The following is a 57010-nucleotide window of genomic DNA, read 5'->3' as shown; positions in this document are numbered from 1 at the left end:
CGGGCGATAGCGGTGAGGTCGTCTTGCGACATGTATTGCATGCTATGCACCACCACATCGCTCATGCCGCCAAACACCGCGCTGCGATCACTGCGCCCGGTCTTGAGAAATTGCACCAACTGCTCTTCGCTCCAACTGCCGAGGCCGTCCTTGTGATCGCCGCGCAGGCTTTTCGCAATCCAGCCTTCCAACGGCGCGCTGCCGGACAGGAACGCATCGCCGTCAGTGGCGCTCAGGGCCTTTTCCTGCATGGTCAGGGCGCGCGGCGTGTGGCACGCACCACAATGGCCGAGGCCTTCCACCAGATAAGCGCCACGGCTGACCACGGGGTCGGCGGCGGCTTGTACTTGATGCTCTTCAACAGCCGGCGCAAACATCCAGCGCCACGCCGCCAGGGGCCAGCGCATGCTTAACGGCCAGGGAATATCACTGTCTTTGTTCTCCTGGGCCACCGGCTCGACGCCTTTCATGAAATAGGCATACAGCGCCTGCATGTCGCTGTCGCTGACTCGCGCGTAAGACGGGTAGGGCATCGCCGGGTAAAGCGTACTACCGTTCTTGGCGACGCCATGGCGCACGGCCTTGTCGAAGTCTTCGAAGCTGTAGTCGCCAAGGCCGGTCTTGTCCGGCGTGATATTGGTGGAATAAATCACGCCGATGGGGGTTTCCATCGGCAGGCCGCCGGCGAATGGCTTGCCGCCCTTGGCGGTATGGCAGGCCACACAGTCACCGGCGCGGGCCAGGTATTCACCTTGCTTGATCAGCTCAGCTTCAGCCGCGCTTACCGAGCAACTGCTGAACAGCGCCAGAGAGGCGATAACGAGTGCTTTCATGGTCATCGCTCCTTATGCCTGAACCAGCGGGCCGGGGTTTTTCAGGTACTGCTCGCGGATCGCACGGGCCGACCAATAGGTCAGCGCCGCCACCAGCCCGGTAGGGTTGTAACCCAAACCCTGTGGGAAAGCGGACGCCCCCGGGACGAACACGTTGTGCACATCCCAGCTCTGCAGGTAGCGGTTCAGCGCGCTGGTTTTCGGGTCGGTGCCCATGATCGCGCCACCGTTGAGGTGGGTGGTCTGGTACGCCGCGGTATTGAAATGCTCACCGACTTTTTTACCCAGTACCGCAATCGCCTTGGGGTTCATGGCCTGGGCGACCTTGCCCATTTTGTCCATCATGAAGCGGTTCATCTTGATGTCGTTTTCCTGCCAGTCGAAGGTCATTCGCAATAGCGGCAGGCCGTAGGCATCGCGGTAAACCGGGTCCAGATCCAGGTAATTGCCCCGGTAGGACTGATGGGCGCCGTGGGCGTCCATCGACACCTGGTGGGTGTAGTAATCGGCAGTGGCGCGCTTCCACGCGCTGCCCCAGGCCGGCGTGCCCGGTGGGTTGGAGGTGCCGGCAATCGGCCGGCTGCCCGCCTGGTTGATCCACATCGGCGAGCCCCCCACGAAGCCGTGGGGGCCGTGGTCGAAGTTGTCGGCGTTGAAGTCGTCGATGGCCACGCCATTGCCGCCAGCGCCGATAAAGTTGTTGGTGTGGGTGTCCTTGTCGAAAAACACCTTGATCGTGCCCATGTTCTGGTAGGCAAAGTTGCGGCCCACCACACCTTCGTTGGTAATCGGGTCGTAAGGCTTGCCGATGCCCGACAGCAGCATCAGGCGCACGTTGTGGAACTGGAACGCGCCGAGGATCACCAGGTCGGCCGGTTGCTCGCACTCGCGGCCCTGGCCGTCGACATAGGTCACACCGGTGGCTTTCTTCTGGGTGCTGTCCAGGTTGACCTTGAGTACGTGGGAATTGGGCCGCAGCTCGAAATTCGGCACCTGGCGCAACGCCGGCAGGATGTTCACGTTCGGCGACGCCTTGGAGTACATGTAGCACACGTAGCCACTGCAAAAGCCGCAGAAGTTGCACGGGCCCATCTGCGCACCATAAGGGTTGGTGTAGGGCCCTGAGGTATTGGCGGACGGCAGGTTGTAGGGTTTGTAACCCACGTCAGCCGCCGCTTTCTGAAACAGCTGCGCGGAGACGGTGTTTTTCTGCGACTCCAGCGGGAACGGGTTCGAGCGATCCGGTGCGTAGGGGTTACCGCCACGACCTTCCCCCACCAACTGGCCTTTGACGGTCCAGGCCTGGCCGGAGGTGCCAAAGACTTTTTCCGCGTAGTCGAAAAACGGCTCTAGCTCTTCGTAACTGACCCCGAAGTCCTGGATGGTCATGTCCTTGGGAATGAAATTCTTCCCGTAGCGTTCTTCATAGTGGCTGCGCATGCGCAGCTCGATGGGATCGACACGAAAATGCACGCCCGACCAGTGCAGGCCGGCACCGCCGACACCATTACCCGGCAAGAAGGCACCGAGCTGACGGTTGGGCAGGGCGACGTCATTCACGCTATGGCGAATGGTCACCGTCTCCTTGGAGATGTCCTGGAAAAGTTTTTTACGCACGCTGTAGGTCAATTCGTCGATGACCTGGGGATAGTTACCGTCCGGGTAGGTGTCCTGCATCGGGCCGCGTTCCAGCGCGACCACGTTGAGGCCGGCTTCGGTCAGTTCCTTGGCCATGATCGCGCCGGTCCAGCCGAAGCCCACGATCACCGCGTCCACTTTCTTCATGATGGTCGCCACGGGTTATGCCCTCTCGCCGCGAATGGAAACAGCCGGGAAGGGGTATTGCTCGTTGCGCTCCACCCAGTCCATGAAATCGGCGCGGGCGCCGGGAAAACCGATCATGGTCCAGCCGACCATGCCCTTATTGCCGCCGTGGATCGGGTCGCAGAAAAAGCCTTCCTTGGTGTTCTGCAGCAACAGGTTGAAGAACATCTTGGCCGGCACCGCCTCGAAATGAGCGCTCACTTCACTGCCACCCGCCTCCAGGCGACGCAACATATCGTCTCGGGTAGCGCTGTCTTGCGCAGCAAAAGCCTTACCGTTGAACGCCTTCGACCACGCATCCGTCGCGGCGATACCCAGGCGATAGATCTCTTTGGGCACCAATTTGCTTTGCCAGCCCATTTCCGGCGCGGCATCGGTGTTGAAGGGGCCTTGCATGAACCACAGTGCGCCACTGGCGTACGGCGTGTTCATTTGACGGTCGATGTACTCCGCAGCGCCGGCTTCCAGGGCACCTGGGCCTTGGGCATCGGCGGGGATCAAACGCTCGACGGCGGCGTTGATGAACGCCCATTCCTCGGCGGTGAAGTAGGTTGGCTCATACGCCTTGTCACTGACCGCAGGCTTGGTTGGCGCCGCCTGGGCGGGCTCGGGTGTCGCCATCAGCATCGAACCGCCAAGGCCGGTGCTGGCAACCGTGACCACCGGGATCAAGGTCAAGGATTTGCGCAGAAAGTCACGCCGGGGGTTGTCTTGATCTTGATCAGACATGGGTGCACCTCATCATGTGGTCACGGATTGATCAGCCGCTTCTGGGAGCAGCGTGAAGAGTTGCCCAGAGAATGGGATCCAAAAGATAGATCACTCTGGCAAACAATAGTTACAAATGATAGCAGGCTAAGCATTGAGAAGACTGGCCCAGTGACAAAAACACCGGATCAGCCTTCAGGGTTCACGATTCTTTGACGAGCACCTCACACCTCATTCACCCCGTACGGACGACTCTGTGCACCATCAACACTGCCTTGGTCGGTACGCCCCCCATGTTAAAGATTCGATTGCTGCCAGCCCTCGGCTTGGCATTGATGGCCCTGTTCACAGGCGTTAATGCCGACGCGGAGGAGGTCTCCTCCATTCGCTCGCCTGAGTGGGCCCAGCCGGTGGGCGACCAATACAACCTGCACCAAATGACGCCTACGCTCTACCGCAGCGCTTTGCCTGACGCTGGCGCCGTGCCGGTGCTGGAGAAATTGAAGATTGGTACGGTGATCAACTTTTTGCCGGAGTCTGATTCGCCCTGGCTGAAGTCATCGGGTATCAAAGAGGTGCAGATCACTTATCGCACCAACCATGTCGAAGATTCCGACGTGCTGGCGGCACTGCGAGCGATTCAACAGGCGCAGGCCAGCGGCCCGGTGTTGATGCACTGCAAGCACGGCTCTGACCGCACGGGGCTGATGGCCGCGATGTATCGCGTGGTGATCCAGGGATGGAGCAAGGAAGAGGCGCTGAACGAAATGACTCTGGGCGGTTTTGGCACCAGCAGCGGCTTCAAGGATGGCGTTCGTTACATGATGCGGGCCGATGTCGACAAGTTGCGTACCGCCCTGGCGAACGGTGAGTGCAGCACCAGCGCGTTTGCGCTGTGCTCGATGAAGAGCTGGATCAGTACAACGGTCAAGGACGCCAAGTGAACGCAACGGCGGGAGCGAGCGTACTCGCTCCCGCAGCCACTCACTCTTTCTTGAGCTTGGGATTGGGGAAGAACTGCACCGCTTGCACCTTCGGGTCCGCCGGCGCTTTCAGTGCCGAGGTATTGACCCGCGTGCCCAACTCCTTGGGTACCGACAGCCCCTGGTCATTGAGCGTATCGGTATAACCACAGGCCACACATTCGCGGTGCGGTACGCTGTCTTCGGTCCACATCTTGAGCTTGTCCGGCTCGCTGCACGCCGGGCAGACCGCCCCGGCGATAAATTGCTTTTTGGTAATCACAGGCCCTTCACTCATGCTGCTGCGTCCTCACTCAGGCCACTGTGGCGCAAGAGTGCGTCAATCGACGGTGCACGTCCGCGGAAGTCTACGAACAACACCATCGGTTCCTGGGAGCCGCCCCGCGCAAGGATCGCTTCACGGAAGGCACGGCCAGTCTGGGCATTGAGCACGCCGTCTTCTTCGAACTTGGAGAAGGCATCCGCCGACAGCACTTCGGCCCATTTGTAGCTGTAATAACCCGCGGCATAACCGCCAGCGAAGATGTGCGCGAAGCTGTTAGGGAAGCGGTTGTAGGCCGGTGGGCGCATTACCGAAACCTCATCGCGCACGCCTTCAAGCACCTGCGCCACACTGCGACCGTCGCCGTGGGTGGCGTGCAATTCGAAGTCGAACAGCGAGAATTCCAGCTGGCGCACCATCATCAGGCCGGACTGGAAATTTTTCGCCGCGAGCATTTTTTCCAGCAGGTCCTGCGGCAGCGGCTCACCGGTTTCGTAGTGGCCGGAAATCAGCGCCAGGCCTTCAGGCTCCCAGCACCAGTTTTCCATGAACTGGCTCGGCAACTCCACCGCATCCCAGGCCACGCCGTTGATACCGGACACGCCGGCATGTTCGACGCGGGTCAGCAGGTGGTGCAGGCCATGGCCGAACTCGTGGAACAGGGTGGTCACTTCATCGTGGGTCAGCAGGGCAGGCTTGCCACTGTCGGCCGGGGTGAAGTTGCACACCAGGTTGGCCACCGGGCTCTGCAGCACACCGTCGAGGGTGCGGCGACGGTCGCGGGCGCCGTCCATCCAGGCACCGCCGCGCTTGTTGGCGCGGGCATACAGGTCAAAGAAGAAGCGGCCGACATGCTGGCCGTTTTCCTTGATCTCGAACAGGCGTACATCCGGGTGCCAGGCGTCGAAGCCTTTCTGCTCGGCGATTTCGATGCCGTACAGGCGCTGCACGATGGCAAACAGGCCGCCCAGTACCTTGTCGATCGGGAAGTAGGCGCGCAGCGCTTCCTGGGACACGCTGTAGCGCTGCTCGCGCAGTTTTTCGCCATAGAAACCGCTGTCCCAGCTTTGCAGGTCGGGGCAACCTTGTTCGGCGGCGTAGGCCTTGAGCTGTTGCAGGTCCTGCGTCGCGAACGGTTTACTGCGCTGGGCCAGGTCGCGCAGGAAACTCAGCACCTGGTCGCTGGACTCGGCCATTTTGGTGGCCAGGCTCAGTTCGGCGAACGAGGCGTAGCCCAGCAGCTGTGCCAGTTCCTGGCGCAGGTCGAGGATCTGCTCCATCACCGGGCCGTTGTCGTTCTGGCCGGCATTCGGGCCCTGGTCCGACGCGCGGGTGCAGTAGGCCGCGTAGACCTCTTCACGCAGGGCGCGGTCCTGGGCGTAGGTCATTACCGCGTAGTAGCTCGGAAATTCCAGGGTGATCAGCCAGCCATCAAGCCCTTTGGCCTGGGCGGCCGCAGCCATTTGCGCCTTGGCCGAATCGGTCAGGCCGGCAAGGGTGGCTTCGTCGGTGACGTGCCTGGTCCAGGCCTGGGTGGCGTCCAGCAACTGGTTGGAGAATTTGCTGCCCAGCTCCGAAAGCTTGCTTTGCACCTCGGCGTAGCGCTTTTGCTGCGCTGGCGGCAAATCAATACCCGACAGGCGGAAGTCGCGCAGCGAGTGTTCGAGGATGGTTTTCTGCGCCACGTCGAAACCGGCGGCCTCGGGGCTGTTGGCCAGGGCTTCGAAAGCCTGGAACAGTTCACGGTTCTGCCCCATCTCGGTGGAATAGGCGCTCAATGCCGGCAGGCACGCCTCATAGGCTTCGCGCAGCTCGGCACTGTTGCACACGGCGTTGAGGTGGCTGACCGGGCTCCAGGCGGCGCCCAGGCGGTCGTTCAGCTCGTCCATGGCCAGAATCAGGCCCGCCCATGTCGGATTTTTTCCCTGACTTTGCAGGATGTCTGCGATAGCCGCACGGTTATCGGCAAGGATCTGTTCGATGGCCGGCTGGACATGCTCGGCACGGATCGCCGAGAACGGCGGCAGGTCGTAGGGCTGCAGAAGAGGATTGTTCGCGCTCACGGTGGGCACCTTGGCTGAAGAAACTGATAAGACAAAGATGGGGCCATCTTAATTACAATCAACACCCACCGCAGCTATCAGTACAACAGAGAGAGGCTATCGTGACCCTTCGCACCTATCAGAACCACACGCCCACCCTGGGCTCCGGGGCTTTTGTCGATATTTCGGCGGTGGTGATCGGCGATGTCGAAATCGGCGCCGACAGCTCAGTCTGGCCCTTGACGGTGATTCGCGGCGACATGCACCGCATCCGCATCGGCGCACGCACCAGCGTGCAAGACGGCTGTGTGCTGCACATTACCCACGCCGGCCCGTTCAACCCGGACGGTTTTCCGCTGCTGATCGGTGACGACGTGACCATCGCTCATAAAGTCATGTTGCATGGCTGCACCGTGGGCAGCCGCATTCTGATCGGCATGGGCAGCATCGTGATGGACGGCGCCGTGGTGGAGGATGACGTGATCATTGGGGCCGGCAGCCTGGTGCCGCCGGGCAAGACACTCGCCAGCGGCTTTTTGTACGTTGGCAGCCCGGTTAAACAGGTCCGCCCGCTCACCGACAAGGAGCGTGCCTTTTTCACCTACAGCGCGGCGAACTACGTGAAGCTCAAAGACCTGCACATCGCGCAAGGATTCGACCAATGACCTTGCACCACCCCACCGTCCTGTTTGACCTCGATGGCACCCTCACCGACCCGCGCGAGGGCATCACCCGTTCGATCCAGTACGCCCTGGGCAAACTGGGCATCGATGAGCCGGACCTGACCAAACTCGAACACTTCATCGGCCCGCCGTTGCTGCAAGCGTTCATGCAGCTCTATCGCTTCGACGAGGCCAAGGCGTGGGAGGCGGTGAATTTCTATCGCGAGCGCTTCAAGGTGACCGGGCTGTATGAAAACCAGGTGTTCGACGGGGTGATGCCCTTGCTGGAAGAGCTGAACAGCCAGGGCCGCCAGCTGTATGTGGCCACTTCCAAGCCGTGGGAGTTCGCCCGCGAGATCGCGCGGCATTTCGACTTCGCCAGGCACTTCAAGGTGATTTACGGCAGCGAGCTGGATGGCACACGCACCAACAAAGTCGAGCTGATCGCCCACCTGGTGCGCGAAGAGGGGCTGGACCCGTCCACCACCTTGATGATCGGTGATCGCAAGCACGACCTGATCGGCGCGCGCAGCAATGGGCTGGACTCGGCGGCGGTAGGGTATGGGTTTGGCAGCTTTGAAGAGCTGCATGCCGAGGCGCCCACCTGGCACTTTGAAACAGTGGCCGAGTTGCACCAGGCGTTCATGCGCCACCGTTAACAGGCCACGTTGTCTTTCAAGGCCTGCGTCTGCGCACCGGAGCACTTGCCGCCGGTGCGCTTGCACGGTGAGCGGATATTCCACTGGTCAGCCTGTTTTTCCTGCGCAGATAGTCGGCTTTATTGAGGTGCAAGGCGGCCAACAAAGAAAAATAATGGGTGTTGGCCTCCGCACTGGTGGCCAGTGAAATCCTCTCACTGCGTAGTCGGTCCAAGTAGGACGACAACGTCTCCTCGGTGGCCGAACTACCGCCTTCATCGTGGGTAGCGAGCGCGCTGTGAGTGACCATGAATGAATGTATGAGCGATTTCCTCTGTAGAAGACCGCTCCAGAAAATTGCGCTGAAAATACATCAGTCGTTTTAAGCCTGGCATCGTCAGCGTGCCGGACTCCAATGTGCCTCTGGCTGAAATCGCCTCAACGGTGGTCCTGCCTTCATGGTGCTCCATGACACTTATTCTGTGAAAGTTGTCATGGTAGTAACTCACCGCAGACATCGTTTCCTGCAGGTTGCTCGCGCCTTGCCTTGCCCCGAAAAACCGCGCATTCAGCTGATTTAGTTCAGTTACGTTAGCGGGATCATCGATCGCCGCATACGCTGCATTCAACAGCGCAGAAGCCGACTCCGCACCCGCGACGAGCTTGTGATAACTGGGTGACCCTACCCACAATGAATGACGGATTTCATCCGAAACGTTGCGTACCGCGGCTAAACCTACGCCACCGGCGACGAACGCGCCAAAGGCGACCGAGGCGCCCACAACGCCCGTCAGCTTGGCCCCTAGCGCAGCAACCCCGCCCAGTACCACGCCTTGTGCAGCGCCCTGGGCCACGTTGTGCCCAAGGCTTGGCAACCTGCCTCGACCTGCCGAACTCCAGTCGGTGGGCAAGGAGGTAATCATCCCTTGGCGATCAACCCTGTTCATCGGGTTGTTGTGCACCATCCGGTATCGATTCAGCCCGTCAATCGTGCCTGCCGGATCCGGGCTGATCCAACGCTGCAACCAGGGCGCGTAGTAACGCAACCCGTAGTAATAAAGCCCTGTCGCATCAAGTTCCTTGCCACTGTAGCGGCGAGTCTTGTAGCTGGCCTGAACGGCGCTTCTCGCCGCCCACCCTGCAGTGCCGCCAAATGGGTAGTAACTTTCCTGACTGATCAACAGGGCCTTTTCATCCAGCTCCAGGGTGCTGCTGCCCAAGTGATCCGACAGGTTGCAACGAATGGAATGGTTCGCAAGTTCAGCAGGGCGACCCTTTTCCCATTGAAGTATCCGCACGCTGTAGCGGCCGACTTCAATATTCAAGACATTCAGCCATTGGCCACTGGCACTGTCGCGCCGTACTTCCAGCCCCGGCAGATAGCACACCTGCGCACGATGAGTGAGCGCACGCGCCCGGGATATGCAGTGTTTTATCACCCGCCGACCGGCGGCATCATAGCCGTACAGCTCTTGATCGTTAGCCCCATCCTCACGGGCCACCAACACAACACTGGCCAATCGGTTGGACACATCCCAGTTCAGGGTCTGCCCACGCTCAAGTTGCTGCTGGTTACCATTGAGGTCAAAACCCTTGCCCAATCCGGGCGACTCGATCAATGGGCCTGTACTCGGCAGACTTTGGTTGCCCACCGTCGCTACCTTCATCGTCCGCGTGTAGCCGCTGCCACTGCTAGGCACGTGCTGCAGCTTTTGCAGGTTGCCATCGGCGTCATAGGTATAGGTGCGGGTGTAGTTGCGCCATTGGCTATCGTTTGCCGCGCCGAAAGTGGCCCGCGTGGGCAGTCCCGGTCCAGCGCTGTTGTGCGCATTCTCCCGCCCCCTGGCCTGGACCAACTGATAGAACGTGTCATAGGCATAGCGGCTGACCGCTATGACCTGGGCGTTGCTCGACCACTGGATGGGTTGGGCTGCGTCGACAATCTTGATTACGTTGCCGACGTGGTCGTAGCTGTACGTCAAATCCTGCAATCGTTCTTTCTTTGCCCCGCTGCGATAGGTCAATAGTCGCTCCAGCCGCTGACTGCGTGCGTCGTAGCTCCACTTGCTTACCACGCCGTTGCCAGCGCGTTGGGTGATCACTTGGCCACTGGCGTTGTAGCCAGCCCCAGCCGCGATGACCTGACGAGTACCGCCCGCCAGGGTGACGCCCACTTCCAGTAGCTCACCGATGCGTCCATAACGACTGTCTTTCACATTGTTTTTTGCATCTACCTGCTGAAGCTCTTCCCCCAGCGCACTGAAACGCCATGACGTCACGAAGTCTTCATCCTGCAATAACGCTTCTCGCTGTGTGGCTTGCAAGGGCCAGTTGACCGTTGCAGTCTCTCGAAGAAAACGCTGTGCCTGCCTTACTACATGCCCCTGCAGCCCATAGGCCTCAAAGCGCGTCCTGAGGCACTCGCCGTCATGCACCACCAGCCGGCCGCAGCGATTGTTCACCGCCTCAGCCGTTGAATTAGCGGCATATTCCAACCTTTCTACACAGCGCTCAGATGACTCATCGGCCGCCTGCTCGAACACTGCCACGGGCCGCAGCGAAGCGTCATAAGTGCACCTACGGTGAGCGCCGCGACCGTCCCACCTGTGCAACCACTGACCTGCGGCACCCAGCAACGTCAAGCGCCAGCCCGCATCCGTGCTGTCGATGTAGATCGGCTGGCCCCCGAGGCTGCAGGCCGTCACGTGACTGGCTTTTTTCACCCCCTGCGAGTCACTGGCCATCCACTGACGCGGCCCGTACTGCTGCACGAGGAAACCCGAAGCGTTGAACACTTGGCGGCCGATACGCGCCTCAAGCTCGACCTGGGCAGTCGCCCGGTAGTAACCAACCGTGCGCACAGCCAATCCGCGTGGATCGATCGCCGTCAAGGTTGGGGTGTTCTGATGCAGGGACATGAGTAAAACCTGAGACTGTAAAGGTCAGGAAACTTTAATCACCGCGCCTCAGAGCCGTGCGATACGTAAATATCACTTGTATCCAGGCGCCTCGGCGGCCATCTCCTGGTGCCCGTTCATCAATTGCTGCAAACGGGCCTTGCGCTCTGGCGCAGCCAAACCGCCCAACGCCTGCACCGCCCGATAGAACCTGACCCAATCCCCGCCTTCCTGCCGAAACAATGCGGCAAACGCCGGCACCCATTGGTCATACAGTCCGAAAGGCAACAGCCGGGCGTTGTTCATCGGCTGGTTGATCCAGGCGTCATAGCGCTTGTCACCGCCCCATTGGCTGTCGCGCAGTTGCTGGTAGTCGTTGCGCAAACGCTCGAACGCTGCCGCTTTGCCCGCCCGCATCGCCTCGGCGGGCAGCGGCTGGGCGTAGAGGTTTTCCAACCGTTTGCGGGTATCGAGAATCAGCTGGATAAACTGGTCACGCTGCTGCAACGCCGCATCGCTGACGGGCGCCAGGCCACGGGCGGCTCGCCATTGGCGGGTACCTTCCTGCTCGACGAAGGTAGCAAATGACTCATTGAAGCCGGTGTCGTCCTTCAGATAGAAACGCTGATGCGCCAACTCGTGGAAGATCAACGTGGCCAGGCGCTCATCGCCCCAGTGCATCATCGTATTCATGATCGGGTCGTTGAACCAACCCAAGGTGGAATAGGCTTCGACGCCGCCGATCGACACGTCCATGCCTTGTTGACGCAGCAACGCCGCCTCACCGCGCGCCGCGCCCTGGCTGTAATAGCCGTGGTAGGCGACGCACCCGGCGATGGGAAAGCAGTGATTTTCAGGAGACAGAGAAAATTCCTGCGTGGCGAAGACATTCCACACCACATAGGGCCGGCCAATATCGGCGTAGAGCCGGTAGCTTTGATTGTCTGGCAAGTGCAACTGTTGACTGGCGAAAGTGCGGGCTTTCTGGGATTGCACAAGATGCTCGCGCAACCCTTGAGGCCGGGCCGGATCGGCGATGACCTCGGCCACCGGTTGCCGCGCACACAGCAGCTCCCATTGGCCACTGGCCAATTGGCTGTAATAACTGACGCTGGAGCAGCCGCTGAGCAGCACAACCATCAGCCCTGCAAGAAAACGCCTGATCATGCCGCGACTGCTCCCAAGTGGTGTATCCGCCAGGCCGATGCGCTTGAAATGAATTTGAATTTTCCACGTGATGGCATGTTTATACTCAAAATACCTTCTTGCGTTGAGTACCTGCCATGCGCCCGTTTCTGTTTCCCGTCGCCGCCCTATTGCTCAGCGCTTGCACATCGACACCCGTCCCACCCGTGGACCCGCAGCAGGCCTGGGTAGACTTCACCACGCCGACACCGGGCGCCAAATTGGTCATGGCGCAGCGCCTGGATGGGAAAAACCTCGACGATGGGCGTTTTTTCCAGATGCCGCCCGGAGCCCACGAACTGATGGTGCGCTTCGACTTCGAAGTGCCCGCCGGCGGTGGGTTGGGAGGGCTCAGCCAGATGATGTATCGAACCTGCTTCATGACCCTGCAGTACGACCACTTCCAGGCCGGGCAACGCTACGTACTGGAAGGGCGCTCACTAGCCTTCACGCCCAACATCCGCCTGTATGACTCGGCGCGTCAGTTGCTGGCCGAAGAGCGCAGTGTGAACTGCATCTGATCAATCGTTGTTTTTCTGGTAGATGATGCGTTTGGTGCCGTTTTCGCACGAACCGACAATCATGGCGCTGTCATGGTTCTTGGCTTCTTCGGCAGTGATGATTTCCAGGGTGTAGGACGGGATCGCCTTGGCCTGGATGTTCACTTCGATTTCCTTTCTGAGCTCTTCGCAATCTTTTGGCGCGGCCACGGCCGAAGTGGCCAATACACCGCAGATGATTGCCAAAGCAAAACGTTTCATGTGTGTAGCTCCCTGAATGCATTGCGCACGGATGTGCGGCTAAGGCTGCATAAGCTATAGGACCACATCCATGAAACACGAGTTCTGATTTAACGCAGAACTAAATGTGGGAGGGGCTTGCTCCCGATGACGATTAGTCAGCCAGTGCTTGCGTGGCTGATATACCGCTATCGGGGGCAAGCCCCCTCCCACATGGAAAGCGCGTCAGTCAACCAGTGTGGCATCCAGGGTGATGGTTGCGTTCAGCACCTTGGACACTGGGCACCCTTCCTTGGCCTTTTTGCTCAGCTCGTCGAACTGCGCCTGGCTGGCTCCAGGGATCTTGGCTTTCAGAGTCAGGTGCACCGCGGTAATCGCAAACCCACCGTCGACCTGGTCGAGGGTCACTTCGGCCTGGGTGTCGATGCTGTCAGCCTTGAGGCCTGCATCGCCGAGGATCATGGAAAACGCCATGGAGAAACAGCCGGCGTGGGCCGCACCGATCAATTCTTCAGGGTTGGTACCCTTGCCGCCTTCGAACCGGGCCTTGAAACCGTAAGGCGCTTCGCGCAGCACGCCAGTTTCCGTGGAAATGGAGCCCAGGCCGGTCTTCAGATCGCCTTCCCAATGCGCGGATGCCTTTTTAACGATACTCATAGCTTTCTCCTCGAACGGTGGTTTTGCGTCAGTAAGCTTCTGAGGATAGACGCCGTGGCAAAGTTCACCTTGTCGGAAAAACCTACCAATTAAGTAGGAAATTTCACGACTGCTATTGAATCTCGGGTATATGCCCTCATTGCTGGGTACATGCACATGAAGCGGCAGGTTTTGGTTCGTCTAAGAAGCCTGCGCCCCAATTTGGAGAAGCAGGCTATGAAATCACTGTCCGACGTAAAATTCTCGACGCTCGACCTGGTGCCTGTGCGCGCCAATGGCAGTGCCGCGCAGTCGCTGCACAATTCCCTGGACCTTGCCCAGCATGTGGAAAAGCTCGGCTACAACCGTTTCTGGGTAGCTGAACACCACAACATGGACGGCATCGCCAGCTCGGCCACGTCGGTGTTGCTCGGCTATCTGGCGGGTGGCACCTCGACTATCCGCGTCGGCTCCGGTGGCGTGATGCTGCCCAACCATGCGCCGCTGGTGATCGCCGAACAGTTCGGCACCCTGGAGAGCTTGTACCCCGGCCGTATCGATCTGGGCCTGGGCCGCGCGCCCGGCTCCGACCAGATGACCGCCCGCGCCCTGCGCCGTGAACGCTCCGGCAGCGCGGACGACTTTCCCGAAGACGTGGCCGAGCTGATGGCCTACCTCGGCCCACGCACGCCCGACCAACGCGTGATCGCGGTACCGGGCACCGGCACCAATGTTCCGGTATGGCTGCTGGGTTCGAGCCTGTTCAGCGCGCAACTGGCCGGCGAACGTGGCTTGCCCTACGCCTTCGCCTCGCATTTCGCACCACGCCTGATGCATGAAGCGATTCGCGTGTACCGCAATCACTTCAAGCCTTCGGCCGTGCTGGACAAGCCCTACGTCATGCTCGGCATTCCGCTGGTCGCCGCTGACACCGATGAACAAGCCGACTACCTGGCGACCTCGGTGTACCAGCGCATTCTCGCGCTGATGCGTGGGCAAAGCCTGGTGCAGCGCCCACCGGTGAAAACCATGGACGGCCTGTGGCTGCCCCATGAAAAAGAGGCGGTGGGCAGTTTCCTCGGTTTGGCGATGGTCGGCAGCCCGGCGAAGATCCGCGCCAAACTCGAGGTGCTGATCGAGCAGACCGGCGCCGACGAACTGATCTTTACCTGCGACCTGTACGAGCACGCCGACCGGATTCATTCCTACGAATTGCTGGCGCAGGTGATGAAGGGCTAAATTCCAGATAAAAAAACACCGACGCGCCTGTGGCGAGGGAGCTTGCTCCCGCTGGGCTGCGCAGCGGCCCCAAAGGAGCGCTACGCACTCCAGCGGGAGCAAGCTCCCTCGCCACAAGTGCGTCGGTGAATGTCTGCAGCACGGGTTATCCGCGCTTGTAGACGATTTCCTTGGTGCCGCCTTCACAGCTGCCAATCACCTTGGCATCGGCTGCTGAACCTTTGTCGACAACATCCAGCGAATAGTGCTGAACGCCTTTAGCATCGAGCTTCGCAGCCAATTCGCTTTTCAGCTCTTCGCAAGGCTTCCCGGCCGCCAGGGCCGTGCCTGCGATGCTCAACAAACCTGCCGCTAACAGAAACTTCTTCATCCGATACTTTCCTTGCGCTGGTTCAAAAGAGCGTGCCGACGCTTGAGACGTCGACACGTGTTGGGTGTAGCGCAGGTTATGGCAATCGGCCAGCGGTCAAAGTTCCACGCGCCCGATCAACTACTGGCGATTCGGAATCCCACCTTGAGCGTGACCTGGAAATGCGCGGCCTTGCCGTCCTTGATGTGGCCCCGGGTTTCGGTCACCTCAAACCACTCCAGGTGCTTGATGCTTTTGTTGGCTTCCGCCAGGGCGTTATTGATCGCATCTTCGATGCTGGTGGTGGATGAACCCACCAGTTCGACTTTCTTGTAGGTGTGATGATCACTCATGGCGTTTCTCCTGTGGGTCGTCAATCAAGACTAGCAGTGAATATTCGTACTGCTTGAGGCGACCGCTTGGCTGCGAAAGTTCAGATTTAATGCACTTTCTGAAACCGCCGCAGTCGGTATTTACACACGCCACTCAATCACTTCAGGAGATGTCCACATGGCCAACACTTCTTTACGCAAAGCGTCGCTGGAAAGCATGGAAGCCGAGATTTCGAGCCTGCTCAAATCCCTTGAGAGCCTCAAGGACGACGCATCCGATGAGTCGCGCAAAACGCTGAAGGCCCTGAAAAGCAATGCCGAGAATGCCCTCAAGCACTCCCGCCACCTGATCAGCGACGCCTATGAAGAAAGCAAAGTCAAAATTCGCGAAACCGGTGTTGCCACTCGCGACTACGCACAAGAGCACCCATGGACCACAGCGGGCGTGGCTGTCGGCGCGCTGGGCCTGCTGGCCGCTTACCTGCTGTGCAAACGCGGTGACTAAACCGGTTGGCGCGCCAGCTCAGCCTTGAGCCATTGCGCCAATTGCCCGGCGCGCCCGTCTGCGGCGCGCTTGGGTAGCCACAACGCCAGGTGCGCCGGGGTTTCACTGAAGCCCCACGGCGCCACCAGGCGACCCGCTCGTAGGTCTTCTGCCACCAGCGGTTGCGGCGCGATGGCCACTCCCAACCCTGCCACTGCCGCTTCCAGCAAATAATACAAATGTTCAAAACCCTGGCCGAGCTTCAGTGCGTCGGGCTCGATCCCGTGTTGCTGCGCCCAACTGGGCCAGGCTTGCGGGCGTGAAGTGGTGTGCAACAGTGCTTCGCCACACAATGCAGCAGCAGGCGCGTGGCGCATGCTCGCGTAGCCGGCAAACCGCGGACTCATTACCGGGCCGATACGCTCGCTGGCCAGCTCGTACACCTGCATATCCGCCGGCCACGGTGGCTCGGCGAACACCAGCAGCGCGTCCAGCCCTGGGCGACGCGGGTCCAGATCGCCTTCGCCCGCCGACAGGTGCAGACGCAAGTCAGGCAGGTCCGCATTCAAGCGGCCCAAGCGTGGAATAAACCAGCGCGCCAGCAAACTGCCTGAACAGCCGAGCACAAAAGGTGCGTCGGCGCTGTTTTGGGTGAGTTCGGCGCACACGTCCCGTAGCCGTTCAAACGCCTCGGCACTGGCGTCGCGCAATCTCGCGCCGGCATCTGTGAGTTTAAGGCCGCGACCTTCCTTCACGAAGAGGCTGACGCCCAAGTGCTCTTCCAGCACTTTCAACTGGCGACTGATCGCGCCATGAGTGACGTGCAATTGCTCGCCGGCCTGGCTGACGCTGCCGAGGCGGGCGGTGGCTTCAAATGCGCGCAGCGCGTTGAGTGGCGGAAGGTCTCGACTCATCTGTGAGTTTTCCTGACAGGTTTCGGCGATCTTATCGGTTTTCAGCCGGGAACGGCAGGGGTAGAGTGGCCCTCATTGTTTTCTGCATCCATTCTTTCCTGGAGCGTCCCATGACTCAGTCCCAGTCCGATCTGCGCAACGGCCCTGACACCAACGGCCTGTTTGGCGCGTTTGGCGGCCGCTACGTCGCTGAAACCCTGATGCCGTTGATCCTTGAGCTGGCCCGTGAATACGAGGCGGCCAAGGTCGATCCGGCGTTCAACGAAGAACTGGCCTACTTCCAGCGCGATTACGTCGGACGCCCAAGCCCGCTGTACTTCGCTGAACGCCTGACTGAGTTCTGCGGCGGCGCCAAGATCTACCTCAAGCGCGAAGAGCTCAACCATACCGGCGCGCACAAGATCAACAATTGCATCGGCCAGATCCTGCTGGCGCGGCGCATGGGCAAGAAACGCATCATCGCCGAGACCGGCGCCGGCATGCACGGCGTGGCCACCGCCACCGTCGCCGCGCGCTTTGGCCTGCAATGCGTGATCTACATGGGCACCACCGACATCGAGCGCCAGCAGGCCAACGTATTTCGCATGAAGCTGCTGGGCGCCGAAGTGATCCCGGTGGTCGCGGGCACCGGCACCCTCAAAGACGCGATGAACGAAGCCCTGCGTGACTGGGTGACCAACGTCGACAGCACCTTCTACCTGATCGGCACCGTGGCCGGCCCGCACCCGTACCCGGCCATGGTGCGCGACTTCCAGGCCGTCATTGGCAAGGAAACCCGCGACCAGCTGCAAGCCCAGGAAGGCCGCCTGCCGGACAGCCTGGTGGCGTGCATCGGTGGCGGCTCCAACGCCATGGGCTTGTTCCACCCGTTCCTGGATGACACCAGCGTCGAGATCATCGGCGTTGAAGCGGCCGGCCATGGCATCGAAACCGGCAAGCACGCCGCCAGCCTCAACGGCGGGGTGCCCGGTGTATTGCACGGCAACCGCACCTTCCTGCTGCAGGACGACGATGGCCAGATCATCGACGCCCACTCGATCTCCGCAGGCCTGGACTACCCCGGCATCGGCCCCGAACACGCCTGGTTGCACGACATCGGCCGCGTCCAGTACACCTCGGTGACAGACGATGAAGCCCTGGAGGCATTCCATAAATGCTGCCGCCTGGAAGGGATTATTCCGGCCCTGGAAAGCGCCCACGCCCTGGCCGAAGTGTTCAAGCGTGCACCGACCCTGCCCAAGGATCACCTGATGGTGGTCAACCTGTCCGGCCGTGGCGACAAAGACATGCAGACCGTGATGCACCATATGGAAACCAGCCAGCAGGAGAAACACTGATGAGCCGCCTGCACACCCGCTTTGCGCAGCTGAAGGAACAAAACCGCGCCGCCCTGGTGACCTTCGTCACCGCCGGCGACCCGGGGTATGACGCCTCGCTGGCCATCCTCAAGGGCCTGCCCGCCGCCGGCGCCGATGTGATCGAGCTGGGCATGCCCTTCACCGACCCGATGGCCGACGGCCCGGCGATCCAGCTGGCCAACATTCGTGCACTGGAAGCCAAGCAGAACCTGGCGAAAACCCTGCAGATGGTCCGCGAGTTCCGCAAGGACAACAACGATACGCCGCTGGTGCTGATGGGCTACTTCAACCCGATCCACAAATACGGCGTGCCGCAGTTCATCACCGATGCCAAGGAAGCCGGCGTAGACGGCCTGATCGTGGTGGACATGCCGCCCGAGCATAACGGCGAGCTGTGTGACCCGGCCCAGGCCGCCGGCATCGATTTTATCCGCCTGACCACGCCGACCACGGACGATGTGCGCCTGCCGACGGTACTCAATGGCAGCTCAGGCTTTGTGTACTACGTGTCGGTGGCCGGCGTGACCGGTGCCGGTGCCGCTACCCTGGAACACGTCGAAGAGGCCGTGACCCGCCTGCGCCGCCACACCGACCTGCCGATCAGCATCGGTTTCGGTATCCGTACACCCGAACAGGCAGCCGCCATTGCGCGCTTGGCCGAGGGTGTCGTCGTGGGTTCGGCGCTGATCGATCACATCGCCAATGCCAGCAACGACCAGCAAGCCATCGATGGCGTATTGAGCCATTGCGCGGCGCTGGCCGAAGGCGTGCGTAACGCTCGCCGGTAAACGCGTCGGTTCCTATTCTTGCGCTAGGCTTGTGGGTGACATTTCGTCACCCACAAGCACTTCATGCCTATTGCCGTCTAACCGCCTCTGCAAGCCTCGCGCCGTTCTTGCCTCCCGGTCGTTAAGTTAGCTGCATCAGAAGTCATCTTTGGCTCTCAGGAGTACATCATGGCATTTGATCTCATCACGTCTTCGGACCCCCGTCACTCAACCCTGCAGAAAGGCTTCAACCTGCGCTGGCCATTGGGCAACGTGCAGGGCGAATCTTCGCCCAATGGCGCTGACTTCATCTACATCTGCCGCAGTTCGGACGACATCATTGAAGCCGCCGCCCAGGCGCTGGCGCAGGATTGCGGCCGTATCACGGTGCGCAGCGGCGGCCATTGCTACGAAGGTTTTGTCTCCAACAGGATGCCCGGTGACGCCAGCGAAGTGCTGTCGATCCTGGATATCAGCGCGTTGAATCAGGTGGTCTACGATGCCGACGGGAATATTCCTTCGCAGTTGGTAAACGAACGGCCTGAGCGCTACCGCTTCCGCCTGGAGGCCGGTGGGCAGAATTGGGATGCCTACGTCAGCCTGTACAAACTCGCCAATAAAACACTGCCGGGCGGCTCATGCTATTCGGTGGGCCTGGGCGGGCATATCTGCGGCGGCGGCTATGGGTTGCTGTCACGCAAACACGGCCTGGTATGCGATTGGCTGCACGGTGTGGATGTGTTGGTGCCAAACGCATTGGGCACCGGCCTGGAACCGGTGCATGTGTCCCGAGACAGCACAGACCCTGACGAGCTTGATCTCTTCGCGGCGTGTTGCGGCGCAGGAGGCGGTCAGTTCGGCATCATCACCAGCTACTACTTCAAGGCATTGCCCGACGCGCCAAAGGAGGTGCTCTGGCTGGCATTGGAATGGGATTGGTCGCTGCTGACCGAAAAAACCAGGCTCGACGACCTGCTTGTCGCTTACCAGGACTGGTTCGCCCGCAATCAGGGCAACCCCGACACCTGGGGCCTGGCCACCAAACTGGAGATGCGCCATCAGCACACCGGTAACGTGACCCTGGGCATCCATTACGTTGATCGGGACGGAGGGCTGGCGGACCAGGCGCCCTTCGAAGATTTCGTCGCAAACATGCTCGGTGCCATCGGCCTGCCCGCGACCGAATGCCTGGTTCCGTTTCACGTCGTGCATATGCCAAACGGCGGCGCCCGCGGACGTACCATCCAGGCGTTGCCGGACGCGTTGGCGGCCGCACGACGCCTGGATTGGCTGGTGTGCCAGCAAACCTTGAACGGCTCGGGGGACAACCTGCGTGGGCGCTACAAGTCCGCTTACCAAAAGGGTGAATTCACACCCCAGGTGCTCCAGGCGATCTGGGACACCCTGCACCTGCTCGACCCCGATGAACACTTGACCCAGAGCCTGATACAAATCCAGTCGTTTGGCGGGCGCATCAACGAGCCCACACCAGCGGTTCGCAGAGAGTCGTCAGCCTCGCAGCGCTCGTCCTATCTGAAGTGGCAACCGCAATGCTATTGGCACGATGCCAGCGAGGCAGCCGACCAGGCCCACGCACGATGGATTCAGGGACTGTTTTTCCAAGCCTTCGCCAATGACCAGGGCGTTCCCCTGAATGACCAGTTCGAGGGCTGCTACATCAACTACCCGGACCTGGACATGACCCATCTGGGCGGCAACCCGGCCAATCCGAAAAACCCCTATTGGTACAAGATTTTCGTTCCAGATCTCATGATCGAAAGCCGCCTGCGGCGCACCAAGCGGCATTGGGACCCGCACAACCTGTTCCGTAACGAGATGACCGTGCCGTAACGTCGAAAAAAAGGGCGACCTCAAGGTCGCCCGATTTCACAGCTCGATCCGCTCGACCTTGCCCACCAGCAACACGTAGGAAAGCGCGCCAAGCAACGCCAGCACCGCGATATAGGTAATCGCTGGCGCAAACGAATCACCGCTGGCGAGAAAACCAATCACGATTGGCGTGGCAATGGCCGACAGGTTGCCGATGAAGTTGAACACCCCACCGGTCAGCCCCAGCAAACGCGCAGGTGCAAGGGTGGACACCAGCGACCAGGTGATCGACGCCAGGCCATTGCCGAAGAACGCGATTGCCAGGAATGCAATGACCCAGGCTGTCGAGTCTACGTAGTTGGCGCCGATGATCGCGGTGGAAATCAGCAACCCGCCAATGATCGGCAACTTACGCGCAAAGCCCACCGAGGCGCCCCGACGAATCAGCCAGTCGGAAAAAATCCCCGAGCACAGGACGCCGACGAACGCCGCCAGAAAGGGCAGCGAAGCCAGCAGGCCGGACTTGATGAAGTCCATGCCGCGATATTTCACCAGGTAGGTCGGGAACCAGGTCAGGAAAAACCACAGCGTGGAGTTCAGGCAGAACTGGCCCAGGTAGATGCCCCAGAGTTTGCGCTTGCTCAGCACAATGCCGAGGTCGACCCAGCTGAACGGCGCCTTGGCGGCTTTTTCCTGCATGTCCACCAGGCCGCCACCGTCGCGGATCAGCTCGATTTCGGCGGCGTTGGCGCCTTTGAAATCTTTCGGCTCGCGGTACACCGCATACCAGACAACCGCCCACAGAATGCCGACGCCACCGGTGGCAACGAACACCATGTGCCAGCCGAACGCATGCTGCAGCCAGGCCAGTACGGGCGTGAGAAACGCCAGCCCGACAAACTGCCCGGAGGTATAGACGCCAATCGCGGTGGCGCGCTCGCGCTCGGGGAACCAGGTGGTCACAACCCGGCTGTTGATCGGGTAGGCCGGGGCTTCCAGGGCGCCGACGGCCATGCGCAACACGAACAACGCGATGAAGCTGGCGGCAAAGCCCAGCATCACGGTGGCGATGGACCACAGCAGCAGGGCGGCGGTGTAGAGAATGCGCGGCGGAACACGGTCCACCAGCCAGCCGCCAGGGATCTGCATCGCCGCGTAGGTCCAGCCGAATGCGGAGAAAATCAGCCCGACGTGGACAGGGTCGATGCCCAGCTCACTGGTCAGCGCAGGGGCGGCAATCGACAGGTTGCTGCGGTCGAGGTAGTTGATCACCACGGTGATGAACAGCAGCACCATGATGAAAAAGCGCTTTCGGCTAGGCGTGACTAAAGAAGCCTGCCCGGTGAAGGATTCAGGTTGCATGGGAGGTGCCTCTTTTTATGTTTATTGAGGTCTGGAACAGGACTGACTGAAGAAACCGAATCAAATGTGGGAGGGGGCTTGCCCCCTCCCACATTTTTGACCCTGTTGTTTCAGTTAAAAATCACCACTCGGCGAAACTGCCGTCGGCATGACGCCAGATCGGGTTGCGCCAGCGGTGGCCGATGGCCGCGCGTTCGATCACGTACTCCTCGTTGATCTCAATGCCCAGGCCCGGCCCGTTGGGGATCTTCACGAAGCCCTGTTCATAGTCGAACACACCCGGGTCGCGCACGTAGTCGAGCAGGTCGTTGCTCTCGTTGTAGTGGATGCCCAGGCTTTGCTCCTGGATAAACGCGTTGTAGCAGACCGCATCCAGTTGCAGGCAGGCCGCCAGGGCAATCGGGCCCAGCGGGCAATGCAGGGCCAGGGCCACATCGTAGGCTTCGGCCATGTTGGCGATCTTGCGGGTTTCGGTGATGCCGCCGGCGTGGGAAGCATCCGGCTGGATGATGTCGACGTAGCCTTCGCTGAGCACGCGCTTGAAGTCCCAGCGCGAGAACAGGCGTTCGCCCAGTGCAATCGGGGTGCTGGTCAGCGGTGCCAGCTCCTTGAGGGCCTCGTAGTTTTCGCTGAGCACTGGCTCTTCGATGAACATCAGCTTGTACGGGTCCAGCTCCTTCATCAGGACCTTGGCCATGGGCTTATGCACGCGGCCATGGAAGTCGACGCCGATGCCCACGTTGGGGCCGACCGCATCGCGCACCGCAGCGACGTTGGCCAGGGCCAGGTCGACTTTTTCAAAGCTGTCGACGAACTGCAGCTCTTCGGTGCCGTTCATTTTCACCGCAGTGAAGCCGCGCGCCACGGCTTCTTTGGCGGCGCGGGCGGTGTCGGCCGGGCGGTCGCCACCGATCCACGAATACACGCGGATTTTGTCACGCACCTGGCCGCCCAGCAGGTCGCTGACGGAAACGCCCAGGGCCTTGCCCTTGATGTCCCACAGCGCCTGGTCGATACCGGCGAGGGCGCTCATGTGCACCGCGCCACCACGGTAGAAACCGCCGCGGTAGAGCACGGTCCAGATGTCTTCGATATTGCGTGGGTCTTTACCGATCAGGTAGTCGGACAATTCTTCGACGGCAGCGGCCACGGTGTGGGCGCGACCTTCAACCACGGGCTCACCCCAGCCGGTGACGCCCTGGTCGGTCTCGACCTTGAGGAAGCACCAGCGCGGCGGGACGATGAAGGTCGTCAGTTTGGTGATTTTCATCTGTTATCTCTCTTGTAGATGCGGCGCCAGCAGGCGCGAAACTTGAAATCAGCCGAGGGCTTTCCAGGCCGCGACATACGCCTGGGCGCGGCTCGCGACCTGCTCCACACTCATGCCCGGTTTGAACAGGCCCGAGCCCAGGCCGAAGCCTTTGGCACCGGCGTCGGTGAACACCTGCATGTTGTCCGGAGTAATACCGCCGACCGGCAGCAACAAGGTGCCCGCCGGCAATACCGCCAGCCACGCCTTGATCACCGCCGGGCCCATTTGCTCGGCCGGGAACAGCTTCAACACGTCGGCGCCTTCGGCCAGTGCGGCAAACGCTTCGGTCGGCGTGGCGACGCCCGGCGACAGGTACAAGCCCGCCGCTTTGGCCGCACGCAAGACCTTGGCATCACTGTGGGGCATGACGATCACTTGCCCGCCAGCGGCCTTGACCTGCTCGACCTGCTCGGGCGTCAACACCGTACCGGCACCGATCAGGCAATCGGCGGGCAGGCTGTCACGCAGGGTACGGATGCTGGTGTAGGGATCGGGCGAGTTCAGCGGCACTTCGATCACGCGAAACCCGGCCTGGTACAACACCTGGCCGACGGCTTCGGCTTCGTCCGGGCGCACACCGCGCAGGATCGCGATCAAACCGTTTTGTGCGAGTGCTGTCTTGAGCATGTCAGGCCTCCGTTACAGGTTGAGTGAGCCCGGCCGCCACTGCCAGTTGCCACAAGCCGCGCTCGCTGGCTTCCTGCGCCAGGCTGACGTGGGCAAAGCCGCAAAGGGCGAGGGCGCGTTGATAGCGGGCGCAGAGGGCGGCGGCGCCGACCAGGATGATCGGCTTGCGCTTTGCGCTGTCGGGTAGACCGGCGAGTTCATGGCCGATGAGCAGGCCGGACAGGTAGTCGGGCTGCTGCTCAGGGGTGAGTTCGGCGGTGAGCCCGAGGGTGCGGGCGCTGAAGAGGGTCGAGAGCACGCCGCGTTGGCCGTCAGCCGACAGCGCGACACGCACGCCCCGGTCGAATGCCTCGGTCTGGAAATGTTCGGATGGTTTCTGGGTACGTCCAAGGATGCTGTAGCTGCTCAATACGGCGAACAGCTCGCCGGTCATGAACGTGTCGAAGTGCGTGATACAGCCCTCGACCACCTCGACCCACTTGGAATGGCTGCCCGGCAGGCCGATCAGTACGTCGCTCGCAAGCCCGTGCAGCACGCCGAGCACCTGGGTTTCTTCGCCGCGCATCACATTGGGCAGGCCGACCTGTTCGATCACGCCCGGCACGATATGCACATCCACGCCACGCACGCTGCGCACCTTGTGCAACGCCTGGCCCAGGCGGGCGACATCGACCGGGGTGTTGCGATAAGCCGCTTCGCTCCAACCCTGAGCGCTACCGACCATGCCACAGGCGATCACCGGCAGTTCGGGCTGGGCGTCGAGCCAGTCGCCACAGGCCGAATCGAAGGCCAATTCAAAACCGTTGCTGCAACGAACACCGGCGATGTCACGCGGTTCGCTGGGCAAATGCATGATGCCCGACGCCAGTGAGCGTTGTTCCAGCACCACGCCTGCGGGGCCGAGTTTGTAAGCACGAAGGGAGCTTGTTCCCCAATCGAGCGCGATCAATTGCGCCTGCATCGCTTCACCTGAAATGAGTGGGTGCTGAAAAAAGCAGATGGGCGAATATAAACCTATGCCTGTTTAAATCTCAATATATAAATAACAGTCCCATATATTGAGATACGGCAATGCAAAACCCTACATCTTGTTAAGAAGATGACGATGGCGTCGGCATACAGAGGTTAAAAAATAGACAAATCCAGCTCGCGCATCGCGCCCATCCAGATCGCGTAGTCGGTGTGATCCTTCAGGTCATCGCCGGTCTCGGGATGCAGGAAGACCACCAGGCCGTTGCGATGCAGCGCCAGCCACGGCAGCACCACGCCGATGTATTCCGGCTCGAACGCCAACTGGCAGCTCCAGTCCGGGTGCGGGCCCACCGGGCGTTCATGCACGCGGCCCATGCGCAGCGGGAAGAGGGCCGCCGCGTCTTCACACAAGGTGCGCGCCTGGTCGATCGTACTGGCGTCGAAGTAGATATGGGCGTGATAGCCCTTGATACGTTGCATGACGAACTCCCGATCCCTGTGCGCCGATCCTAGACCGCAATCGACGGCAGGGCCAGCCCGGTCAGTGACTGCGCGCTGCTGGCCTGCTCCGCCACCAGCCACTCGACGAAGCGCTCGACCAACTGCCCGCGACGCTTGCGCTGGGGTTGCACCACGTAATAGCCGAAACGCGAGACCACCGTGTCGCTGATCGGCCTGCACAACCAGTCTTGCTCCAGCAGATTGTCCACCAGGTGGCGCCAGCCGATGGCGACGCCCTGGCCGGCAATCGCCGCCTGGATCAGCAGGGTGTAATTGTCGAAACGCAATTGCCCAGGCGTGGGCGCGGCGCTGATACCCAGCTCGCGGAATACACCGGCCCAGTCGAACCACTGGCTGTTGTTTTCCTGGCGCAAGTGCAGCAAGGGATAGTCCGGCAGGCTCTGCACCGTCAGCGGCGTGGTTTGGTGCTTGAGCCACTGCGGGCTGCACACCGGGAAGACTTCTTCGTTGAACAGCCACAGGCTGTCGCCCTGCTTGAAGCGCCCATCGCCAAACAGCACCGCCACGTCGATGTCGCTGCGCAGGCTGGCGTGGTTGCGCTCGCTGGTCACCAGGCTGACGTCGACCTGCGGGTTGGCCTCATGGAAGCGATGCAGGCGCGGCATCAGCCAGTAGGCGGCGAAGGCAAAGTCGGTGGCCACTTGCAGCACTTCGTGCTGGTCCTGTTGGGTGACTGTGCTCAGGCCCAGGTTGATGGTTTGCAGGCCGGCTTGAACCTGTTCGAACAGCAGGGCGCCCGCATCGGTCAATTCGATGCCACGGTAGATACGGTCGAACAAGCGGATCGCCAACTGCTCTTCCAGACGTTTGATCTGCTGGCTGATGGCCGGTTGGGTGGTGCCCAGCTCCATCGCGGCGCCCGTGAAACTGCGCTGGCGCGCAGCCGCTTCAAACGCTCGCAGCAGATCGAGGGACAGGTCACCGAGCGCTTCATACATAAGCTGTGCTTATCCTAGGCATTGTAATTCATGGGCTTTACCGCGTTTTCAGAGGGCCGCATGCTGATTCGCATAAACACCGCCTATGGAATGCCGAGAAACCATGAAGCGCAAGAACATTCTTTTCATCATGGCCGATCAAATGGCCGCGCCGATGCTGCCGTTCTACGGACCTTCCCCGATCAAGTTGCCGAACCTGAGCCGCCTCGCCGAAAACGCCGTGGTGTTCAATGCTGCCTATTGCAACAGCCCACTGTGCGCACCGTCGCGCTTTACCTTGGTCAGCGGCCAGTTGCCGAGCAAGATTGGCGCCTATGACAACGCGGCGGACTTCCCGGCCGATGTGCCCACCTACGCCCACTACCTGCGCCGCCTCGGCTACCGCACCGCGCTGTCGGGCAAGATGCATTTCTGCGGTCCCGACCAGTTGCATGGCTATGAAGAGCGCCTGACCAGCGACATCTACCCGGCCGACTACGGTTGGGCGGTGAACTGGGATGAACCGGACGTGCGCCCCACCTGGTATCACAACATGTCCTCGGTGCTGCAAGCCGGGCCGTGCGTGCGTACCAATCAGCTGGATTTTGACGAAGAGGTGGTGTTCAAGGCCCAGCAATACCTGTTCGACCATATTCGCGAGGACGGCGAGCAACCGTTCTGCCTGACCGTGTCGATGACTCATCCCCATGATCCGTACACCATTCCCAAGCCGTTCTGGGACCTGTACGACGACCACGACATCCCCTTGCCTGAAACGCCAGCACAGGGTGATCTCGACCCGCACTCCCAGCGTTTGCTCAAGGTCTACGACCTGTGGGGCAAACCGTTGCCTGTGGATAAGATCCGTGATGCTCGCCGTGCCTACTTCGGCGCCTGCAGCTACATCGACAGCAACGTCGGCAAGCTGCTGCAAACCCTGGAAGACACCGGCCTGGCCGAAAACACCCTGATCATCTTCTCGGGTGACCACGGCGACATGCTGGGCGAACGCGGCCTCTGGTACAAAATGCACTGGTTCGAAATGGCCGCCCGCGTGCCGCTGCTGATCAGTGCGCCGGGGCAATTCGCGGCGCGCCGTGTGACCCAGGCCGTCTCGACCGCCGACCTGCTGCCCACCCTGGTGGAATTGGCCGGCGGCGAGCTGGACCCGCGCCTGCCACTGGACGGCCGCTCGCTGCTGCCGCACTTGCAAGGCGAGGGCGGGCACGACGAAGTCTTTGGCGAATACATGGCCGAAGGCACCATCAGCCCGCTGATGATGATTCGCCGCGGCGCCTACAAATTCATCTACAGCGAAGACGACCCGTGTCTGCTGTTCGATGTGCACAGCGACCCGCACGAGCGGGAGAACCTCAGCCAGTCACCGGAGCACCGGGCACTGTTCGAGGCATTTTTGAACGAGGCGCGGGCCAAATGGGACATCCCGGCGATCCACCAACAGGTACTCGCCAGCCAACGCCGCCGTCGCCTGGTGTTCGAAGCACTGACCCAGGGCAAGCTCAAGAGCTGGGATCACCAGCCGCCGGTAGACGCCAGCCAGCAGTACATGCGCAACCATATCGACCTCGACGACCTGGAGCGCAAGGCACGTTACCCACAACCCTGCCAAAACCAATAAATACAGAGGGAAGGCCATGCAAAAGTTAACGGTAGTGCTGGGCATTCTGGCGTTGAGCAGCGCCAACGCTTACGCCGGTGCCAGTTGTGAAACGGTGAAAATGGCCGATCCCGGCTGGAGCGACATTGCGGCGACCAACGCCATCACCGGTTTTCTGCTGACCGGCATGGGCTACAAGGCCAAGGTCGACACGCTGGCGGTGCCGATTACCTTTGGCGGGCTCAAGGACGGCCAGGTTGACGTGTTCATGGGCAACTGGATGCCGGCGCAGCAAGGCTTTTATGACAAATTCGTGGCCAACGGCGATGTGGTGCAACTGGCCAAGAACCTCGACGGCACCGAGTTCACCCTCGCCGTGCCGGACTATGTGTGGGACGCCGGCGTGCGTGATTTTGCCGACCTGAATAAATTCGCCGACAAGTTCGACAAGAAGATCTACGGCATCGGCTCCGGCGCCCCGGCGAATATCTCGCTGCAGGAGATCATCAAGAAGAATGACTTCGAGCTTGGCCAATGGAAGCTGATCGAGTCGAGTGAACAGGCGATGCTCGCCGAAGTCTCGCGGGCGGTGAAGAAACAGCGCTTCGTCACCTTCCTCGGCTGGACGCCACACCCAATGAACGTGCAGTTGAAGATGCACTACCTCAAAGGCGGCGAGAAGTATTTTGGCGACACTGGCAGCGTCTATACCTTGACCCGCAAGGGCTATGCGCAAGCCTGCCCGAATGTGGGGAAACTGCTGACCAACCTGAGTTTCACTCAAGACATGGAGAACAGCATCATGGCTGAAGTGGCGAACAAGAAGGTCAGCAATGCCGATGCGGCGAAGGCCTGGATCAAGGCCAATCCGGCGGTGTTGGACAAGTGGCTGGACGGCGTGAAAACCCTGGACGGCCAGGATGCGTTGGCCGCTGTGAAAGCCAAACTCTAAGACACACCACGATCCAAATGTGGGAGGGGGCTCGCCCCCTCCCACAAGGACCAGTGTGTACTGATACCCTGAGCCCAATTTTTGAACCCGAGCCTGCGATGTCCCGGCCCAACCGCCACACACTGTTCCCCTTCCTCAGCTGGCTGCCACGCCAAACCCGCGCCAGCGTCGGCCGCGATGCCATCGTGGGTCTGAGCGGCGCAGTGCTTGCGCTGCCGCAGTCGATTGCCTACGCATTGATCGCCGGGCTCCCACCGGAGTACGGTCTCTACGCCGCCATCGTTCCGGTGATGATCGCTTGTTTGTGGGGCTCGTCATGGCACCTGATCTGCGGCCCTACCGCGGCGATCTCCATCGTGCTCTACGCCAGTGTCAGCCCGCTGGCGGTGCCGGGGTCCCAGGACTACATCACCTTGATCCTGCTGCTGACCTTTCTCGCCGGGGTGTTCCAGTGGTTGCTGGGCCTGCTGCGCTTCGGCGCGCTGGTGAATTTTGTCTCCCATTCGGTAGTACTCGGCTTTACCCTCGGTGCCGCCGTGGTGATCGCCCTCGGTCAACTGCCCAACCTGCTGGGCCTGGAACTTGTGAGCCAGGCCACGGCCATCGACAGCCTGCTGGCGCTGATCGAGCATGCCGGTGAGTGGGACCGCGCCTCGCTCGCATTGGGCTTGGGCACCTTGCTGGTGGGCGCGCTGCTCAAATACCTGATGCCACGCTGGCCCACCCTGTTGATCGCCCTGGCCCTGGGCAGCTTTGCCGCGTGGCTGTGGCCGTCGCTATTCGGGCATGTGGCGCTGGTCAGCTCGTTTGTCGGCAAGCTGCCACCCTTGCGCCCCTTGCCAATGGACTTGGATACGCTCCTGCGCCTGCTACCCAGTGCCGTGGCAGTGGGCATGCTGGGCCTGGTCACCAGCCTATCGATTGCGCGCTCACTGTCGGCGCGTTCACAACAAGTGCTCGATGCGAATCAGGAAGTTCGCGCCCAAGGTTTATCCAACATCATCGGCGGGTTTTTTTCCGGGTATTTGTCGGCAGGTTCCTTCACCCGCTCCGGCCTCAGTTATGAGGCGGGCGCCCGCTCACCACTGGCCGGCGTGTTTTCCGCGCTCTGGGTGGCGCTGTTCGCGCTGTTTGGCGCAGGGTTGATTTCACGCATTCCGATCCCCAGCATGGCAGCGAGTATCCTGCTGATCTGCTGGGGGCTGGTGGACCGCCGAGGCATTCGTGCCTTATTTCGCGTGAGCCGCGCCGAGTTCGTGGTGATGGGCCTGACGTGCGTCGCCACGTTGTTGCTGGAACTGCAGACAGCGATTTATGCGGGGGTGCTCGCGTCGCTGTTTTTCTACCTCAAGCGCACTTCGCAACCACGGGTTCAGCACTGGCGCGACGGTGACGAGGAGGTATTGCGAGTAGGCGGTTCGATCTTTTTTGGCGCCAGCCACTACCTGCAAGTGCGCCTGCAACGCTTGCAGGGCGAGCGGGTGGTGATCGAGTCGCAGCAGATCAACTTCATCGACTACTCCGGGGTGGAGATGCTGCACCAGGAAGCCCGGCGGTTGGCGGCGCTGGGGCGTAGCCTGACGTTGCGCGGGGCCAGGCCACAAGTCGTTGAAGAACTGAAGAAACTGGAAGGCGCCGACAACTGCCCCATCCATTTCCAAGACTAATGCGATCAAAAAATTGGCTCCAACGCCAGTCAGTTAAGCGAGCGGGGTCACTGTAGGAGCGAGCTTGCTCGCGAAAAACGCCCAGGCAACGCGTTCATTCTGGATAAACGCGGTGGCCCTGAGTTCTTCGCGAGCAAGCTCGCTCCTACAAAAAGCACTGGCATTGGGGCAAGCCCCCTCCCACATTTGATTTGCGTCAGACCAACTGACGGCGTAGCTCGGCCAGCACTGGCGCCGAATCCGGGCGCACGCCGCGCCACAGGAAGAAGGCTTGCGCCGCTTGTTCCACCAGCATGCCCAGGCCATCCATCGCTACCGCAGCACCCTGTTCCTCAGCCCAGCGGCAGAACGCGGTGGGTTCCTTGGCGTACATCATGTCGTAGCAGAACGTCTTGCCCGGCTCGATCAGGCTGACGGCAATCGGCGGTACATCGCCTGTAAGGCTGGCGGAGGTGGCATTGATGATGACGTCCACCGGCTCACGCAGCCAATCGAAACCACTGGCCGACACCGGGCCCAGATCGTCGAACAGTTCAGCCAGTGCTTCAGCCTTTTCGACGGTGCGGTTGGCGATAATCAGCGAGGCCGGCTTCTCGGCGAGCAGCGGTTCCAGCACCCCACGCACCGCGCCCCCGGCGCCCAGCAGCAGGATGCGCTTGCCGTGCAGGTTCAGCCCGGCGTTCACCGTGAGATCGCGCACCAGGCCGGCGCCGTCGGTGTTGTCGCCCAGCAATGTGCCGTCGGCCAGCTTGCTCAGGGTATTCACCGCACCGGCGCGCTGGGCACGCTCGGTGAGGGTGTTGGCTAGCCGGAAAGCGTCTTCCTTGAACGGCACGGTGACATTCGCACCACGACCGTGTTGAAAGAACTTACGGGCGCAGCCGGCGAAATCCTCCAGCGGCGCGAGCAGTGTGCTGTAGTCCAGTTGCTCACCGGTCTGCTCGGCGAACATGCGGTGAATCAACGGCGACTTGCTGTGACCGATGGGGTTGCCGAATACGACGTAGCGATCCATCAAACCACCGCCTTGGGTGCTGCGAGGCCAAGCCAGTCGCGGTCCTGCAGAAAATAGTCGGTAAGGCGCGCTTCCTCGCTGCCGGCTTCGGCTTTCCAGTCGTAGCTCCAGCGCACCTGGGGCGGCAGCGACATCAGGATCGACTCGGTACGCCCGCCCGATTGCAGGCCAAACAGGGTTCCACGGTCATAGACCAGGTTGAACTCGACGTAGCGGCCCCGGCGGAATTCCTGGAACTGGCGCTGCTGTTCGGTATAGGCCATCGCCTGGCGGCGTTGCACGATCGGCAGGTAGGCGTCGATGTAGGCATCACCGATGGCGCGGATGAAGGCGAAGCAGGTGTCGAAGCCCCACTCGTTCAAATCATCGAAAAACAGGCCGCCGATGCCACGCGGCTCGTTACGGTGTTTGATATGGAAATAGGTATCGCACCAGGCTTTGTAGCGCGAGTAGACGTCTGGGCCAAACGGCGCACAGGCCTGCTCGGCCACGCGATGCCAGTGGATGCAGTCCTCTTCGTTGGCGTAATACGGCGTGAGGTCAAAGCCGCCGCCAAACCACCACACCGGCTCTTCGCCTTCTTTTTCAGCGGTGAAAAAGCGCACGTTGGCGTGGGACGTCGGCACGTGGGGGTTATGGGGATGGATCACCAGCGACACGCCCAACGCCTCGAAGCCGCGACCGGCCAGTTCAGGGCGGTGCGCACTGGCGGACGGTGGCAGCCCGCTGCCGAACACGTGGGAAAAGTTAACGCCGCCTTTTTCGATGACCGAACCGTTTTCAATCACACGGGTGCGACCGCCACCACCGGCAGGCCGGGTCCAGGCGTCTTCGATAAAACGCGTGTCCGTCTCGAAGGTTTCCAGGGCGCTGCAAATACGGTCTTGCAGGTCGAGCAGGTAGGCTTTAACAGCCTCGGTGCGGGTAGTCATGGCATCACCTTGAACGGGCAAAGCTACGCGAGGCCATTGGGCGTCGGCGGCAAATGGGCGCACAGGATACCACCGCACCCGGTGCCGCCACAGTTGACGAAGATCAAGCTTAGGAGTCCGATAGGGGCCTTTGTATAGTCGACCCAAGGAGAAGGTAGATGGCCAAACGTATCCAGTTCAGTGCCCACGGCGGCCCCGAAGTGCTCGAGTATGTGGACTACACGCCAGCAGAACCTGGCCCACAGCAGGTTCGGGTGCGCAACGAAGCCATCGGCCTGAACTTCATCGACACTTACTTTCGCAGCGGCCTTTACGCACCACCGGCCCTGCCATCGGGGCTGGGCGCCGAGGGCGCGGGAGTGGTCGATGCCGTGGGCAGTGAAGTCAGCCAATTCAAGATCGGTGACCGCGTCGCCTATGGCAGCGGCCCGCTGGGCGCCTACAGCCAGTTGCACGTATTGCCCGCCGCCAACCTGGTGCACCTGCCAGACGAGATCAGCTTCGAACAGGCCGCCGGCGCCATGCTCAAGGGCCTGACCGTGCAGTACCTGTTGCGCCAGACGTATGAGTTGAAAGGCGGCGAAACTATCCTGTTCCACGCCGCGGCCGGCGGCGTGGGCTCCCTGGCCTGCCAATGGGCCAAGGCGTTGGGCGTCAAATTGATCGGTACGGTGAGCTCACCGGAGAAAGCCGCGCTGGCCAAATCCCTGGGCGCCTGGGAAACCATCGACTACAGCAAGGAAAATGTCGCACAGCGCGTGCTGGAGTTGACCGACGGCAAAAAGGTGCCGGTGGTGTATGACGGCGTCGGCAAGGACACCTGGCTGACCTCGCTGGACAGCGTGGCACCGCGTGGGTTGGTGGTGAGCTTTGGTAATGCCTCGGGCGCGGTGGACGGGGTGAACCTGGGGATTCTGTCGGCGAAGGGTTCGCTGTATGTCACCCGCCCGACGCTGGCGACCTATGCGAGCAATCCGAAGGACTTGCAGGTGATGGCCGATGATCTGTTCTCGATGATCAAAAGCGGCAAAGTGCGCATCGACATCAACCAGCGTTATGCACTGGCGGACGCGGCCAAAGCGCAGACCGAGTTGTCAGCGCGGCGCACGACCGGCTCAACCATTCTGCTGCCTTAAGCAAGTCATCGGGGGCAAGCCCCCTCCCACTCTTGACCGAGTTCTCATGACAAACACCGATCAAATGTGGGAGGGGGCTTGCCCCCGATGGGCGCGACTGGATCTCAAGACGGTCGCACCACATCCCCCGTCACCAGGTCACGAATCAGGCTCGGGTTCTTGCGCCCACCCAGGGCGCCACCCAGCACAAGGTCGACTTGCCCACGGAAATACTGCTCCACTCGGATCCGCGTACGCGCCGCCGGGCGGCCCTGGGGGTTGGCCGAAGTGGAAATCAACGGCCCGACCTGGGCGCACAAATCCCGCACCAATGGGTGGTCACTGACCCGCAGCGCCACGGTGTCATGCACACCCGTGACCCATTCCGGCAGCAGGTCCTGATGCGGCACCAGCCAGGTATTCGGCCCCGGCCAGGTGCTGGCCATGCGCTCGATCCAGGTGTCGGGGAAATCTTCGAACAGGAAGTCGAACTGGCGAATGTTATCCGCGACCAGGATCAGGCCCTTATCCACCGAGCGGTTCTTGATCGCCAGCAGACGGTCCACCGCCTCTTCGTTCCACGGGTCGCAGCCCAGTCCCCAGACCGCTTCGGTCGGATAGGCAATCACCGCACCTGCGCGAATTTCTCGTGCGGCTTCCAGCACACGCCACCTGTTGACCATTGTTTACCCTCCGAACTAAAGCTGTGGGCAGTTTACCGATCTTCGTTACAAAACCCAGCTAGAAAAGCGCCCTACAACAGCGCGCACCGCGCTAGCCAGCGCCCGCTTTCACAAATCACTTGGCCCTCGAGTTCCAGCTCGGTAAGGGTCGCCAACACCTGGGACAGCGGCCGGCCACTGGCAATCGCCAGGGCTTCACTGGTGTGCGGAGCCGCGTGCAGCAAGGCCACCAGAGGATGGACGACCGGCACCGGCGCCGGCCGTGACAACGCCTGCCAACCGCGTAATCCTTCAAGGATGTGCTCGATGGTTTCCACCAGCACCGCGCCATCGCGGATCAACTGATGACACCCTTTGGCCCCAGGATGATGAATGGAACCTGGAATGGCATAGACCTCACGTCCTTGTTCGCCCGCCAGCCGTGCGGTAATCAGCGAACCGCTGGCTGTGCTGGCCTCCACCACCAGAACCCCCAGGGACAAACCGCTGATGATGCGATTGCGTCGTGGAAAGTTGCCGGCCTGGGGTGGGGCATCCAATGGAAACTCGGAAACGACGGCGCTGCCCTGGGCAATCATGGCGTCGGCGAGCTTTTTGTGGCGCTGTGGATAAAAATTTTCCAGGCCGGTGCCGAGCACGCCGATGGTATGGCCGCCGACATCCAATGCGGCTTGATGGGCCGCGCCGTCGATACCCAGCGCGAGGCCGCTGGTGATGACAAAACCGGCGCTTGCCAGGCTGCGGGAAAAGGCGGCGGCGGTGTCCATGCCAGGGCGCGATGCACGACGGCTACCGACCATGGCCAACTGCGGTTTTTCCAGCAGGGTCGGGTCGCCGGCAACGAATAACAGCGGCGGTGCATCGTCAATCTGGCCGAGCAGTGCCGGGTACTCAGGCTGGTCCCACATCAGTAAATGCTGGGCCGGACGGGCCAGCCAGGCCAGTGCCGCACTGGCGCCATCACGGATGTCCGGGCTGCGCCGGGCATCGGCACTGACGGCCGGCAACCCGAGAGAGCGCCAGGCGCTGGCAGGGGCACTGATGGCTTTGGAAGCAGAGCCGAACGCCTCGATCAACACGCGAAAGCGCTGGGGACCCAGTTCCGGCAGCCTGTGCAAGCGTAGCCGGGCTTCCAGTTCCGCCGGGGAAATTTCATTGCTGTTTATCGGAAACATTTGATCATCCTTGATCGGAACAAGCTGTGGATAACTCTGTTGGTAACTTATTTAGCAGGCTATTTATTGCGTTTGTTCGGCAGTCTCGAAACGGTCCATGACCGCCAGGGCCCGGGAGGCGCTGAGAACCAGGGCATAGCTGAGCTTTTCATGGGTGCGAAACACCAGCAGGGTGCCGGCTCGAACATCCGGGAGTGTCGTCTGGGCGCCCGTAAGTGCATCGCGCACCGAGGCGCCGGCCCTGATCACGGTAAGCAATTGGCCGTCGGCCAATCCGTCCCGGCGCCCCTTGTTCAGGGTCACCGCGTCCAGCAGGCCGATCTGCGATACGCCCCTGGGGACGTCGATGATGTGCCCTTCAACGAAGGATGCATGTGCGGGCGTTGTCAGGCTGATAGCAGGTTCGGCGCGAAGCAAACGGTCACCGGGGCGGACTTCCCGGGTAACCCTTTGCACGGCCAGGGTGGTGAGGTCACCGGCCAGCAGAAAGCGGGCAGTACCGATGTCGTCGGCGTTGATGCCAAGCAGTTCGTGGGTGTCGGGGTCGGTGTAGGCCTTGCCTCGGCGGAAAATCCCGTAGTTCGGCTGGGCGGGGTCCAGGCTGCCTCTGGCATGGATGTGTTCACCATTGGCGCCCAGCACGCGTCCGGCATCGGTGGCAACGATGTAGGGGGCGTTGTCCAGGTCCTCAGGCGAGTCGAACAGGCGGTTGTGCAGCAAAAAAGCCTGGATCGCCTTTTGCGTGGTGGCGTCCAGGCGCTGTTCGGGCGGCGGAACCAGCGCCACAGCGAACGGTGCCCAGAGCAGCAGGACGAGTAGCGATTTCCTCATGGGGTCAATCTCCTTTATTATGTGCGTTCGCGTGAAACGCCATGGCCTTCGCGGCTTTCGAACGTTTCACACCGGCTGCCTGGGTCCATCCCACCGCCGATTTGCCTCTACCTCACATGTGCAGCAATTACGCTTATGGCTATTTTGAACATCCTCGAATTTCCCGACTCGCGCCTGCGCACGATCGCCAAGCCGGTGGCCGTAGTGGACGACAAGGTTCGTCAGTTGGTCGATGACATGTTTGAAACAATGTATGAAGCCCCGGGCATCGGCCTCGCCGCGACCCAGGTCAATGTGCATCTGCGCGTCGTGGTCATGGACCTGTCCGAAGATCGCAGCGAACCACGGGTGTACATCAACCCCGAGTTCGAACCGCTGACCGACGAGATGGGCGAATACCAGGAAGGTTGCCTGTCGGTGCCGGAGTTCTACGAAAACGTCGAACGCCCGCTGCGCGTGAAGATCAAGGCCCTGGACCGCGACGGCAAGCCGTTCGAGCTGATTGCCGAAGGCCTGTTGGCGGTGTGTATCCAGCATGAGTGCGATCACCTCAACGGCAAGCTGTTTGTCGACTACCTGTCCACGCTCAAGCGTGACCGGATCAAGAAGAAGCTGGAAAAAAAGCATCGCCAGCAAGCTTGATGCTCTCCTTCCAAAGGCTTGCCACGGCAAGCCTTTTTCTTTTGTGACTGTTTTTAACCGAGAACTCCGATGACCGAGCCACTGCGCATTGTTTTTGCCGGTACCCCAGAATTTGCCGCCGAACACCTCAAGGCGCTGCTTGCCAGCCCTTATGAAATCGTCGCGGTGTACACCCAGCCGGATCGCCCGGCCGGGCGCGGGCAAAAACTGATGCCAAGCCCGGTCAAGCAACTGGCGCTAGAGCACGCCATCCCCGTGCTGCAGCCGCCCACCCTGCGCAACGCCGAGGCCCAGGCCGAGCTGGCCGCATTGAAGCCGGACCTGTTGGTGGTCGTCGCCTACGGCTTGATCCTGCCCCAGGCCGTGCTCGACATCCCGCGCCTGGGCTGCATCAACAGTCACGCGTCGCTGCTGCCACGCTGGCGCGGAGCGGCACCGATCCAGCGCGCGGTCGAAGCGGGCGACCGCGAAAGCGGCGTGACCGTCATGCGCATGGAAGCAGGCTTGGACACCGGCCCGATGCTGCTCAAAGTCACCACCCCGATCACCGCTCAGGACACCGGCGGCAGCCTGCATGACCGTCTGGCTGAAATGGGCCCGCCCGCCGTCATCCAGGCCATCGCCGGTCTCGCTGCCGGCACCCTCGAAGGCGAAGTGCAGGATGACAGCCTGGCGACCTACGCCCACAAACTGAACAAAGACGAAGCACGTATCGACTGGAGCCGCCCCGCCGTCGAGCTGGAGCGCCTGGTGCGTGCGTTCAACCCTTGGCCGATCTGCCACAGCACGCTCAACGGCGAAGCCTTGAAAGTGCTGGCTGCGAGCCTGGCCGATGGCAACGGCGCGCCCGGAGAAATCATCGGTGCCAGCAAGGACGGCCTGTTGGTCGCCTGCGGTGAACAGGCGCTGTGCCTGACGCGCCTGCAATTGCCCGGTGGCAAGGCGCTGAATTTCAGCGATCTGTTCAACAGCCGCCGTGAGAAATTCGCCCCCGGCACCCTCCTTGGAGTGACCGCTCAATGAACCCGCGTCTGGCCGCCGCCAAGGCGCTCGCCGCCGTACTCAACGGCAAGGCTTCGTTGAACAGTTCACTGCCTGTTCAGCTGGATAAGGTTGAAGACCGTGATCGCGGTTTCACTCAGGACCTGGCCTTCGGCACCGCGCGTTGGCAGCCACGGTTGTCGGCGCTGGCGGCCAAGCTGCTGCAAAAACCTTTCAAGGCGGCCGATGCCGATGTTGAAGCGCTGCTGCTGGTCGGCCTCTATCAATTGCTCTACACCCGTGTGCCGGCCCACGCCGCCATCGGTGAGACGGTTGGTTGCGCCGACAAGCTGAAGAAACCTTGGGCCAAGGCCTTGCTCAATGCCGTGCTGCGCCGCGCCCAGCGCGAAAGCGAAGCGCTGCTGGCCGAACTCGAACATGACCCGGTGGTGCGCACCGCCCACCCGCGATGGCTGCAAAAATCCTTGAAGGCTTTCTGGCCGCAGCAATGGGAAGCGATTTGCGCGGCGAACAATGCGCACCCTCCGATGATCCTGCGGGTCAACCGCCGCCACCACAGCCGCGACGCTTACCTGCACTTGCTCAGCGGGGCCGGCATCAACGCCACGCCGTGCGTGTACAGCATCGACGGCATCGTGCTCGAAGCGGCCGCCGACGTGCGCAGCCTGCCGGGCTTTGCCGACGGCTGGATCAGCGTGCAGGACGAAGCGGCGCAATTGGCCGCCGACCTGCTCGACCTGGCGCCCGGTCAACGCGTATTGGACGCCTGCTGCGCCCCTGGCGGTAAGACCTGTCACATCCTGGAAGTCGAAAAAGACCTGGCCGGTGTAGTAGCCGTCGACCTGGAAGCCAAACGCCTGGTGCGCGTGCGGGAAAACCTCGCACGCCTGGGACTGAGCGCCGACCTGATCGCCGCCGACGGCCGCGACACCGCCACTTGGTGGGACGGCAAACCGTTCCAGCGCATTCTGCTGGACGCGCCGTGCTCGGCAACCGGTGTGATCCGTCGCCACCCGGATATCAAACTGACCCGCCAAGCCGATGACATCGCCGCGCTGGCCGTGCTGCAAGGCGAACTGCTCGACGCGCTGTGGCCAACCCTGGAAGTCGGCGGCATGCTGCTGTACGCCACCTGTTCCACCTTGCCCACCGAGAACACCGAGGTCATCGAAGCCTTCCTTGCCCGCACCAGCGGCGCCCGGGAACTGGACCTTGCGACCACCGCCGGCATCAAGCAGCCCCACGGGCGCCAATTGCTTGCGCAGGAAGGCGGGCACGACGGCTTCTACTACGCCAAACTGATCAAGATCGCCGCCGTGCGCGGCTGAATGGTTTTTAGGGAGTGACCGGATGAAAATCATCATCCTCGGGGCAGGGCAGGTAGGTGGCACGCTGGCCGAGCATTTGGCCAGTGAAGCCAACGACATCACCGTGGTCGACACCGACAGCGAGCGCCTGCGCAACCTGGGCGACCGCCTGGACATCCGCACGGTGCAAGGGCGTGCGTCGTTCCCGACCGTGCTGCGTCAAGCCGGCGCCGACGATGCCGACATGCTCGTCGCGGTCACCAACAGCGACGAGACCAATATGGTCGCCTGCCAGGTCGCCCACACGCTGTTCCACACCCCGACCAAGATCGCCCGCGTCCGCGAAGCGGCCTACCTGACCCGCGCCGGCCTGTTCGATAACGACGCGATTCCGGTGGACGTGCTGATCAGCCCGGAACAAGTGGTCACTCATTACATCAAGCGCCTGATCGAAATCCCGGGTGCCTTGCAGGTGATCGACTTCGCCGAAGGCAAGGCGCAGCTGGTCGCAGTAAAGGCCTACTACGGCGGGCCGCTGGTGGGCCAGCAATTGCGCCAACTGCGCGAACACATGCCGAATGTGGAAACCCGCGTCGCGGCGATTTTCCGGCGTGACCGGCCGATCCTGCCCCAGGGCGACACCGTGATCGAAGCCGATGACGAAGTGTTTTTCATCGCGGCCAAGGCGAACATTCGTGCCGTGATGAGCGAAATGCGCCGGCTCGACGAAACCTATAAACGCATCGTCATCGCGGGCGGCGGGCAGATTGGCGAGCGCCTGGCAGAGGCAATTGAAAGCCGCTACCAGGTGAAGATCATCGAGATGAGCCCCACACGCTGCCGGCATTTGTCCGACACGCTCGACAGCACCGTGGTGCTGCAGGGCAGTGCTTCGGACCGCGACCTGCTGATGGAAGAAAACATCGCCGACGCGGACATCTTCCTGGCGCTGACCAACGATGACGAGGCCAACATCATGTCCTCGCTGCTGGCCAAGCGGCTGGGGGCGAAGAAGGTGATGACCATCATCAACAACCCCGCCTATGTCGATCTGATCCAGGGCGGTGATATCGACATCGCCATCAGCCCGCAACTGGCGACCATCGGTACGTTGCTGGCGCACGTACGCCGTGGCGATATCGTCAGCGTGCACTCCCTGCGCCGTGGCGCGGCCGAGGCTATCGAGGCGATTGCCCATGGCGATTCGAAGTCGAGCAAGGTGATCGGCAGGGCCATCCGCGATATCGGCTTGCCGCCGGGCACCACCATTGGCGCGATCATCCGCGATGAGGAAGTGATCATCGCCCACGACGACACGGTGATCGCTACCGGTGACCATGTGATCCTGTTCCTGGTGGACAAGAAACATATTCGCGATGTGGAGAAGCTGTTCCACGTAGGGTTGAGCTTTTTCTGATCAAGGAGCGACGCGATGCTGGAGTCCCTGGAAAAAATGCTGGCCAAGGGTGTGGACAACTCGCTGCTGCGCTTCGGGCTGGGCAAGGGTTATCTGGACCTGAAGGACTACGCCAGGGCGGTAAAGCACCTACAGAAATGTGTCGAGTTCGACCTTAAGTATTCGGCGGCCTGGAAGTTGTTGGGCAAGGCGCAGTTGGCGCAGGGTGATAACGCTGCCGCACGAAACGCGTGGGAAAGAGGCATAGAGGCGGCCCAGGCCCATGGCGACAAACAGGCCGAAAAAGAGATGACAGTGTTCCTGAAGAAACTCGACCGCCAGGCTTAATGCGGGACTTGAATGTGGGAGGGGGCTTGCCCCCGATAGCAGTGGATCAGTCAATGCATGGTTGACTGAACCACCGCCATCGGGGGCAAGCCCCCTCCCACATTGGTTTTGTGTTGTGGTTGAGTCAGTACCAGCGCGCCTCACCCGGCGGGCGTTTCTTGAAGCGCTTCATGCTCCACATGTACTGGCTCGGGTAGGCGCCGACATAGCGCTCCACCACCTTGCTCATCGCCGCGCAGGACGTGGCGGTATCGGTGCTGTACATGTCTTCCGGCGCCGCTTCCAGGATCACTTTATAGCCCGAGCCGTCTGGCAGCCGCAGTGCGTGCAGGAATACGCCCACCGCCTTGTGGCCCGCCAGCATGTTCGGTACGAACTTGCTGGTCAGTGCCTGGGTGGCGAAGAACGGCACGAAAATCCCGGCGGATTCAGCCGGCTCGGGGTCGGCAGGGATGCCCACCTGGCCGCCCTTGCGCACTTCCTTGATCACGCTGAGGATGCCTTCCTTGGTAGAAGCCGCCACGCGATTTCCCAGTTGCACGCGTTGCTTGCGCAGCAATTCATCAACGGCCTTGAGCTTGGGCGGGCGGTAGAAAATGATCGGTTTGCACTGGCTGCAATAGAAGTGGTTCAGCACCTCCCAATTGCCCAGGTGGCTGGTGATGCCCACCACGCCTTTACCCGACGCCAGGGCCTCGTGCAGCACTTCCAGGCCTTCGACTTCACGCACCAGGTCGATGGAGCGCTGGGCCGGCCAGATCCACGCGCAGGCGCTTTCGGTCAATGACTTGCCGATGTCCATCAGGCTGCGTCCCACCAGGCGCTCGCGCTCGGTCGGGTCCATGTCCGGGAAGCATTTGGAAAGGTTGATCCGCACCGTGTCACGGGAGCGGTTGGGGGTTTTCCACATGATCCAGCCGATACCCGTGCCGACGGCTTGTACGGCGCGCCAGGGCAGCAGGGCAAACAACCGAAGAGCGCCTACCAGCAAGGCGCCTTTAAACTTTTCCACAGTTCACTCCTGATCGTGTGTGGTGCGCAAAGCGCGCATTCTAACCGGCGTTGACCAGGTCCGCGTAACGGTCGCAGTTCTGAGTGTGGTCCATGACCATGCCCGAAGCCTGCATGAACGCGTAGCAGATGGTCGGCCCGACAAAGGTGAAGCCGGCCTTTTTCAAGGCTTTGCTCATGGCCTGGGCCTCTGGGGTGATCGCCGGGACTTCGCTGCGATCCTTGAAGTGATTGACCTTGGGCACGCCGCCGACAAACGACCAGAGCAGACCCACAGGGTCCTCCAGCGCCAGCCAGGCTGAGGCATTGCGCCGTGTGGCGTTGAGCTTCAAGCGGTTACGCACAATGCCTGGGTCCTGCATCAACGCCTCGATTTCAGCGTCGGTCAGCTTCGCCAGGCGCTGCGCATCAAAGCCGAACAGAACCTTTCGATAATGCTCGCGTTTGCGTAAAACGGTGATCCAGGACAAGCCCGCCTGGAACCCTTCGAGCAAAAGCAACTCGAACAAACCCTGCGCATCGCGCAGCGGCGTTCCCCACTCCTGATCGTGATAAGCCATGTACAGCGGATCTTCAGAACACCAAAAGCAGCGTGGCATAAGGCTCCAGGGAGTGGTGGCGGGGCCGAATCGGGTATACTCCCGCTCTTTAAATCGCAGCCCAAGTAACAGGTGAATTTCGTGAGCCAGCCTACGCCAGCCGTGCGTACCTTCCAAGACTTGATCCTCGCCCTCCAGCAATACTGGGCCGAGCAAGGTTGTGTGGTACTTCAGCCCTACGATATGGAAGTAGGCGCCGGCACTTTCCACACCGCTACCTTCCTGCGGGCCATCGGCCCGGAAACCTGGAACGCCGCTTATGTGCAGCCCAGTCGCCGCCCGACTGACGGCCGCTACGGCGAAAACCCGAACCGTCTGCAGCACTATTACCAGTTCCAGGTGGTATTGAAGCCCAACCCGGACAACTTCCAGGAACTCTACCTGGGCTCGCTGAAACATGTCGGCCTGGACCCGCTGGTCCACGACATCCGTTTCGTCGAAGACAACTGGGAATCGCCGACCCTTGGCGCCTGGGGCCTGGGCTGGGAAGTCTGGCTCAATGGCATGGAAGTGACGCAGTTCACTTACTTCCAGCAAGCGGGCGGCATCGAGTGCTACCCGGTGACCGGCGAAATCACCTACGGCCTCGAGCGCCTGGCCATGTACCTGCAGGGCGTGGACTCGGTCTACGACCTGGTATGGGCTGACGGCCCGTTCGGCAAGGTCACCTACGGCGATGTGTTCCACCAGAACGAAGTGGAGCAGTCCACCTACAACTTCGAACACGCCAACGTCGACAAGCTGTTCGAACTGTTCGACTTCTATGAAAGCGAAGCCAAGCGCCTGATCGAACTCGACCAGCCGCTGCCGTTGCCGAGCTATGAAATGGTGTTGAAGGCTTCCCATACCTTCAACCTGCTGGATGCGCGCCGTGCCATCTCGGTTACCGCACGCCAGCAATACATCCTGCGTGTACGCACCCTGGCGCGTTCCGTCGCCCAAGCCTACCTGCTGGCTCGCGCCAAGCTGGGCTTCCCGATGGCAACCCCGGATTTGCGTGATGAAGTGTTGGCTAAGCTGGAGGCTGCACAATGAGTGCTCAAGATTTCCTGGTTGAACTGGGCACCGAAGAGCTGCCACCCAAGGCACTGAACACCCTGGCCGATGCCTTCCTGGCCGGTATCGAAAAAGGCCTGCAGAGCGCGGGCCTGAAGTTCGCTGCGAAGAAGGTCTACGCCGCGCCGCGCCGCCTGGCGGTATTGCTCACCGCGCTGGAAACCCAGCAGCCGGACCGCAACATCAACCTCGACGGCCCGCCACGCCAGGCCGCGTTCGACGCCGAAGGCAACCCGACCCAGGCGGCACTGGGCTTCGCCAAGAAGTGCGGCGTCGAGCTGAGCGAAATTGACCAGAGCGGCCCGAAACTGCGTTTCAGCCAGGTCATCACCGGCAAGCCAACGGCCAGCCTGCTGCCGACCATCGTCGAAGATTCCCTGAACGACCTGCCGATCCCCAAGCGCATGCGCTGGGGTGCGCGCAAGGAAGAGTTCGTACGCCCAACCCAATGGCTGGTGATGCTGCTCGGTGACCAGGTCATCGATTGCACCATTCTTGCCCAGAAGGCCGGCCGTGATTCCCGTGGTCACCGCTTCCACCATCCAGAAGCCGTACGCATCACTTCGCCGGCGAACTATGCCGCCGACCTGCGCGCCGCTTATGTGCTGGCCGATGCCAATGAGCGTCGCGAGCTGATCAGCAAGCGCACCGAAGAACTGGCCCGTCTGCAGGAAGGCACCGCCATCGTGCCGCCAAGCCTGCTCGACGAAGTGACCGCGCTGGTTGAATGGCCTGTGCCGCTGGTGTGCTCGTTCGAAGAACGCTTCCTGGATGTGCCGCAAGAAGCGCTGATCACCACCATGCAGGACAACCAGAAGTACTTCTGCCTGCTGGACGTGGACGGCAAGCTGCTGCCGCGCTTTATCACCGTGGCCAACATCGAAAGCAAGGACCCGCAGCAGATCATCGCGGGTAACGAGAAGGTCGTGCGCCCGCGCCTGACTGACGCCGAGTTCTTCTTCAAGCAAGACAAGAAGCAGAAGCTCGAAGACTTCAACCTGCGCCTGCAAAACGTGGTGTTCCAGGAAAAACTCGGCAGCGTCTACGACAAGGCCGTGCGCGTTTCCAAGCTGGCGGCCTACATTGCGCCACGCATCGGCGGCGACGCTGCCTGGGCCGCCCGCGCAGGCCTGCTGTCCAAGTGTGACCTGGCCACCGAGATGGTCGGCGAGTTCCCTGAGATGCAAGGCGTGGCCGGTTACTACTACGCCCTCAACGACGGCGAACCGGACGATGTGGCCCTGGCGCTGAACGAGCAGTACATGCCGCGTGGCGCCGGTGCCGAACTGCCGAGCACCCTGACCGGTGCGGCCGTCGCCATCGCCGACAAGCTGGACACGCTGGTGGGTATCTTCGGTATCGGCATGCTGCCCACCGGCAGCAAAGACCCGTATGCCCTGCGTCGTGCGGCCCTGGGCGTGCTGCGCATCCTGATCGACAAGAAGCTGGACCTCGACCTGACCCAGGCCGTGGTGTTCGCGGTCGGCCAGTTCGGTAGTAAGGTCAAGCAAGCCGGCCTGGCCGAGCAAGTGCTGGAGTTCGTGTTCGACCGCCTGCGTGCACGTTACGAAGACGAAGGCGTGGACGTTTCCGTCTACCTGTCGGTTCGTGCGCTGCAACCGGGTTCGGCGCTGGACTTCGACCAACGCGTGCAAGCCGTACAGGCCTTCCGCAAGCTGCCGGAGGCCGATGCATTGGCCGCCGTGAACAAGCGTGTGTCGAACCTGCTGAGCAAGGCCGACAACCTCGGCACTGTCGAAGTCGACCCAGGCCTGTTTGCCGACGCCAAGGAGTTCTCGTTGAACTCGGCCATCGCCAAGGCCGAAAACGCCGTGAAGCCGCTGATCGCCGAGCGTGACTACGCGCAAGCGTTGGCGCGCCTGGCGTCGTTGCGTGAGCCGGTGGATGCGTTCTTCGAAGCGGTAATGATCAACGCCGAGGATGCCGGCGTGCGGAAAAACCGCTACGCCATGCTGGCGCGTCTGCGTGGGCTGTTCATCAATATCGCTGACATTTCCGTACTGGGCTGATCATGTTGAAACTGCTGATTCTCGATCGGGACGGAGTGATCAATTACGACTCCGACGCTTACATCAAGTCGGTGGCGGAATGGATTCCATTGCCCGGTTCGATCGAGGCCATCGCGCAGTTGAGCAAAGCCGGCTGGACCGTGGCGATTGCCACTAACCAGTCCGGCATCGCCCGCGGTTATTACGACATCGCCACCCTGGACGCCATGCACGCGCGCTTGCGCACGCTAGTGGCGGAGCAGGGCGGCGAGGTGGGGCTGGTGGTTTACTGCCCCCACGGGCCGGATGAGGGCTGCGATTGCCGCAAACCCAAGCCCGGCATGTTGAAAACTATTGCAGAACATTACAAGGTGCCCTTGGCTGGGATATGGTTCGTCGGGGACAGTCTCGGTGACCTGGAGGCGGCCAAGGCCGTCGACTCTCAGCCAGTTTTGGTAAAGACCGGGAAAGGCGAAAAGACCCAGGCGAAAAACCTGCCGGTAGGCACTTTGATTTTTGACGATCTGGCGGCCGTTGCCGCAGAACTTATCCACAACTAGCCGCCCTCGACTTCCTGACCAAGGATTGTTCGGGAGTGCGCTTTTAACAGGCGGGCCGTGTCCCGCAACGGTAAATGCCGCCATGTCGATCTTGCAGGCCATCAGAACCTTTTTCTTTTACCTGCTGCTGGGCACCAGTTCGTTTCTCTGGTGCACCCTGAGCTTTTTTATTGCACCTTTCCTGCCGTTCAAGGCGCGCTATCGCTTCATCAATGTGTATTGGTGCCGGTGCGCGTTGTGGCTGTCGAAGGTATTCCTGAACATCCGTTTCGAGATCAAGGGCGCCGAAAACGTCCCGGAACAGCCCTGTGTGATTCTGTCGAACCACCAAAGCACCTGGGAGACGTTCTTTCTTTCGGCGTACTTCTCGCCCCTGAGCCAGGTGCTCAAGCGTGAGCTGCTGTACGTGCCGTTCTTTGGCTGGGCGATGGCAATGCTGCGTCCGATCGCGATCGACCGTGACAACCCCAAGGCGGCGCTCAAGCATGTGGCGAAGAAGGGCGACGAGCTGCTCAAGGATGGTGTTTGGGTGCTGATCTTCCCGGAAGGCACCCGCGTACCTTTCGGCACCGTGGGCAAGTTCTCACGCGGTGGTACTGCATTGGCGGTGAACGCCAACCTGCCGGTGTTGCCGATTGCCCATAACGCCGGCAAGTTCTGGCCCAAGACCGGCTGGGCCAAACGCGCAGGCACCATTACCGTGGTGATCGGCGAGCCGATGTATGCAGAGGGCGAAGGCCCACGCGCCATCGCCGCATTGAACGACCGCGCCGCTGCATGGAATGAAGCGCAGCAACGGGCCATGGGCTCATTGCCGCCGGAGCCTGTGGTAGTCGAGACGCCAGAGGTTTGAGCTTCTGTGGATAACCTGTGTACGGTTTGTTGGCGAATTCGCATTTTCCGCTCATAAATAGCTGATTTACCTACATATTTCTGAAGCTCATAAAATTCAGAAAAGCGTGCATAAGTTTTTTCGTCATTAAAAAACCGGTCCTTGTGACCGGTTTTTTATGCACAGTTAAAAAGCTCGCTTATCAATCCTCCAACTGTGGCAGCTGCAGGATAAACGTCGAGCCCACGCCCAGCAGGCTTTCACACATAACACGCCCACCGTGGCGTTCTACGACGGCCTTCACCATCGTCAGGCCCAACCCTAAACCCTCACTGCCTTGGGCCGAATCGAAGCGCCGATACTGGTTGAACAGCTCTGGCAGATCATCTGGTGCAATCCCCGGTCCCTGGTCGCCGATGCGGCACTCCAACCAACCCTGAGCACTGCCGTGGCTTAACGTGACGGTAGTGTGGGACGGCGAATATTTGATCGCGTTTTCCAACACGTTGAACAGCGCACGGGTAAGCAACGATTGATCGGCGTAGACCATACCTTCGTCTGCCTCATCGAGATCGTGAACCAGACGGATGCCCTTGAGTTGGGCGATGAGCGCTACTTGGTCGAAAGCATCCATAACCAGCATGGCGAACAAAGTAGGTTGGAATTGATAACCATCAGCCTCGGCTTTGGCTAATTGCACGAAGGATTCGGTGAGGCTCAAAGCGCGGCGGACCTGTTGCTCGATCTGAACAAAGACCGGCGATTCGCTGCCGTGCACATCCAACAGTGCGAGGATTGCCGAGTGCGGCGCACGCAAGTCATGAGACAGGAACCGCAGCATGGTCTCGCGATGCTGCTGGGCTTCGCGTTCCTTGCTTAAATCCGTGAGGCTCAGCAGCCAACCGAGAGCGAAATCACCTTCCGCCGGCAGCAAGGGCGCCAGCTCCATCCGCAGACTGCGCTGGTGTATGTCACGGAACTCGACTAATTCCAACTCCGAGAGGGCAGAGCGAACGCCATTATTCAGCGGCGGATAACCCAGGTCGGCGAGTTGTTCGATAAGGTTTTCACTGACCAGGTCATTACCGAATACGTCACGTGCAACGCGATTGGCCAACAGGATGCTGCCCTGAGGATCGGTGATCAGCGTTGCTACCGGCAGGCATTCCAAGCCATCGGCCATAAAGCGCCGCGTATCCCGCGTACGGCTGACCGCTTGCTCGAGGGCAAAGATGCGCCCCTGGAGCACATCGCCATTGCTCGCGGGGGCACGGCGCCGCTCGGGCAAGACTTTGGGTTCGTTATCCAGGCGAGCCAGTTCCCAGCCGAAGTAGGCGAGGATCACACTCAGGCGCCGCCAGTTCCAGATCAGATAGCTGAGCAACAACCCGATCAGACAGGCCGCAGGCGACCACCAGTGCCCAAGGCTCAGTAACGCCCACGAAGCCAGCAACGATGCAGCCATGCCGCCCAGCGTCATCCACAGCGCGTAACGCGGTCGATAGAGCAGCAGGCCCAGCAGCACTGCCACCAGGGACGTCGCCATCAGCGCTGCCAGCCAACCTGGCAGATCGACAATACTGCGCCCCTGCAGTAAGCCATTAAGCACATTGGCCTGGATCTCCACTCCCGCTGTCGAGCCGGTAGAGGAGAGCGGAGTGACGAAACTCTCCCCCATCCCGTAGGCCGTAGCGCCAACCAGAATCAGACGACCTCGCAGCCATTCTGGAGACACCTCGCCGCGTAGTACGCTGGCGTAGGAAACACTCGGAAAGCGCTCATCCACAGAAGTGAAAGGGACGCGGATTTCATGCTCCTGATGCCACTGCTGGCCGCGGGGCTCTTGAGGCACGCCAGGCATGCCGGATGCCTGGCCGTTCAACGTGAATGCCAGCCAGGCCAGCTGCGGGAGTGTGTTTCCCGGTGGGCCTTCACGCAGATACACGCTGCGCACAACGCCGTCATTATCCGATTCAACGTTGATGTGGCCGATGCCTCTGGCGCACTTGAGCAAGGGCGACAATGGCTCCCCACTCCGCCTGGACCGTGCCGTGCTATCGGCCACAACGGGCAGCACTACATTCCCTGCCTCGCACACCGCATCGGCCAAGCGACGATCACCCGCGCCTTCGCCGAGGTCGCTGAACAACACATTAAATAAAATACCCGCCGGCTTGGCGGCGCTGAGGCGTTCGATCAAGTCTGCATGCACGCTGCGCGGCCAGGGCCATGGGCCAATTTCTTCCAGGCTTGGCGCATCGATGGTCACCAGCGCGATGCGAGGGTCTACAGGTAACGGTGCCAACTGGCGCAAGCTGTCATAGAGCGGATTATTCAGAGCCAGGCCCGGGCTCAAGGATAAATAGGCCGTGAAGGGCAACAACACCAGGCCGATCAACAGCCATTCCCGCACCAGCCCGTGAAACAGCAGCTGCGCCCGGGTGGGTTGGCGTTTTTCAGCCTTGCCCCATAGCTTCACAGGGCCACCGTAACAGGCCTGCCAAAGCACCGATGAGCATCAGATAAAAGTGTCATAAGCCCCGGTCTCCCTCCAGGTGGCTAAGATGAAACGCATCAGAGGCGTTGCAACCAGTGAAGCTTATTTGGGTCCTATTGGAGGACCAAGCGGCCACAATAGCGTACATCGATCCTTTTCCTCATAGTCAGGAGCCGGTATCTTTCCTCTAGGAGACTGAGGACTATTGATGCGTCGTGGAGCTTTGGCATCAGCGTACCGAGAGAATCGAGCACCGCTGTATCCGACCATAATTATTCAGATTCAGAGGCTGTCGTTTATGCTTGCATCGGGCGCCTCTGATTAAGCTGCCGTATTTTTGCAGGAAGGATCCACTCATGCGTGTCGCAATACTGGATGACGAGCCCGCCGAGTTGCGACGGGTGGAACAGACACTGCGACAGATTCCCAGCACATCGGAACAGCCCTGGTCCCTGCATTGCTTCGAGCGCGGTGAGGACCTGCTGCGCCAACTTCGCCGTGAAACCTTCGACCTGTTGATACTCGACTGGCAAGTTCCGGATATCACCGGAATTGCGTTGTTGCGCTGGACTCGTGAGCACATGGAATCACCGCCGGCAGTGATCATGCTTACCAGCCGCGATGCCGAGAGCGATATAGTCACAGCACTCAACAGCGGGGCGGATGACTATGTCAGCAAACCCTTTCGTCCCAACGAACTCAAGGCTCGCGTAACCGCTGTCCTGCGCAGGCACGGCCTGCATAAGTCAGCCAGTAACGAAGTTCAAAGCTTCAATGACCTGACGTTCGATGATGCCGAGTTGACGGTCACGCGCGCCGGCAAGCCAATCAACCTCACCGAGCGGGAGTACCGCCTGGCCAGCTGCTTGTTTGCCAACCTGGCCCGTCCCCTGTCTCGCGAGTACCTGTACGAGCGCTTTTGGACCCACGAGGAAATGGTCTCGTCTCGACCGTTGGATACGCATATCTACCGCTTGCGTAACAAGCTGGGACTGACGGCCGACCGAGGATGGCAACTGCTGACAATCTACGGGTATGGGTATCGGTTGGAGAGTGTGGCAACGCCAGCTGAGGGCTGAAGAACACGATGATGTTCCACGTGGAGCATTAAGAATATGCCCAATAAAAAAGGCCAACGCTAAGCGTTGGCCTTTTATTTTTGCCGACTACCTGATCAGAAATCCAGGTTAGACACCGCCAAGGCATTGCTTTCGATGAAGTCACGACGAGGCTCGACCGCATCACCCATCAGGGTGTTGAAGATCTGATCTGCGCCAATGGCGTCTTCGATAGTCACGCGCAACATACGGCGCTGGGCCGGGTCCATGGTGGTTTCCCACAGCTGATCCGGGTTCATTTCGCCCAGACCTTTGTATCGCTGGATGGTATGACGCTTGGTGCTTTCAGCCATCAACCAGTCCAGGGCTTCCTTGAACTCCTTGACCTGCTTCTTGCGCTCGCCACGCTGAATATAAGCGCCGTCGTCCAGCAGCGTGCTCAATTGCGCGCCGAGGGTGACAACCGTCTTATAGTCATTGCTACCGAAGAAGTCGCGGTTGAAGGTGACGTAGTTCGACAAGCCGTGGGAGATCAGTTCAACCTCCGGCAGCCATACGTTGCGTTCACGGTCTTCGCGCAGGCTGGCTTTGTACACCAGGCCAGACTTCTCGACGGTACGCAGACGCACTTCGTACTGGGCCAGCCAATCCTGCATGGCGGCGTGATCGCCCAGCTGCTCCAGGCTCACGGCCGGCAGGTAGATGAAGTGCTCGGTCAGCTCCTGAGGGTACAGGCGCGACAAACGCTTGAGCGTCTTCATGACCATGCGGAAGTCGTTAACCAAGCGCTCCAGAGCCTCCCCAGAGATACCTGGGGCTTCGTCGTTCAAGTGCAGGCTGGCGTCTTCCAGGGCCGACTGCGTCATGTACTCTTCCATGGCGTCGTCGTCTTTGATGTATTGCTCCTGCTTGCCTTTCTTCACCTTGTACAGCGGCGGCTGGGCGATGTAGATGTAGCCGCGCTCGATCAGTTCAGGCAACTGACGGAAGAAGAACGTCAGCAGCAGGGTACGAATGTGCGAACCGTCGACGTCAGCATCGGTCATGATGATGATGTTGTGATAGCGCAGCTTGTCGATGTTGTACTCGTCACGGCCAATACCGCAGCCCAGTGCCGTGATCAAGGTGCCGACTTCCTGGGAGGAAATCATCTTGTCGAAGCGCGCTTTCTCGACGTTGAGGATCTTGCCCTTCAACGGCAGGATAGCCTGGGTACGGCGGTTGCGACCCTGCTTGGCGGAACCGCCAGCAGAGTCACCTTCCACTAGGTACAGTTCGGAGAGGGCAGGGTCCTTCTCTTGGCAGTCAGCCAATTTGCCTGGCAGGCCGGCGATGTCCAGCGCGCCTTTACGGCGAGTCATTTCACGGGCTTTACGCGCCGCTTCTCGGGCACGTGCAGCGTCGATCATCTTGCCGACAACCAGCTTGGCTTCGTTCGGGTTTTCCAGCAGGAAGTCGGAGAAGTATTTACCCATCTCCTGTTCCACCGCGGTCTTCACTTCGGAAGACACCAGCTTGTCTTTGGTCTGCGAGCTGAACTTGGGGTCCGGAACCTTGACCGAGATAATTGCAGTCAGGCCTTCACGGGCATCATCACCGGTGGTGGCGACCTTGTGCTTCTTGGCCAGACCTTCTGCTTCGATGTAGGTGTTCAGGTTACGCGTCAGCGCGGAACGGAAACCCACCAGGTGAGTACCGCCATCGCGCTGCGGAATGTTGTTGGTGAAGCACAACAGGTTCTCGTTGAAGCTGTCGTTCCACTGCAGGGCGATTTCCACGCCGATGCCGTCTTCACGCTGAATATTGAAGTGGAACACCTGATTGACCGCAGTCTTGTTGGTGTTCAGGTATTCAACGAACGCACGCAGGCCGCCTTCGTATTTGAACAGCTCTTCCTTGGCGCTGCGCTCATCCTTCAAGACGATGCCGACGCCGGAGTTAAGGAACGACAGTTCACGAATTCGCTTGGCCAGGATGTCCCAGCTGAAGTGAATATTCTTGAAGGTTTCAGCCGAGGGTTTGAAGTGGATCTGGGTGCCGGTGGTTTCACTCTCACCGACGATTTTCATCGGTTCCTGTGGCACACCGTGGACGTACGTCTGTTCCCAGATTTTGCCACTGCGGCGTACGGTCAGAACCAGCTCTTCAGACAGAGCGTTCACTACCGAGACACCCACGCCGTGCAAGCCGCCGGAAACTTTATAGGAGTTATCGTCGAACTTACCGCCGGCGTGGAGCACAGTCATGATGACCTCTGCCGCCGAGACGCCTTCTTCTTTATGCACATCGACCGGGATACCGCGGCCGTTATCGCGCACGGTAATGGATTCGTCCGGATGGATGATGATGCTGATGTCGTCGCAGTGACCGGCCAGAGCTTCGTCGATGGAGTTATCGACCACCTCGAACACCATGTGGTGCAGACCGCTACCATCATCGGTGTCGCCGATGTACATACCGGGACGTTTGCGTACGGCATCCAAACCTTTCAGCACTTTAATGCTGGTCGAGTCGTACGTGTTTTCTTCGCTCATGCCTTCACTCCCGATGGTCGTGGGTCTGGGTGATACGGCCTTGTTCCACGTGGAACAAAGCGACTGGCGTTTCCGTCTGCCAGCCTTCCCTCAATAATTCGTGGTCTACACAGGTGATAAACACTTGGCAGCGTAAGTCTTCCAATAAGCGGCATAACGCGCGGCGGTGCTGCTCGTCCAGTTCGGAGGGCAAGTCATCCACCAGATAAATACATTGGCCACGTCGGGCCTGGCTAACCAGATGCCCTTGCGCGATACGCAATGCACACACCACCAACTTCTGCTGGCCGCGGGACAGGATATCCGCAGCATTATGAGCGCCTAATCTAAGGCGCAAATCAGCGCGTTGGGGTCCGGCCTGAGTATGGCCAATTTGCTGATCACGCTGTAGGGACGTCGCAAGCACTGCACTCAGCTCGCGTTCTTTGTCCCAACCGCGGTAATAACTCAGCGTCAGCCCCTCGAGGTCCAACAACTCGCTCAAGGTCTGCTCAAAGACTGGTTTCAAGGCTTTGATATAGGCACGGCGGTATTCATCTATTTCGTCGCTGGCCAGGCACAGTTCCCGGTCCCAGGCCGCTTGTGAAGCGGCGTCAAGTGTACCATGCCGCAGCCACGAGTTCCGCTGCCGCAGGGCCTTCTGCAGGCGCTGCCAAGTGGCCATGAAACGCGGTTCCACGTGGAACACTCCCCAATCGAGGAATTGCCTACGGATTTTGGGAGCGCCTTCCAACAGGCGAAAGCTGTCGGGGTTGATCAACTGCAACGGCAGGATTTCGGCTAATTGCGCCGCGCTGCGCGCATTCTGCCCATCGATGCGAATCTGAAACTCTCCGCCGCGATCACGTGAAATCCCCAGCGCGCTGTGCCCACCTTCGGCCAATTCAACCTGGCCAAATACCGTGCACGCCAGTTGTTCGTATTGAATCACCGGTAACAGGCGGGCACTGCGGAAGGAACGAGCCAGCCCCAGCAGATGGATGGCTTCCAGCACGCTGGTTTTGCCACTGCCGTTGGCGCCATGGAGAATGTTGATACGAGGGGAAGGGGAGAAGGTCACCGGGTGCAGATTGCGCACCGCGGTGACCGAGACGCGACTGAGGGACATCTAGCTTCTGCTGAGCATGATTACAGGCGCATCGGCATAACAACGTAAGCCGAGTCGTCGTTATCGGATTCTTGTACCAGCGCGCTGCTGTTGGAGTCCGACAGAATCAGGCGAACCTGTTCGGTGGTCATCACACCCAGCACGTCCAGCAAGTAGCTCACGTTGAAGCCGATTTCCAGCGAGCCGCCGTTGTAGTCAACGCCCACTTCTTCTTCCGCTTCTTCCTGTTCCGGGTTGTTGGCCTGGATCTTCAGCTGACCATTGGCCAGTTGCAGGCGAATACCCCGGTACTTCTCGTTGGAGAGAATGGCAGTACGGCTGAACGCTTCACGCAGGGCTTGACGATCGCCGAGTACCAGCTTGTCACCGCCTTTAGGCAGCACACGCTCGTAGTCCGGGAACTTGCCGTCGACCAGCTTGGACGTGAAGGTGAATTCGCCGGTCGTCGCACGGATGTGGTGTTGGCCCAGAACGATGCTGACGTTGCCATCCGGCTCGGTGAGCAAGCGCGCCAGTTCGAGGATGCCTTTGCGCGGCACGATGACCTGATGACGGTCCGGCTGGCCGATATCAGCGCGCATCGAACACATCGCCAAACGGTGGCCGTCAGTCGCGACAGCACGGATGATGCCTTCGGACACTTCCAGCAGCATGCCGTTAAGGTAGTAGCGTACGTCCTGCTGAGCCATGGCAAAGCTGGTGCGCTCGATCAAGCGACGCAGCTTGCTTTGCTCCAGGCTGCAGGTCAGCGAACCAGGGCCTTCTTCCACGGTTGGGAAATCGTTGGCTGGCAAGGTGGACAGGGTAAAGCGGCTGCGACCGGCTTTGACGACCAGTTTCGCGTCATCAACCTTGATGTCGATCAGCGCGTCGTTCGGCAAGCTTTTGCAGATATCCATCAGCTTGCGCGCCGGCACGGTGATCTCGCCAGGTTCGGCGGGCTCTTCGAGCTGCACGCGGCCAACCAGTTCGACTTCCAGGTCGGTACCGGTCAGGGACAACTGCTGGCCTTCGACCACCAGTAGGACGTTGGAAAGCACCGGCAAGGTCTGTCGGCGCTCGACGACGCCTGCGACCAGTTGCAGGGGTTTCAACAGGGCTTCGCGTTGAATGGTGAAATGCATGGTCTAGTCCCTTGCCTTAATAAGCTGCGCTGGTGTCATCACGTAGTCAGTGTACGCAGCAGGTTCTTGTAGTCCTCGCGAATATCCGCGTCGGATTCCTTAAGTTCATTGATCTTGCGGCACGCGTGCAAAACTGTGGTGTGGTCGCGACCACCGAACACATCGCCGATTTCCGGCAGGCTGTGGTTGGTCAACTCCTTGGAGAGGGCCATGGCCACCTGGCGCGGACGCGCTACCGAACGCGAACGGCGCTTGGACAGCAGGTCGGAAATCTTGATCTTGTAGTACTCGGCAACGGTGCGCTGGATGTTATCCACACTCACCAGTTTGTCCTGCAGTGCCAGCAAGTCTTTCAGGGACTCTCGAATCAGCTCGATGGTGATGTCGCGCCCCATGAAATGCGAGTGGGCGATGACCCGCTTGAGCGCGCCTTCCAGCTCACGCACGTTGGAACGAATACGTTGGGCAATAAAGAACGCGGCATCGTGGGGCAGATCGACCTTGGCCTGGTCAGCCTTTTTCATCAGGATCGCGACGCGGGTTTCCAGCTCAGGTGGCTCTACGGCAACGGTCAAACCCCAGCCGAATCGCGACTTCAGGCGCTCTTCAAGGCCTTCGATCTCTTTTGGATAACGGTCACTGGTCAGGATGACCTGCTGGCCGCCTTCGAGCAGGGCGTTGAACGTGTGGAAAAATTCTTCCTGGGAGCGTTCCTTGCGCGCAAAAAATTGGATGTCATCGATCAGCAACGCGTCAACGGAGCGATAGAAACGCTTGAACTCGTTGATCGCGTTGAGTTGCAGGGCCTTGACCATGTCGGCCACGAAGCGCTCCGAGTGCAGGTACACCACCTTGGCATTCGGGTTCTTCTTTAACAGGTGGTTACCCACAGCGTGCATCAAGTGAGTTTTACCCAAGCCAACCCCGCCATAAAGGAAGAGCGGGTTGTAACCGTGCTTGGGGTTGTCGGCCACTTGCCAGGCGGCCGCACGGGCCAGCTGGTTGGACTTACCCTCTACGAAGTTCTCGAAGGTAAAGGTGCGGTTCAGGTAGCTGGTGTGCTTGAGCGCGCCTTCGACCTGCACCGTACGCTGTTCGGCGCGCACGGGCGCCTGCTGAGAACTGGCACCGGCCATGGGGTCGAAACTGTCTCGGGACGGTTCCTCGTTCTGCGCTGCATTTTTATGCGCAGAGGATTTGGCGGGCGTCGGTGCGGGAGCGGCAGCAACTGATGCAGGCTGGGACTGCGATGCAGCGGCAGCCAGCGGCGCATTCGGAGCAGCGCGAGGCGCGGAGCTACGTTTGCTGCCTATTAATAAGGAGAGCACGGGCGCGATGCCGTTGCCATGTTCGTCGAGCAATTCGAGAACGCGGCTCAGGTACTTCTCGTTGACCCAGTCGAGAACAAAACGATTGGGCGCGTAGACACGCAACTCGTCGCCTTCGGCTTCGACCTGTAGCGGACGGATCCAGGTGTTGAATTGCTGGGCAGGCAGCTCATCGCGCAAAAGCTCCACGCACTGCTGCCAAAGTTCCACTGACAC

The 57010-nt window shown here is 60.7% G+C and carries 53 protein-coding genes (1 of these 53 cut by a window edge); 23 read left to right on the top strand and 30 right to left on the bottom strand.

The genetic code is table 11. The features are described 5' to 3' along the window. The 3 genes in view from C4J94_RS00265 to C4J94_RS00255 are tightly spaced (at most 12 nt apart) and all read right to left on the bottom strand, a layout consistent with a single transcriptional unit that may run on beyond the window. Positions 1-833 carry the 5' portion of a cytochrome c gene (locus tag C4J94_RS00265; protein ID WP_124384475.1) on the bottom strand. Its footprint begins 466 nt before the window's first position, so 833 of the gene's 1299 nt are visible here — the first part of the coding sequence; the start codon lies at positions 831-833; its stop codon lies off the left edge, out of view. Positions 834-845: 12 nt separating this feature from the next. Beyond that, complete coding sequence (locus tag C4J94_RS00260) at positions 846-2630, bottom strand: GMC family oxidoreductase (protein WP_124384474.1); 1785 nt, start codon at positions 2628-2630, stop codon at positions 846-848. A gap of 3 nt (positions 2631-2633) precedes the next feature. Then, positions 2634-3386, bottom strand: coding sequence for a gluconate 2-dehydrogenase subunit 3 family protein (locus C4J94_RS00255; protein WP_124384473.1), 753 nt, complete (start codon positions 3384-3386; stop codon positions 2634-2636). Between the two features lie 272 nt (positions 3387-3658). Between C4J94_RS00255 and C4J94_RS00250 the strand changes: the two genes are divergently transcribed. Then, entirely contained in the window at positions 3659-4309 is a 651-nt protein-coding gene (locus C4J94_RS00250) for a dual specificity protein phosphatase family protein (protein WP_124384472.1), read from the top strand. Between the two features lie 40 nt (positions 4310-4349). Here the strand turns inward: C4J94_RS00250 and C4J94_RS00245 are convergent, their stop codons facing one another. After that, the gene (locus C4J94_RS00245; RefSeq protein WP_124384471.1) at positions 4350-4625 is read right to left on the bottom strand and encodes a YheV family putative zinc ribbon protein; all 276 of its coding nucleotides are present in this window, start codon (positions 4623-4625) and stop codon (positions 4350-4352) included. After that, positions 4622-6673 carry an oligopeptidase A gene (prlC, locus tag C4J94_RS00240; protein ID WP_124384470.1) on the bottom strand — a complete coding sequence of 684 codons (2052 nt, stop codon included), beginning with the start codon at positions 6671-6673 and terminating at the stop codon, positions 4622-4624. Before prlC ends, C4J94_RS00245 begins: the two co-directional genes overlap by 4 nt. 101 nt (positions 6674-6774) lie before the next feature. Between prlC and C4J94_RS00235 the strand changes: the two genes are divergently transcribed. Beyond that, positions 6775-7317, top strand: a complete 543-nt coding sequence (locus C4J94_RS00235) for a gamma carbonic anhydrase family protein (RefSeq protein ID WP_124384469.1) — start codon at positions 6775-6777, stop codon at positions 7315-7317. Continuing rightward, positions 7314-7973, top strand: a complete 660-nt coding sequence (locus C4J94_RS00230; protein ID WP_124384468.1) for an HAD family hydrolase — start codon at positions 7314-7316, stop codon at positions 7971-7973. Before C4J94_RS00235 ends, C4J94_RS00230 begins: the two co-directional genes overlap by 4 nt. Before the next feature lie 254 nt (positions 7974-8227). Here the strand turns inward: C4J94_RS00230 and C4J94_RS00225 are convergent, their stop codons facing one another. Next, positions 8228-10870, bottom strand: a complete 2643-nt coding sequence (locus tag C4J94_RS00225) for an RHS repeat domain-containing protein (RefSeq protein ID WP_124384467.1) — start codon at positions 10868-10870, stop codon at positions 8228-8230. Positions 10871-10942: 72 nt separating this feature from the next. After that, a complete protein-coding gene (locus C4J94_RS00220; RefSeq protein ID WP_124384466.1) occupies positions 10943-12016 on the bottom strand; it encodes an aminopeptidase in 1074 nt (357 codons plus the stop codon). 116 nt (positions 12017-12132) lie between these two features. Between C4J94_RS00220 and C4J94_RS00215 the strand changes: the two genes are divergently transcribed. Then, positions 12133-12555 carry a hypothetical protein gene (locus C4J94_RS00215; protein ID WP_124384465.1) on the top strand — a complete coding sequence of 141 codons (423 nt, stop codon included), beginning with the start codon at positions 12133-12135 and terminating at the stop codon, positions 12553-12555. Here the strand turns inward: C4J94_RS00215 and C4J94_RS00210 are convergent, their stop codons facing one another. Beyond that, the gene (locus tag C4J94_RS00210) at positions 12556-12795 is read right to left on the bottom strand and encodes a DUF1161 domain-containing protein (RefSeq protein WP_003233678.1); all 240 of its coding nucleotides are present in this window, start codon (positions 12793-12795) and stop codon (positions 12556-12558) included. 204 nt (positions 12796-12999) lie between these two features. Then, entirely contained in the window at positions 13000-13431 is a 432-nt protein-coding gene (locus tag C4J94_RS00205) for an OsmC family protein (protein ID WP_124384464.1), read from the bottom strand. A 216-nt stretch (positions 13432-13647) separates the two neighbouring features. Here C4J94_RS00205 and C4J94_RS00200 point away from each other — a divergent pair, with 216 nt between their 5' ends. Next, the gene (locus C4J94_RS00200; RefSeq protein ID WP_124384463.1) at positions 13648-14649 is read left to right on the top strand and encodes an LLM class flavin-dependent oxidoreductase; all 1002 of its coding nucleotides are present in this window, start codon (positions 13648-13650) and stop codon (positions 14647-14649) included. A gap of 145 nt (positions 14650-14794) precedes the next feature. Here C4J94_RS00200 and C4J94_RS00195 read toward each other — a convergent pair whose 3' ends face one another. Together C4J94_RS00195 and C4J94_RS00190 are read right to left on the bottom strand one after the other, a co-directional pair. Continuing rightward, positions 14795-15019, bottom strand: coding sequence for a DUF1161 domain-containing protein (locus tag C4J94_RS00195; protein ID WP_124384462.1), 225 nt, complete (start codon positions 15017-15019; stop codon positions 14795-14797). A gap of 116 nt (positions 15020-15135) precedes the next feature. After that, positions 15136-15351, bottom strand: coding sequence for a dodecin (locus C4J94_RS00190; RefSeq protein ID WP_005783406.1), 216 nt, complete (start codon positions 15349-15351; stop codon positions 15136-15138). 157 nt (positions 15352-15508) lie between these two features. On the opposite strand from C4J94_RS00190, the gene C4J94_RS00185 reads away from it, so the two are divergent. Beyond that, positions 15509-15835 (top strand): YqjD family protein, encoded by a 327-nt coding sequence (locus C4J94_RS00185; RefSeq protein ID WP_003170746.1) that lies wholly within the window; start codon positions 15509-15511, stop codon positions 15833-15835. Here the strand turns inward: C4J94_RS00185 and C4J94_RS00180 are convergent. Continuing rightward, on the bottom strand, positions 15832-16728 hold the full coding sequence (locus C4J94_RS00180; RefSeq protein WP_124384461.1) for a LysR family transcriptional regulator: 897 nt from the start codon (positions 16726-16728) through the stop codon (positions 15832-15834). The genes C4J94_RS00185 and C4J94_RS00180 overlap by 4 nt on opposite strands. A 110-nt stretch (positions 16729-16838) precedes the next feature. On the opposite strand from C4J94_RS00180, the gene trpB reads away from it, so the two are divergent. The 3 genes from trpB to C4J94_RS00165 all read left to right on the top strand — a co-directional run bounded on the left by trpB (position 16839) and on the right by C4J94_RS00165 (position 20704). Further along, on the top strand, positions 16839-18065 hold the full coding sequence (gene trpB, locus C4J94_RS00175; protein WP_124384460.1) for a tryptophan synthase subunit beta: 1227 nt from the start codon (positions 16839-16841) through the stop codon (positions 18063-18065). Then, the gene (gene trpA / locus C4J94_RS00170; RefSeq protein ID WP_124384459.1) at positions 18065-18874 is read left to right on the top strand and encodes a tryptophan synthase subunit alpha; all 810 of its coding nucleotides are present in this window, start codon (positions 18065-18067) and stop codon (positions 18872-18874) included. Before trpB ends, trpA begins: the two co-directional genes overlap by 1 nt. Positions 18875-19042: 168 nt before the next feature. After that, the gene (locus C4J94_RS00165; RefSeq protein ID WP_124384458.1) at positions 19043-20704 is read left to right on the top strand and encodes an FAD-binding protein; all 1662 of its coding nucleotides are present in this window, start codon (positions 19043-19045) and stop codon (positions 20702-20704) included. Positions 20705-20740: 36 nt separating this feature from the next. Here the strand turns inward: C4J94_RS00165 and C4J94_RS00160 are convergent, their stop codons facing one another. From C4J94_RS00160 to C4J94_RS00135, 6 genes are all read right to left on the bottom strand, one after another. Further along, positions 20741-22045, bottom strand: coding sequence for an MFS transporter (locus C4J94_RS00160; protein WP_124384457.1), 1305 nt, complete (start codon positions 22043-22045; stop codon positions 20741-20743). A 121-nt stretch (positions 22046-22166) separates the two neighbouring features. Further along, a complete protein-coding gene (gene dgoD / locus C4J94_RS00155) occupies positions 22167-23315 on the bottom strand; it encodes a galactonate dehydratase (RefSeq protein WP_124384456.1) in 1149 nt (382 codons plus the stop codon). A gap of 48 nt (positions 23316-23363) precedes the next feature. Then, entirely contained in the window at positions 23364-23984 is a 621-nt protein-coding gene (locus tag C4J94_RS00150; protein ID WP_124384455.1) for a 2-dehydro-3-deoxy-6-phosphogalactonate aldolase, read from the bottom strand. 1 nt (position 23985) lies between these two features. Next, positions 23986-24945, bottom strand: coding sequence for a 2-dehydro-3-deoxygalactonokinase (locus C4J94_RS00145; RefSeq protein ID WP_124384454.1), 960 nt, complete (start codon positions 24943-24945; stop codon positions 23986-23988). 164 nt (positions 24946-25109) lie between these two features. Continuing rightward, positions 25110-25436 carry a DOPA 4,5-dioxygenase family protein gene (locus C4J94_RS00140; RefSeq protein WP_124384453.1) on the bottom strand — a complete coding sequence of 109 codons (327 nt, stop codon included), beginning with the start codon at positions 25434-25436 and terminating at the stop codon, positions 25110-25112. 29 nt (positions 25437-25465) lie between these two features. Continuing rightward, entirely contained in the window at positions 25466-26416 is a 951-nt protein-coding gene (locus C4J94_RS00135; RefSeq protein ID WP_124384452.1) for a LysR family transcriptional regulator, read from the bottom strand. 103 nt (positions 26417-26519) lie between these two features. Between C4J94_RS00135 and betC the strand changes: the two genes are divergently transcribed. From betC to C4J94_RS00120, 3 genes are all read left to right on the top strand, one after another. Continuing rightward, positions 26520-28034 (top strand): choline-sulfatase, encoded by a 1515-nt coding sequence (betC, locus tag C4J94_RS00130; protein ID WP_124384451.1) that lies wholly within the window; start codon positions 26520-26522, stop codon positions 28032-28034. A gap of 16 nt (positions 28035-28050) precedes the next feature. Continuing rightward, positions 28051-28965, top strand: a complete 915-nt coding sequence (choX, locus tag C4J94_RS00125; protein WP_124384450.1) for a choline ABC transporter substrate-binding protein — start codon at positions 28051-28053, stop codon at positions 28963-28965. A gap of 98 nt (positions 28966-29063) precedes the next feature. Further along, on the top strand, positions 29064-30632 hold the full coding sequence (locus C4J94_RS00120) for a SulP family inorganic anion transporter (protein ID WP_124384449.1): 1569 nt from the start codon (positions 29064-29066) through the stop codon (positions 30630-30632). A 196-nt stretch (positions 30633-30828) separates the two neighbouring features. Here the strand turns inward: C4J94_RS00120 and aroE are convergent, their stop codons facing one another. Together aroE and hemF are read right to left on the bottom strand one after the other, a co-directional pair. Then, on the bottom strand, positions 30829-31647 hold the full coding sequence (gene aroE / locus C4J94_RS00115; RefSeq protein WP_124384448.1) for a shikimate dehydrogenase: 819 nt from the start codon (positions 31645-31647) through the stop codon (positions 30829-30831). After that, positions 31647-32579, bottom strand: a complete 933-nt coding sequence (gene hemF, locus C4J94_RS00110) for an oxygen-dependent coproporphyrinogen oxidase (protein WP_124384447.1) — start codon at positions 32577-32579, stop codon at positions 31647-31649. The genes aroE and hemF overlap by 1 nt, the downstream gene beginning before the upstream one ends. A 158-nt stretch (positions 32580-32737) precedes the next feature. On the opposite strand from hemF, the gene C4J94_RS00105 reads away from it, so the two are divergent. After that, complete coding sequence (locus C4J94_RS00105; RefSeq protein ID WP_124384446.1) at positions 32738-33715, top strand: NADPH:quinone reductase; 978 nt, start codon at positions 32738-32740, stop codon at positions 33713-33715. Positions 33716-33819: 104 nt separating this feature from the next. Here C4J94_RS00105 and C4J94_RS00100 read toward each other — a convergent pair whose 3' ends face one another. The 3 genes from C4J94_RS00100 to C4J94_RS00090 all read right to left on the bottom strand — a co-directional run bounded on the left by C4J94_RS00100 (position 33820) and on the right by C4J94_RS00090 (position 36383). Next, positions 33820-34377 (bottom strand): L-threonylcarbamoyladenylate synthase, encoded by a 558-nt coding sequence (locus C4J94_RS00100; protein ID WP_124360590.1) that lies wholly within the window; start codon positions 34375-34377, stop codon positions 33820-33822. A gap of 71 nt (positions 34378-34448) precedes the next feature. Next, positions 34449-35552, bottom strand: a complete 1104-nt coding sequence (gene dprA, locus C4J94_RS00095; protein ID WP_124384445.1) for a DNA-processing protein DprA — start codon at positions 35550-35552, stop codon at positions 34449-34451. Between the two features lie 63 nt (positions 35553-35615). Then, positions 35616-36383, bottom strand: a complete 768-nt coding sequence (locus C4J94_RS00090; RefSeq protein ID WP_124384444.1) for a peptidoglycan-binding protein — start codon at positions 36381-36383, stop codon at positions 35616-35618. Positions 36384-36518: 135 nt separating this feature from the next. Between C4J94_RS00090 and def the strand changes: the two genes are divergently transcribed. The 5 genes from def to C4J94_RS00065 all read left to right on the top strand — a co-directional run bounded on the left by def (position 36519) and on the right by C4J94_RS00065 (position 41078). Then, positions 36519-37025 carry a peptide deformylase gene (gene def / locus C4J94_RS00085; protein WP_005783383.1) on the top strand — a complete coding sequence of 169 codons (507 nt, stop codon included), beginning with the start codon at positions 36519-36521 and terminating at the stop codon, positions 37023-37025. Positions 37026-37094: 69 nt separating this feature from the next. Further along, a complete protein-coding gene (gene fmt, locus C4J94_RS00080) occupies positions 37095-38048 on the top strand; it encodes a methionyl-tRNA formyltransferase (RefSeq protein ID WP_124384443.1) in 954 nt (317 codons plus the stop codon). Continuing rightward, positions 38045-39355: a 16S rRNA (cytosine(967)-C(5))-methyltransferase RsmB gene (gene rsmB, locus C4J94_RS00075; protein WP_124384442.1), complete on the top strand. Its 1311-nt coding sequence runs from the start codon at positions 38045-38047 to the stop codon at positions 39353-39355. The genes fmt and rsmB overlap by 4 nt, the downstream gene beginning before the upstream one ends. 22 nt (positions 39356-39377) lie before the next feature. Next, the gene (trkA, locus tag C4J94_RS00070) at positions 39378-40751 is read left to right on the top strand and encodes a Trk system potassium transporter TrkA (RefSeq protein WP_124384441.1); all 1374 of its coding nucleotides are present in this window, start codon (positions 39378-39380) and stop codon (positions 40749-40751) included. Between the two features lie 15 nt (positions 40752-40766). Next, a complete protein-coding gene (locus C4J94_RS00065; protein WP_124384440.1) occupies positions 40767-41078 on the top strand; it encodes a hypothetical protein in 312 nt (103 codons plus the stop codon). A 124-nt stretch (positions 41079-41202) separates the two neighbouring features. Here C4J94_RS00065 and C4J94_RS00060 read toward each other — a convergent pair whose 3' ends face one another. Then, on the bottom strand, positions 41203-42090 hold the full coding sequence (locus tag C4J94_RS00060) for a lysophospholipid acyltransferase (protein WP_124384439.1): 888 nt from the start codon (positions 42088-42090) through the stop codon (positions 41203-41205). Between the two features lie 40 nt (positions 42091-42130). After that, positions 42131-42688, bottom strand: a complete 558-nt coding sequence (locus tag C4J94_RS00055) for a DNA-3-methyladenine glycosylase I (protein WP_124384438.1) — start codon at positions 42686-42688, stop codon at positions 42131-42133. 81 nt (positions 42689-42769) lie between these two features. On the opposite strand from C4J94_RS00055, the gene glyQ reads away from it, so the two are divergent. The 4 genes from glyQ (at position 42770) to C4J94_RS00035 (ending at position 47166) form a co-directional block, all read left to right on the top strand. Further along, positions 42770-43723, top strand: coding sequence for a glycine--tRNA ligase subunit alpha (gene glyQ, locus C4J94_RS00050; RefSeq protein ID WP_003187265.1), 954 nt, complete (start codon positions 42770-42772; stop codon positions 43721-43723). After that, positions 43720-45774 carry a glycine--tRNA ligase subunit beta gene (gene glyS / locus C4J94_RS00045; protein ID WP_124384437.1) on the top strand — a complete coding sequence of 685 codons (2055 nt, stop codon included), beginning with the start codon at positions 43720-43722 and terminating at the stop codon, positions 45772-45774. Before glyQ ends, glyS begins: the two co-directional genes overlap by 4 nt. Further along, positions 45774-46313 (top strand): D-glycero-beta-D-manno-heptose 1,7-bisphosphate 7-phosphatase, encoded by a 540-nt coding sequence (gene gmhB / locus C4J94_RS00040; RefSeq protein ID WP_177413466.1) that lies wholly within the window; start codon positions 45774-45776, stop codon positions 46311-46313. Before glyS ends, gmhB begins: the two co-directional genes overlap by 1 nt. A gap of 82 nt (positions 46314-46395) precedes the next feature. Next, positions 46396-47166 carry a 1-acyl-sn-glycerol-3-phosphate acyltransferase gene (locus C4J94_RS00035; protein WP_124384436.1) on the top strand — a complete coding sequence of 257 codons (771 nt, stop codon included), beginning with the start codon at positions 46396-46398 and terminating at the stop codon, positions 47164-47166. Positions 47167-47347: 181 nt separating this feature from the next. Here the strand turns inward: C4J94_RS00035 and C4J94_RS00030 are convergent, their stop codons facing one another. Further along, a complete protein-coding gene (locus C4J94_RS00030) occupies positions 47348-49624 on the bottom strand; it encodes a CHASE2 domain-containing protein (RefSeq protein WP_124384435.1) in 2277 nt (758 codons plus the stop codon). Positions 49625-49998: 374 nt separating this feature from the next. Here C4J94_RS00030 and C4J94_RS00025 point away from each other — a divergent pair, with 374 nt between their 5' ends. After that, a complete protein-coding gene (locus tag C4J94_RS00025) occupies positions 49999-50721 on the top strand; it encodes a response regulator transcription factor (protein WP_124384434.1) in 723 nt (240 codons plus the stop codon). A 95-nt stretch (positions 50722-50816) separates the two neighbouring features. On the opposite strand, the gene gyrB is transcribed toward C4J94_RS00025, so the two are convergent. The 4 genes from gyrB to dnaA are packed head-to-tail and all read right to left on the bottom strand — an operon-like array spanning position 50817 to position 57010. Then, complete coding sequence (gene gyrB, locus C4J94_RS00020) at positions 50817-53234, bottom strand: DNA topoisomerase (ATP-hydrolyzing) subunit B (RefSeq protein WP_124384433.1); 2418 nt, start codon at positions 53232-53234, stop codon at positions 50817-50819. A 4-nt stretch (positions 53235-53238) separates the two neighbouring features. Then, positions 53239-54342: a DNA replication/repair protein RecF gene (recF, locus tag C4J94_RS00015; protein WP_101265038.1), complete on the bottom strand. Its 1104-nt coding sequence runs from the start codon at positions 54340-54342 to the stop codon at positions 53239-53241. Between the two features lie 20 nt (positions 54343-54362). Then, positions 54363-55466, bottom strand: a complete 1104-nt coding sequence (gene dnaN, locus C4J94_RS00010; protein ID WP_124384432.1) for a DNA polymerase III subunit beta — start codon at positions 55464-55466, stop codon at positions 54363-54365. 38 nt (positions 55467-55504) lie between these two features. After that, positions 55505-57010, bottom strand: a complete 1506-nt coding sequence (gene dnaA, locus C4J94_RS00005) for a chromosomal replication initiator protein DnaA (RefSeq protein WP_124384431.1) — start codon at positions 57008-57010, stop codon at positions 55505-55507.

Origin of the sequence: Pseudomonas sp. R5-89-07 (assembly GCF_003851685.1) — a bacterium.
GTDB lineage: Bacteria > Pseudomonadota > Gammaproteobacteria > Pseudomonadales > Pseudomonadaceae > Aquipseudomonas.
Note: the sequence above shows the minus strand (reverse complement) of the source record. Positions and strands in the feature narration are given on the sequence as shown.

What these genes read in the sequence shown, in the direction of transcription:
- trpB (WP_124384460.1), top strand. Translation starts at nt 16,839, where the DNA reads ATGACTCAGTCCCAGTCCGATCTGCGCAACGGCCCTGACACCAACGGC.
- C4J94_RS00195 (WP_124384462.1), bottom strand. Translation starts at nt 15,019, where the DNA reads ATGAAGAAGTTTCTGTTAGCGGCAGGTTTGTTGAGCATCGCAGGCACG.
- C4J94_RS00200 (WP_124384463.1), top strand. Translation starts at nt 13,648, where the DNA reads ATGAAATCACTGTCCGACGTAAAATTCTCGACGCTCGACCTGGTGCCT.
- gyrB (WP_124384433.1), bottom strand. Translation starts at nt 53,234, where the DNA reads ATGAGCGAAGAAAACACGTACGACTCGACCAGCATTAAAGTGCTGAAA.
- hemF (WP_124384447.1), bottom strand. Translation starts at nt 32,579, where the DNA reads ATGACTACCCGCACCGAGGCTGTTAAAGCCTACCTGCTCGACCTGCAA.
- C4J94_RS00180 (WP_124384461.1), bottom strand. Translation starts at nt 16,728, where the DNA reads ATGAGTCGAGACCTTCCGCCACTCAACGCGCTGCGCGCATTTGAAGCC.
- C4J94_RS00150 (WP_124384455.1), bottom strand. Translation starts at nt 23,984, where the DNA reads ATGCTCAAGACAGCACTCGCACAAAACGGTTTGATCGCGATCCTGCGC.
- C4J94_RS00105 (WP_124384446.1), top strand. Translation starts at nt 32,738, where the DNA reads ATGGCCAAACGTATCCAGTTCAGTGCCCACGGCGGCCCCGAAGTGCTC.
- recF (WP_101265038.1), bottom strand. Translation starts at nt 54,342, where the DNA reads ATGTCCCTCAGTCGCGTCTCGGTCACCGCGGTGCGCAATCTGCACCCG.
- C4J94_RS00065 (WP_124384440.1), top strand. Translation starts at nt 40,767, where the DNA reads ATGCTGGAGTCCCTGGAAAAAATGCTGGCCAAGGGTGTGGACAACTCG.
- C4J94_RS00165 (WP_124384458.1), top strand. Translation starts at nt 19,043, where the DNA reads ATGGCATTTGATCTCATCACGTCTTCGGACCCCCGTCACTCAACCCTG.
- C4J94_RS00210 (WP_003233678.1), bottom strand. Translation starts at nt 12,795, where the DNA reads ATGAAACGTTTTGCTTTGGCAATCATCTGCGGTGTATTGGCCACTTCG.
- C4J94_RS00220 (WP_124384466.1), bottom strand. Translation starts at nt 12,016, where the DNA reads ATGATCAGGCGTTTTCTTGCAGGGCTGATGGTTGTGCTGCTCAGCGGC.
- choX (WP_124384450.1), top strand. Translation starts at nt 28,051, where the DNA reads ATGCAAAAGTTAACGGTAGTGCTGGGCATTCTGGCGTTGAGCAGCGCC.
- C4J94_RS00145 (WP_124384454.1), bottom strand. Translation starts at nt 24,945, where the DNA reads ATGCAGGCGCAATTGATCGCGCTCGATTGGGGAACAAGCTCCCTTCGT.
- C4J94_RS00190 (WP_005783406.1), bottom strand. Translation starts at nt 15,351, where the DNA reads ATGAGTGATCATCACACCTACAAGAAAGTCGAACTGGTGGGTTCATCC.
- trpA (WP_124384459.1), top strand. Translation starts at nt 18,065, where the DNA reads ATGAGCCGCCTGCACACCCGCTTTGCGCAGCTGAAGGAACAAAACCGC.
- C4J94_RS00160 (WP_124384457.1), bottom strand. Translation starts at nt 22,045, where the DNA reads ATGCAACCTGAATCCTTCACCGGGCAGGCTTCTTTAGTCACGCCTAGC.
- C4J94_RS00100 (WP_124360590.1), bottom strand. Translation starts at nt 34,377, where the DNA reads ATGGTCAACAGGTGGCGTGTGCTGGAAGCCGCACGAGAAATTCGCGCA.
- C4J94_RS00255 (WP_124384473.1), bottom strand. Translation starts at nt 3,386, where the DNA reads ATGTCTGATCAAGATCAAGACAACCCCCGGCGTGACTTTCTGCGCAAA.
- trkA (WP_124384441.1), top strand. Translation starts at nt 39,378, where the DNA reads ATGAAAATCATCATCCTCGGGGCAGGGCAGGTAGGTGGCACGCTGGCC.
- C4J94_RS00230 (WP_124384468.1), top strand. Translation starts at nt 7,314, where the DNA reads ATGACCTTGCACCACCCCACCGTCCTGTTTGACCTCGATGGCACCCTC.
- dnaN (WP_124384432.1), bottom strand. Translation starts at nt 55,466, where the DNA reads ATGCATTTCACCATTCAACGCGAAGCCCTGTTGAAACCCCTGCAACTG.
- aroE (WP_124384448.1), bottom strand. Translation starts at nt 31,647, where the DNA reads ATGGATCGCTACGTCGTATTCGGCAACCCCATCGGTCACAGCAAGTCG.
- C4J94_RS00250 (WP_124384472.1), top strand. Translation starts at nt 3,659, where the DNA reads ATGTTAAAGATTCGATTGCTGCCAGCCCTCGGCTTGGCATTGATGGCC.
- rsmB (WP_124384442.1), top strand. Translation starts at nt 38,045, where the DNA reads ATGAACCCGCGTCTGGCCGCCGCCAAGGCGCTCGCCGCCGTACTCAAC.
- C4J94_RS00225 (WP_124384467.1), bottom strand. Translation starts at nt 10,870, where the DNA reads ATGTCCCTGCATCAGAACACCCCAACCTTGACGGCGATCGATCCACGC.
- C4J94_RS00055 (WP_124384438.1), bottom strand. Translation starts at nt 42,688, where the DNA reads ATGCCACGCTGCTTTTGGTGTTCTGAAGATCCGCTGTACATGGCTTAT.
- C4J94_RS00215 (WP_124384465.1), top strand. Translation starts at nt 12,133, where the DNA reads ATGCGCCCGTTTCTGTTTCCCGTCGCCGCCCTATTGCTCAGCGCTTGC.
- C4J94_RS00090 (WP_124384444.1), bottom strand. Translation starts at nt 36,383, where the DNA reads ATGAGGAAATCGCTACTCGTCCTGCTGCTCTGGGCACCGTTCGCTGTG.
- C4J94_RS00135 (WP_124384452.1), bottom strand. Translation starts at nt 26,416, where the DNA reads ATGTATGAAGCGCTCGGTGACCTGTCCCTCGATCTGCTGCGAGCGTTT.
- C4J94_RS00025 (WP_124384434.1), top strand. Translation starts at nt 49,999, where the DNA reads ATGCGTGTCGCAATACTGGATGACGAGCCCGCCGAGTTGCGACGGGTG.
- fmt (WP_124384443.1), top strand. Translation starts at nt 37,095, where the DNA reads ATGACCGAGCCACTGCGCATTGTTTTTGCCGGTACCCCAGAATTTGCC.
- def (WP_005783383.1), top strand. Translation starts at nt 36,519, where the DNA reads ATGGCTATTTTGAACATCCTCGAATTTCCCGACTCGCGCCTGCGCACG.
- dprA (WP_124384445.1), bottom strand. Translation starts at nt 35,552, where the DNA reads ATGTTTCCGATAAACAGCAATGAAATTTCCCCGGCGGAACTGGAAGCC.
- C4J94_RS00140 (WP_124384453.1), bottom strand. Translation starts at nt 25,436, where the DNA reads ATGCAACGTATCAAGGGCTATCACGCCCATATCTACTTCGACGCCAGT.
- betC (WP_124384451.1), top strand. Translation starts at nt 26,520, where the DNA reads ATGAAGCGCAAGAACATTCTTTTCATCATGGCCGATCAAATGGCCGCG.
- C4J94_RS00205 (WP_124384464.1), bottom strand. Translation starts at nt 13,431, where the DNA reads ATGAGTATCGTTAAAAAGGCATCCGCGCATTGGGAAGGCGATCTGAAG.
- C4J94_RS00185 (WP_003170746.1), top strand. Translation starts at nt 15,509, where the DNA reads ATGGCCAACACTTCTTTACGCAAAGCGTCGCTGGAAAGCATGGAAGCC.
- C4J94_RS00245 (WP_124384471.1), bottom strand. Translation starts at nt 4,625, where the DNA reads ATGAGTGAAGGGCCTGTGATTACCAAAAAGCAATTTATCGCCGGGGCG.
- C4J94_RS00120 (WP_124384449.1), top strand. Translation starts at nt 29,064, where the DNA reads ATGTCCCGGCCCAACCGCCACACACTGTTCCCCTTCCTCAGCTGGCTG.
- dgoD (WP_124384456.1), bottom strand. Translation starts at nt 23,315, where the DNA reads ATGAAAATCACCAAACTGACGACCTTCATCGTCCCGCCGCGCTGGTGC.
- glyS (WP_124384437.1), top strand. Translation starts at nt 43,720, where the DNA reads ATGAGTGCTCAAGATTTCCTGGTTGAACTGGGCACCGAAGAGCTGCCA.
- C4J94_RS00035 (WP_124384436.1), top strand. Translation starts at nt 46,396, where the DNA reads ATGTCGATCTTGCAGGCCATCAGAACCTTTTTCTTTTACCTGCTGCTG.